Annotated in this window: 47 protein-coding genes; 15 read left to right on the top strand and 32 right to left on the bottom strand. The window is 67.2% G+C overall.

Annotated features, from left to right (window positions below; all coding sequences use genetic code 11):
* From recO to E1263_RS20640, 3 genes are all read right to left on the bottom strand, one after another.
* Positions 1 to 541: DNA repair protein RecO (gene recO, locus E1263_RS20650; RefSeq protein WP_132169780.1), on the bottom strand; the 541-nt coding region annotated here is incomplete at its 3' end.
* Between the two features lie 12 nt (positions 542 to 553).
* Complete coding sequence (locus E1263_RS20645; protein WP_132169778.1) at positions 554 to 1,381, bottom strand: NAD(P)H-binding protein; 828 nt, start codon at positions 1,379 to 1,381, stop codon at positions 554 to 556.
* Positions 1,378 to 2,367 carry an aldo/keto reductase gene (locus E1263_RS20640; RefSeq protein WP_132169776.1) on the bottom strand — a complete coding sequence of 330 codons (990 nt, stop codon included), beginning with the start codon at positions 2,365 to 2,367 and terminating at the stop codon, positions 1,378 to 1,380. Before E1263_RS20640 ends, E1263_RS20645 begins: the two co-directional genes overlap by 4 nt.
* 148 nt (positions 2,368 to 2,515) lie before the next feature.
* On the opposite strand from E1263_RS20640, the gene E1263_RS20635 reads away from it, so the two are divergent.
* Genes E1263_RS20635 through E1263_RS20625 form a run of 3 tightly spaced genes read left to right on the top strand, consistent with a single transcriptional unit; the run spans position 2,516 to position 7,094 of the window.
* On the top strand, positions 2,516 to 5,617 hold the full coding sequence (locus E1263_RS20635) for an ABC transporter permease (protein ID WP_132169774.1): 3,102 nt from the start codon (positions 2,516 to 2,518) through the stop codon (positions 5,615 to 5,617).
* Positions 5,614 to 6,450, top strand: a complete 837-nt coding sequence (locus E1263_RS20630) for an ABC transporter ATP-binding protein (protein WP_132169772.1) — start codon at positions 5,614 to 5,616, stop codon at positions 6,448 to 6,450. The genes E1263_RS20635 and E1263_RS20630 overlap by 4 nt, the downstream gene beginning before the upstream one ends.
* Positions 6,447 to 7,094, top strand: a complete 648-nt coding sequence (locus tag E1263_RS20625) for an ABC transporter ATP-binding protein (protein WP_132169770.1) — start codon at positions 6,447 to 6,449, stop codon at positions 7,092 to 7,094. The genes E1263_RS20630 and E1263_RS20625 overlap by 4 nt, the downstream gene beginning before the upstream one ends.
* Here the strand turns inward: E1263_RS20625 and E1263_RS20620 are convergent.
* From E1263_RS20620 to leuA, 11 genes are all read right to left on the bottom strand, one after another.
* Positions 7,091 to 7,360 (bottom strand): SAV_915 family protein, encoded by a 270-nt coding sequence (locus tag E1263_RS20620; RefSeq protein WP_132169768.1) that lies wholly within the window; start codon positions 7,358 to 7,360, stop codon positions 7,091 to 7,093. The two genes, E1263_RS20625 and E1263_RS20620, sit on opposite strands and share 4 nt — an antisense overlap.
* A 64-nt stretch (positions 7,361 to 7,424) precedes the next feature.
* Positions 7,425 to 8,882 (bottom strand): bifunctional GNAT family N-acetyltransferase/NUDIX hydrolase, encoded by a 1,458-nt coding sequence (locus tag E1263_RS20615; RefSeq protein WP_132169766.1) that lies wholly within the window; start codon positions 8,880 to 8,882, stop codon positions 7,425 to 7,427.
* 40 nt (positions 8,883 to 8,922) lie between these two features.
* Positions 8,923 to 10,764: an ABC transporter substrate-binding protein gene (locus E1263_RS20610; protein WP_132169764.1), complete on the bottom strand. Its 1,842-nt coding sequence runs from the start codon at positions 10,762 to 10,764 to the stop codon at positions 8,923 to 8,925.
* 62 nt (positions 10,765 to 10,826) lie between these two features.
* A complete protein-coding gene (locus E1263_RS20605; protein WP_132169762.1) occupies positions 10,827 to 11,033 on the bottom strand; it encodes a hypothetical protein in 207 nt (68 codons plus the stop codon).
* The gene (locus tag E1263_RS20600) at positions 11,033 to 12,073 is read right to left on the bottom strand and encodes an ABC transporter ATP-binding protein (protein ID WP_132169760.1); all 1,041 of its coding nucleotides are present in this window, start codon (positions 12,071 to 12,073) and stop codon (positions 11,033 to 11,035) included. Before E1263_RS20600 ends, E1263_RS20605 begins: the two co-directional genes overlap by 1 nt.
* Complete coding sequence (locus E1263_RS20595) at positions 12,070 to 13,134, bottom strand: ABC transporter ATP-binding protein (protein WP_132169758.1); 1,065 nt, start codon at positions 13,132 to 13,134, stop codon at positions 12,070 to 12,072. Before E1263_RS20595 ends, E1263_RS20600 begins: the two co-directional genes overlap by 4 nt.
* A gap of 5 nt (positions 13,135 to 13,139) precedes the next feature.
* Positions 13,140 to 14,045 (bottom strand): ABC transporter permease, encoded by a 906-nt coding sequence (locus E1263_RS20590; RefSeq protein ID WP_132169756.1) that lies wholly within the window; start codon positions 14,043 to 14,045, stop codon positions 13,140 to 13,142.
* Positions 14,046 to 14,050: 5 nt separating this feature from the next.
* Positions 14,051 to 15,151, bottom strand: a complete 1,101-nt coding sequence (locus E1263_RS20585; RefSeq protein WP_202868974.1) for an ABC transporter permease — start codon at positions 15,149 to 15,151, stop codon at positions 14,051 to 14,053.
* 232 nt (positions 15,152 to 15,383) lie between these two features.
* Complete coding sequence (locus E1263_RS20580; RefSeq protein ID WP_132169754.1) at positions 15,384 to 15,977, bottom strand: hypothetical protein; 594 nt, start codon at positions 15,975 to 15,977, stop codon at positions 15,384 to 15,386.
* Positions 15,974 to 16,513, bottom strand: coding sequence for a hypothetical protein (locus tag E1263_RS20575; RefSeq protein ID WP_202868973.1), 540 nt, complete (start codon positions 16,511 to 16,513; stop codon positions 15,974 to 15,976). Before E1263_RS20575 ends, E1263_RS20580 begins: the two co-directional genes overlap by 4 nt.
* A 38-nt stretch (positions 16,514 to 16,551) precedes the next feature.
* Positions 16,552 to 18,225: a 2-isopropylmalate synthase gene (gene leuA, locus E1263_RS20570; protein ID WP_202868972.1), complete on the bottom strand. Its 1,674-nt coding sequence runs from the start codon at positions 18,223 to 18,225 to the stop codon at positions 16,552 to 16,554.
* A 308-nt stretch (positions 18,226 to 18,533) separates the two neighbouring features.
* On the opposite strand from leuA, the gene E1263_RS20565 reads away from it, so the two are divergent.
* Entirely contained in the window at positions 18,534 to 18,950 is a 417-nt protein-coding gene (locus tag E1263_RS20565; protein WP_132169750.1) for a PPOX class F420-dependent oxidoreductase, read from the top strand.
* A 60-nt stretch (positions 18,951 to 19,010) separates the two neighbouring features.
* Positions 19,011 to 20,000 carry a GNAT family N-acetyltransferase gene (locus E1263_RS20560; protein ID WP_238161352.1) on the top strand — a complete coding sequence of 330 codons (990 nt, stop codon included), beginning with the start codon at positions 19,011 to 19,013 and terminating at the stop codon, positions 19,998 to 20,000.
* Between the two features lies 1 nt (position 20,001).
* On the opposite strand, the gene E1263_RS20555 is transcribed toward E1263_RS20560, so the two are convergent.
* Together E1263_RS20555 and E1263_RS20550 are read right to left on the bottom strand one after the other, a co-directional pair.
* A complete protein-coding gene (locus E1263_RS20555) occupies positions 20,002 to 20,679 on the bottom strand; it encodes a GNAT family N-acetyltransferase (protein WP_132169746.1) in 678 nt (225 codons plus the stop codon).
* A gap of 101 nt (positions 20,680 to 20,780) precedes the next feature.
* Positions 20,781 to 22,163 carry an MFS transporter gene (locus E1263_RS20550; protein WP_132169744.1) on the bottom strand — a complete coding sequence of 461 codons (1,383 nt, stop codon included), beginning with the start codon at positions 22,161 to 22,163 and terminating at the stop codon, positions 20,781 to 20,783.
* A gap of 89 nt (positions 22,164 to 22,252) precedes the next feature.
* On the opposite strand from E1263_RS20550, the gene E1263_RS20545 reads away from it, so the two are divergent.
* Positions 22,253 to 22,828, top strand: a complete 576-nt coding sequence (locus E1263_RS20545; RefSeq protein ID WP_238161351.1) for a TetR/AcrR family transcriptional regulator — start codon at positions 22,253 to 22,255, stop codon at positions 22,826 to 22,828.
* Here E1263_RS20545 and era read toward each other — a convergent pair whose 3' ends face one another.
* The 6 genes from era to E1263_RS20515 form a co-directional block, all read right to left on the bottom strand.
* On the bottom strand, positions 22,829 to 23,848 hold the full coding sequence (gene era / locus E1263_RS20540; protein ID WP_132169740.1) for a GTPase Era: 1,020 nt from the start codon (positions 23,846 to 23,848) through the stop codon (positions 22,829 to 22,831).
* Complete coding sequence (locus E1263_RS20535; RefSeq protein WP_132169738.1) at positions 23,832 to 24,164, bottom strand: cytidine deaminase; 333 nt, start codon at positions 24,162 to 24,164, stop codon at positions 23,832 to 23,834. The genes era and E1263_RS20535 overlap by 17 nt, the downstream gene beginning before the upstream one ends.
* Positions 24,165 to 24,174: 10 nt before the next feature.
* The gene (locus E1263_RS20530; RefSeq protein ID WP_132169735.1) at positions 24,175 to 25,479 is read right to left on the bottom strand and encodes a hemolysin family protein; all 1,305 of its coding nucleotides are present in this window, start codon (positions 25,477 to 25,479) and stop codon (positions 24,175 to 24,177) included.
* 7 nt (positions 25,480 to 25,486) lie between these two features.
* Positions 25,487 to 25,966, bottom strand: coding sequence for an rRNA maturation RNase YbeY (ybeY, locus tag E1263_RS20525; RefSeq protein ID WP_132169733.1), 480 nt, complete (start codon positions 25,964 to 25,966; stop codon positions 25,487 to 25,489).
* Entirely contained in the window at positions 25,963 to 26,895 is a 933-nt protein-coding gene (locus E1263_RS20520; RefSeq protein WP_238161353.1) for a PhoH family protein, read from the bottom strand. The genes ybeY and E1263_RS20520 overlap by 4 nt, the downstream gene beginning before the upstream one ends.
* Positions 26,896 to 27,039: 144 nt before the next feature.
* Positions 27,040 to 27,978: a hypothetical protein gene (locus tag E1263_RS20515; protein ID WP_132169729.1), complete on the bottom strand. Its 939-nt coding sequence runs from the start codon at positions 27,976 to 27,978 to the stop codon at positions 27,040 to 27,042.
* A gap of 108 nt (positions 27,979 to 28,086) precedes the next feature.
* Here E1263_RS20515 and E1263_RS20510 point away from each other — a divergent pair, with 108 nt between their 5' ends.
* Both E1263_RS20510 and E1263_RS20505 read left to right on the top strand, forming a co-directional pair.
* Positions 28,087 to 28,596 carry a SigE family RNA polymerase sigma factor gene (locus tag E1263_RS20510; RefSeq protein WP_238161350.1) on the top strand — a complete coding sequence of 170 codons (510 nt, stop codon included), beginning with the start codon at positions 28,087 to 28,089 and terminating at the stop codon, positions 28,594 to 28,596.
* Positions 28,593 to 29,735 carry a Gmad2 immunoglobulin-like domain-containing protein gene (locus tag E1263_RS20505; protein WP_132169727.1) on the top strand — a complete coding sequence of 381 codons (1,143 nt, stop codon included), beginning with the start codon at positions 28,593 to 28,595 and terminating at the stop codon, positions 29,733 to 29,735. The genes E1263_RS20510 and E1263_RS20505 overlap by 4 nt, the downstream gene beginning before the upstream one ends.
* 23 nt (positions 29,736 to 29,758) lie before the next feature.
* Here E1263_RS20505 and E1263_RS20500 read toward each other — a convergent pair whose 3' ends face one another.
* The 6 genes from E1263_RS20500 to E1263_RS20475 form a co-directional block, all read right to left on the bottom strand.
* Positions 29,759 to 30,085 (bottom strand): hypothetical protein, encoded by a 327-nt coding sequence (locus E1263_RS20500; RefSeq protein ID WP_132169725.1) that lies wholly within the window; start codon positions 30,083 to 30,085, stop codon positions 29,759 to 29,761.
* Between the two features lie 424 nt (positions 30,086 to 30,509).
* Positions 30,510 to 31,229 (bottom strand): 16S rRNA (uracil(1498)-N(3))-methyltransferase, encoded by a 720-nt coding sequence (locus E1263_RS20495; protein ID WP_132169723.1) that lies wholly within the window; start codon positions 31,227 to 31,229, stop codon positions 30,510 to 30,512.
* A 16-nt stretch (positions 31,230 to 31,245) separates the two neighbouring features.
* Positions 31,246 to 32,388, bottom strand: a complete 1,143-nt coding sequence (dnaJ, locus tag E1263_RS20490; RefSeq protein ID WP_132169721.1) for a molecular chaperone DnaJ — start codon at positions 32,386 to 32,388, stop codon at positions 31,246 to 31,248.
* Positions 32,389 to 32,425: 37 nt separating this feature from the next.
* Positions 32,426 to 33,448: a heat-inducible transcriptional repressor HrcA gene (hrcA, locus tag E1263_RS20485; protein WP_132169784.1), complete on the bottom strand. Its 1,023-nt coding sequence runs from the start codon at positions 33,446 to 33,448 to the stop codon at positions 32,426 to 32,428.
* 62 nt (positions 33,449 to 33,510) lie between these two features.
* On the bottom strand, positions 33,511 to 34,608 hold the full coding sequence (locus tag E1263_RS20480; protein ID WP_132169719.1) for a Gfo/Idh/MocA family protein: 1,098 nt from the start codon (positions 34,606 to 34,608) through the stop codon (positions 33,511 to 33,513).
* Complete coding sequence (locus tag E1263_RS20475; RefSeq protein WP_238161349.1) at positions 34,593 to 35,234, bottom strand: ThuA domain-containing protein; 642 nt, start codon at positions 35,232 to 35,234, stop codon at positions 34,593 to 34,595. Before E1263_RS20475 ends, E1263_RS20480 begins: the two co-directional genes overlap by 16 nt.
* Positions 35,235 to 35,342: 108 nt before the next feature.
* Here E1263_RS20475 and E1263_RS20470 point away from each other — a divergent pair, with 108 nt between their 5' ends.
* From E1263_RS20470 to E1263_RS20450, 5 genes are all read left to right on the top strand, one after another.
* A complete protein-coding gene (locus E1263_RS20470; protein ID WP_132169717.1) occupies positions 35,343 to 35,678 on the top strand; it encodes an EF-Tu/IF-2/RF-3 family GTPase in 336 nt (111 codons plus the stop codon).
* A 10-nt stretch (positions 35,679 to 35,688) separates the two neighbouring features.
* On the top strand, positions 35,689 to 36,453 hold the full coding sequence (locus tag E1263_RS20465) for an MBL fold metallo-hydrolase (protein ID WP_132169715.1): 765 nt from the start codon (positions 35,689 to 35,691) through the stop codon (positions 36,451 to 36,453).
* 78 nt (positions 36,454 to 36,531) lie between these two features.
* On the top strand, positions 36,532 to 37,014 hold the full coding sequence (locus E1263_RS20460; protein ID WP_132169713.1) for a DUF4870 domain-containing protein: 483 nt from the start codon (positions 36,532 to 36,534) through the stop codon (positions 37,012 to 37,014).
* A gap of 45 nt (positions 37,015 to 37,059) precedes the next feature.
* The gene (locus E1263_RS20455; protein WP_132169711.1) at positions 37,060 to 38,571 is read left to right on the top strand and encodes an NCS1 family nucleobase:cation symporter-1; all 1,512 of its coding nucleotides are present in this window, start codon (positions 37,060 to 37,062) and stop codon (positions 38,569 to 38,571) included.
* Positions 38,564 to 39,388 (top strand): DUF3097 domain-containing protein, encoded by an 825-nt coding sequence (locus tag E1263_RS20450; protein ID WP_132169709.1) that lies wholly within the window; start codon positions 38,564 to 38,566, stop codon positions 39,386 to 39,388. The genes E1263_RS20455 and E1263_RS20450 overlap by 8 nt, the downstream gene beginning before the upstream one ends.
* Here E1263_RS20450 and E1263_RS20445 read toward each other — a convergent pair.
* Positions 39,363 to 41,939 carry a DUF3376 domain-containing protein gene (locus tag E1263_RS20445; RefSeq protein ID WP_132169707.1) on the bottom strand — a complete coding sequence of 859 codons (2,577 nt, stop codon included), beginning with the start codon at positions 41,937 to 41,939 and terminating at the stop codon, positions 39,363 to 39,365. The genes E1263_RS20450 and E1263_RS20445 overlap by 26 nt on opposite strands.
* Positions 41,940 to 42,233: 294 nt before the next feature.
* Between E1263_RS20445 and E1263_RS20440 the strand changes: the two genes are divergently transcribed.
* Together E1263_RS20440 and E1263_RS20435 are read left to right on the top strand one after the other, a co-directional pair.
* Positions 42,234 to 42,827 carry a hypothetical protein gene (locus E1263_RS20440; protein WP_132169705.1) on the top strand — a complete coding sequence of 198 codons (594 nt, stop codon included), beginning with the start codon at positions 42,234 to 42,236 and terminating at the stop codon, positions 42,825 to 42,827.
* Positions 42,820 to 43,656 (top strand): hypothetical protein, encoded by an 837-nt coding sequence (locus tag E1263_RS20435; protein WP_132169703.1) that lies wholly within the window; start codon positions 42,820 to 42,822, stop codon positions 43,654 to 43,656. Before E1263_RS20440 ends, E1263_RS20435 begins: the two co-directional genes overlap by 8 nt.
* A 4-nt stretch (positions 43,657 to 43,660) precedes the next feature.
* On the opposite strand, the gene E1263_RS20430 is transcribed toward E1263_RS20435, so the two are convergent.
* The 3 genes from E1263_RS20430 to hemW form a co-directional block, all read right to left on the bottom strand.
* Positions 43,661 to 44,668, bottom strand: a complete 1,008-nt coding sequence (locus E1263_RS20430) for a LacI family DNA-binding transcriptional regulator (RefSeq protein WP_132169701.1) — start codon at positions 44,666 to 44,668, stop codon at positions 43,661 to 43,663.
* A 65-nt stretch (positions 44,669 to 44,733) separates the two neighbouring features.
* The gene (locus E1263_RS20425; protein ID WP_132169699.1) at positions 44,734 to 46,050 is read right to left on the bottom strand and encodes an ABC transporter substrate-binding protein; all 1,317 of its coding nucleotides are present in this window, start codon (positions 46,048 to 46,050) and stop codon (positions 44,734 to 44,736) included.
* Positions 46,051 to 46,275: 225 nt separating this feature from the next.
* On the bottom strand, positions 46,276 to 47,487 hold the full coding sequence (hemW, locus tag E1263_RS20420) for a radical SAM family heme chaperone HemW (RefSeq protein ID WP_132169697.1): 1,212 nt from the start codon (positions 47,485 to 47,487) through the stop codon (positions 46,276 to 46,278).
* Between the last annotated feature and the right edge of the window lie 154 nt (positions 47,488 to 47,641).

The following is a 47,641-nucleotide window of genomic DNA, read 5'->3' as shown; positions in this document are numbered from 1 at the left end:
GGCAGGCGGCGCAGACTACGCCGCCGGAGGTGGGGTTGAAGGCTCGGTGGGGGCCTTCTTCCCCGCAGCGGGCGCAGTCGCCGAAGGAGGGGGCGTAGCCGGAGATGGCTAGGGCTCTTAAGAGGAACGAGTCCAGGACCAGGGCTGGTTCTCGTTCGCCTTTGGAGAGGACGCGGAGGGCGCTGGCCAGGAGTAGGTGGTGCTGGGTGGCTGGTTCTTTTTCTTCTACTACCAGGCGGTCGGTGGTCTCCAGGAGGACTGTGCCGGTGGTGTAGCGGGCGTAGTCGTTGACTATGCCTTCGCCGTAGGCGGAGATGGAGACGGCTTGGGTGACTACGTCGAGGGTGCGGCCGGTGGCCAGCTGGAGGTCTACGTGGCTGAAGGGCTCGAGGCGGGCGCCGAAGCGGGACGACGTACGGCGGACGCCTTTGACTACGGCGCGGACCTTGCCGTTGGCTCGGGTCAGGAGCGTGGCGATGCGGTCTGCTTCACCCAGTTTGTGGGTGCGCAGAACGATCGCCTCATCCCGGTAGAGCGGCACGTGGACAGTCTCTCACTCAGGACCGACAAGCTGCTGCAGGCCCAAAGGTGGGCGGCCGGTGAGGTCGGCGACGGCGGTGGAGACGTGGCTTAGTTCGCCGGATGCGATGGCGGCGTAGGAGGTGACCCAGCCGGCGACCTCCCAGGAGGCGGCGCCGTAGGACTCGCGGGAGCGGTAGGCCTCGTCGAGGGTTTCGGGCTCGTAGCGGACCGGTCGGTCCCAGGCAGCAGCCAGTACGGCGGCTGCTTCGGCGAGCGTGAAGGCGGCCGGACCCGTGAGGTCGTACGTCGCGCCTGCGTGGCCGTCGCTCGTCAGAACTGCAGCGGCTACCGCGGCGACGTCGTCGCGGGCAACCGCGGCAACCCGGCCGTCGCCCGCGGGGCCGCGGATGGCGCCGTCCTCGCCGACGAAGCCGGGGATGAAGTCGAGGTAGAGGTTGTCGCGGAGGAACGTGAAGTCAACGCCCGTACTGCGGATGTGCTGCTCGGTGTGCCAGTGGTCGCGAGCGAACGTGAAGGTCGCGTCCGCAGCAGCGCCGGCAAAGGAGGTATAGACGATCCGCTTGACGCCGGCCGCGACCGCCGCATCAACGGTTGCCTTATGCAAGGAAACCCGGTCAGCCGATTCCGTTGCGCTCAGCAACATCAAGGTGTCGATACCGTCGAGCGCATCAAGCAGCGCGGCATGTTCGCCATAAGCGGCAACGGCAACCGTGGCCCCCGGCAACGACGGAGCCCGGGACGCGTCGCGGACAACCAGCCGCTGCGGCACGCCACCCGACGCCAGCAACTGCGCGATCCGGGAGCCGAGCTGGCCGGTCGAGCCTGTCAGCGCGATCATTTGCCCACCAGGTCCATGCCACCGGCGGCGTACCGCTCCCCCGCCACGTCGAGATCCGGCGGGAAGGCTTCGTTCAACGCGGTCAGCTCGGAGGCAGTCAGCGAAACGTCGAGCGCACCAAGGTTTTCCGCCAGGTACTTACGGCGCTTCGTCCCCGGGATCGGAACGATGTCATTGCCCTGAGCAAGCAACCAGGCCAGGGCCAGCTGGCCGGCGGCGATACCGCGAGAGGCGGCCAGCTCCTCGACCTTGGCGACCAGGTCCAAGTTGCGCTGGAAGTTCTCTCCGCTGAACCGCGGCAGCCCGCGCCGCGCGTCGTCCGGCTCGAAATCGTCCGGCGACTTCAGTTGACCGGTGAGGAACCCGCGCCCCAGTGGGCTGAACGGCACGAACCCGATCCCCAGCTCACGCAGTGTCGGCAGTACGACGGTCTCCGGGTCACGCGTCCACAGCGACCACTCACTCTGTACGGCGGTAATCGGGTGCACCGCGTGCGCGGCCCGCACCGTGTCGCCGTTCACCTCGGAAAGTCCCAGGTACCGAACCTTCCCCGCCTCAACCTGGGAAGCCATTGCCCCCACCGTCTCCTCGATCGGCACCTTCGGATCGCGCCGATGCAGGTACCAGAGGTCCACGTGGTCAACGCCGAGCCGCTGCAACGAGGCATCCAGAGCCGAGACCGCGTACGACGGGCTGCCGTCGACCCCGGTCGGCATCGCGGCACCGGCCTGCGGCCGGAAGCCGAACTTGGTCGCCAGCACCACCTCATCGCGCCGGCCGGCGATTGCGCGGCCGATCAGCGACTCGTTGGCACCGTTGCCGTAGATGTCGGCAGTGTCCAGGAAGGTGCAGCCGGCGTCGATCGCCGCGTGCACGGTCGCGATCGATTCGGTCTCGTCCGACGTCACGCCGTACGACTGGGACATCCCCATACAGCCGAGGCCGAGGCGGGAGACGGTCAGGTCACCGAGGTGGGATTCACTCATGGTCCGAACCTACCGCTGCCACCGTCCGCACCCCACAGCACCCGAAGAATCTGACCAGGCAACGACTCCGTGACATTTTTCCGGGTTCCACCACCGTGGCCGTCACTTTCCGTATGTTCACACCGAAGTACGACGCTGGGGGTGGCTGATGTTTCTGCGCAGAGCGCTGCGTTATCGCTGGGCCCAGGCCTTGGTTCTGGCCGGGATCAGCTTGTTGATCGGGACCTGTGCGGTGTTCGCACCGTGGTTCTCGCGCGCGGTCGAGCAAACGGTGATGACCGAAACGCTGACCAGTCAGGCCATACCGGCTGCCTGGAAGCTGTCGTCGCAGACTGGGGTCGAAACCGTCGGTGGCAGTGCTGAAGGCGATCCGAAGTCGCTCGACGCTTTGGTCCCGGCCGATCTCAAGGCGCTCTTTACTCCCCCGGTGCACGGGATGCGCAGCACCCTGACCTGGCGCGTGCCGACGATGATCCCGAAGGAGCCTTCGGTGGCCGGCACGCTGGTGTGGCGCGACGGTTACTGTGCGCAACTGACCGTGGTCGAGGGCCGCTGCCCGCAGCGGCCCAACGAGGTGATCGCCTCCATCGCGGACAAGACGACCTGGGACTTCACGGTCGGATCGTCGGTCCAGGGCAAGCCGTCGGACAACTTCGACGGTGGCGCCCAGTTGACTGTCGTGGGCTTCTACCGGCCGCTGCAGGCGCGCGGCGAGTACTGGTTCGGGCAGTATCCGACCGGCCATTCCCGCTCGCCGTCCGACCTGGACGCCGGCAGCACGGATCACTTCTTCGCCGACCTTTCGACGTTCACCGGCAAGACCTGGGCGCCCCGGTTCTCCTCCGACACCCGCGTCATCCCCGGGGTCGCGCGGATCGACGACCTCGCCCGGCTCCAGGACGCGACCGACACGGTCAACGGGAACGCCACCCAGCTCGGGCTCAACGCCGAGAACACTTCGTCGCTGTCCACGGTCATCGACCAGATCCAGAACCAGCGCTCACAGGGCCGCACGATCATCCCGCTGGTGATGGTCCAGGTCGCGCTGTTCGGCGTCGTCGTCCTGGCGCTCGCGCTCGGCGCCGTGGTCGATCAGCGTCGCCCGGAGATCGCCCTGTCGCGACTCCGCGGTACGTCAGCCCGCCGTACGGCGCGCAGCCTGATCACCGAATTGGGAATCCCGGTGCTGATCGGCACCCTCACCGGAGTCGCGACCGGCTTCGGTCTGCTCCTGATCGCGCGGGCGACCTGGCTCCGGTACGGCGCCCCGCTGGAACTCCCGTGGACCGTACCGGCGGCGCTTGTCCTGGCGATCGTCATCGGGCTGCTCGTGGTGATCCTCCAGGTCCGGGGCGGTGTCCGGCAGACGATCTCGAGCCTGCTGCGCCGGGTTCCGCCGCGCGGACGCGGTTGGGCGGTCGGCATCGTCGACCTCTGCATCATCGTCTTCGCGGTCGCCGGGCTCGCCGCGGCCGCGACCGGCGACGGCCGCGGTCCGCTCCCCGTCCTCACCCCTGCACTCCTCTCCCTGGCAGTCGGCCTGACCTTCGCGCATCTGCTGCTCCCGACGGCCGGACTGATCAGCCGCCGGGCCGCCCGCAGCGGGCGGTTGGGACTCGCCCTCGGAGCGCTGCAGATCTCCCGGCGGCCGGCCGTCACCCGGATCGTTGCCGCGGTCGCGGTCGCGGGCGGTCTGCTCGCCTTCGCCGGCCAGGCCGCATCGGTCGGCGACCACAACCGCGAGACCCGCGCCGGATACGAGGTCGGGGCGCAAGCGGTACTACGGACAAACGGGCTCTCCCTCGGCGACTTCACCAAGGCGATCAACCAGATCGACCCGCAGCGGCAGTGGTTCACCCCGGTGGTGATGTCGCGACCGCCGGCGCCGGATTCTCTGAAGACAATGATGATCGAGCCGGAGAGTTTCCGCCGCGTGGCCTACCGTGGCGATCAGCTGACCGACCCGGCCGGGTGGCAGGCGCTGGCCGCGCCGGCGATCAAGCCGATCGAATTCCGTAGCTCGAAGCTGACCATGACCGCGGCCATCAGTTCCGTGCAGCAGTTGGAGAATCCGCTCAAGGGCGGTCCCGACTACGATCCGGCGCGTTCACTCGTCCTCCGGGCGAGCGTCGTGAGCCTGCGCAACGGCAGCCGCTACCTGGTCTCGTTCCCGCCGTTGCCGTTGACAACCAAACAGCCGGTCGCGCTGACTGCGTCCGTCGACTGCCTGGGTGGTTGCCAGCTGCTCCAGCTGGGCTTCGGCCGCGAGGTCCTCGACCAGGGCGGGGTATCGGCCAACGTTGCCATCAGCAAGGTTTCCACCGAGACCCAGCCATCGCTGACGCTCGGAACGGCGACCGACTGGAAGGGCGTCGAGCACCTCGGCGGTGATGCGGGCAGCATCACGGCCAAGGCCGGCGGTCTGCTCACGCTGTCGGTGAAAAGCTTCAGCGACGAACAGTTCCTGCAGTTCGGGACCGTTCCGACGACAGTGCCGGCAGTGATCACACCGGAGTTCCGTTACGCGGAGGGGACCACGACCAGCCCGGCAAGTGACGGTACGCCGATGTTCGTCAGCAAGCTGAGCAATTCCACCGGTCCGGTGAACCGCTACCCCGACCGGACCGCGGTCGTCGATCTCGAGACGGTACGACGCCTCGGCGGCGGACTCGACGAGTTCGCCACCGACTTCGAGTTGTGGCTGAACGATGCGGGGCTGGCCCGAGTCGACCAACTCACGGCCGCGTTCAGCAAGGCCGGGTACAGCGTCGAACTGTCCGATGTGCGGTCGGAGCGCATCGCGTCGTACGGGCGTTCGGCCAGCGCACTGACGTTGCAGCTGACCCCGGTGGTCGGCATCGCAGCGTGGGCGCTGGCGATCGTCGTACTGCTGCTGACTGTGGTGACGTCGTGGCGGTCGCGGGCGCAGGACTACGCGAGCCTGCGGATCACCGGCGTACCGGCTCCGCTCACCGGGCGGGCGGCTCGGTGGGAGCAGACCGGGCCGGTCGCGTTGGCCGTGCTGCTGGGGTCGGCGTGTGGGGTGATTGGTGCGCAGATCGCGCTCCCGCTCATCCCCCTGTTCGCGGACACTGGCGGGCCGTATCCACTGGAGTTGTCCACGAACTGGCCGGTCGCGATTGGGTTGTGGGCGGGCGGGACGATCGTGCTCGCGGTGGTGACGTTGCTGCTCGGTACCGGGGTGAACCGGAGAGCGTCGTACAGCCGGATCCGGGAGGAGCTGACATGAGCGGACTGGCGATCAGTACGACCGGCCTGGTGCATATCTATCGCGCGCACGGGCATGACGTGGCCGCGCTCTCTGGCATCGGGATCACCGTGCGTCCGGGTGAGCTGGTCGGGCTCCTCGGCCCTTCTGGTGCTGGGAAATCGACGCTGCTGCAGCTATGTGGTGGGCTGCTGACACCTAGCGCTGGGCGGCTGCAGATCGGCGAGCACAACCTCGCGACGATGACCGAGGCTGAGCTGGATCGGATGCGGTCCGGCGATGTCGGGATCGTGCTGCAGGGGGCTGGGCGGAATCTGATTCCATATCTGTCGCCGCTCGACAACGTGCGGTACGCGCAACAGGCGGCGCCGCGGGATCGTGAGGTGCCGGCGCCGATCGACGTACTGGAGCTGGTTGGGCTGCGGGAGCACGCCTCCGTCGCGTTGACGGCGCTGACGCCGGGGCAGGTGCAGTTGTGCGCGGTGGCGGTGGGGATCGCGACGATGCCGGGGCTGCTGCTGGCGGATGAGCCGACGAGCCAGCTCGATCACCACGCGCGTGACGAGGTGCTGGCCGCGATCCGCACGATCAACCACCGGACCGGTATGACGGTTCTGTTGATCACGCACGACCCTGAAGTCGCGGCGGCGCTCCCCCGGACGATCACGATTCGCGACGGGCGGATTGCTGCTGAGGGGCGGTCGGGTGAGGAGTACGCCGTGGTTGCGACCGACGGGTCGTTGCCGCTGCCTCCGCATGTCGCAGAGTTGTTGCCGGCCGGGACGTTGGTACAGGTGACGATCGAGGACGGTCAGGTCCGGCTCAGCCCGGTGGATCAGGAGGGGTCTTCATGATCCAGGTCAAGAACATCACAGTCGCGTACGGCGATCTGGTCGCCGTCGACGATGTGTCGTTCGACGTACCGCCGGGGTTCGTGCTTGCGGTCAGCGGGCCGTCCGGGGCGGGCAAGAGTTCGTTGCTCTGGGCAATCGCCGGTGCGGTCGACGTTCTCACCGGAACAGTCGAGGTCGACGGGCTGGTGATCACCGAACGACCGGCCGCGGCCGCGCATGGCGTCGTACTGATCCCGCAGGGTAACGGGCTCGCGCGCGTACTCACCGCCCGCGAGAACCTCACTATCCCGTTGCTGGCCAACGGCAACGACCCGGACGAAACCCAGGTCGTCGTTGAGAAAGCGCTGGCGGCGGTCGGGCTCGCGGAGAGCGGCGACCATCTGGTCGAGGAGCTGTCCGGCGGTGAGCAACAACGCGTCGCCGTTGCCCGCGGCATCGCCCAACGTGGCCGCGCCGTCCTCGCCGACGAGTCCACCAGCGAACTCGACAGCACCAACCGCGAACGCGTCCTCGCCCTCCTCCAAACCCAAGCAGACCAAGGCGCCGCCGTCATCATCGCCACCCATGACCCCACCGTCGCCGAAGCCGCCGACGGCCACGCGGTCATGGACGAAGGCCGCCTCACCTGGGTCCGCCGCCTCTAGCTGGCGACGGCTAGCTCGGCGACGACTCGGTGCGGGTCCAGCTGGATTCGCGTGATTCCGAGAGGTTCCAGGGCTTCGCGGAGGGACGGCTCGGTGGTGCGGAGGTATTCGTGGTGCGGGCCGCAGGCGGTGTGGAGATGGGTGAGGGTGGTGAAGGCGATGCCTACGCGCCGGCCATTGGGGAGGTGGCCGGTTTGGAGGGTGCAGCCGACGCCGCCGGCGGGGTGGACGGGGACGTACCAGTCATCGCTATGTCGAGTGCTCACAGCAATGACGGTACGGCGAAGCCCAACGGGGCGGGGGTCTTCTCACACGGTTCGCACAGCGTTCTCACAGGCCCAACGACAGCGGGATCGTGGGTGGGCCGGTGTGGAGCAGGTCTGCGAGGAGCGTCGGGAGGTTGCTGGGAGCGAAGCGTCCTTCGTGGGCACGGAGTTCGTCGAGGGTCCACCAGCGCTGCTCGTGAACATTCTCGGCGGCGAGCTCATCGGCCGTGAAAGTTCCTGCCGGCTCGAACTCCGGCGTACGGATGAGGAAGTAGTCGTTGATGACACCGTCGAAGCCATCAGCGTGGCCTTCGGCAACTACTTCCTGGTGCCAGACGTGCGGCGGGTCGGCCTCGAGCGACAAGCCGACCTCTTCGGTGAGCTCGCGACGTAGCCCTTCGAGCAGCGACTCGGTCGGCTCCAGCCCGCCACCCGGCGTCGCCCAGAGCGGGCCGTCGGGGAACTCGAAGCGGACCAGCAGGATGCGGTCGGCCGGGTCAACGATGACACCGCGCGCAGCGGGACGGAGGTTGGGGCGGGTGAGCTCCAGCTCCTGGTTCTGCTCGACGGTGTAGAAACCGAAGCGGGCGTTGACCTTCTGCATAGCGGTGTTGGAGAGCGCCGTCCACGTGTGCAGGTACGTCTGCGTGGTGCGGTGTCTGGCAAGCTGGTCAAGGTTTGCCAGCTTCAGATGAGTGCCGAGGTTGTGACCGCGGTGGTCGCGAAGGACGAGCGTGTCATCCTGCTGGACATCGACCGGATTGGTGCGCGGGACGTACATCAGCGTGTACCCGGCCGGGTCACCGGCTTCGGTGTGCACCATCGTGACCAGCGCGAGGTAGCTGCGATCGGTCCGCTGCTCACTCGCCTCCAGCTTCTCGACGGTCCACGGCACCGTCTCACGGGTCATCCCGCCGGTCGGTACGTCGTTATCCATCGCCGTGTGCAGGTCGGCGTACGCCTGGAGGTGCTCAGGCGGGCAAACCCCTGCCCACGAAGTCAGCGTGTACCCCTCAAGAACGCCCGCCGACGCACGCAGCCCGGCCAACCGCTCCTCGTCGTACGGGAGCTGAACGACGAGGTGATCCTCGACGTGCTCGACGACGAAACCAAGCCGCGCCGCGAACTCCGCGCCGGAATACGGCTCGGACGGTACGCCGAGTTCGGTCTGGAAGATCGTCCGCCCGAGCTGCGCGGCCCGGGTCACAGCCCACTGCCACAACGCCGTACCGACCCCGCGCCGCCGATGCTCCACAGGTACGTCGATCTCGACCGACACGCTGTCCAGGTTGTCGGCCAGCCGGTACTCGAACAGCAGCGCGCCGACGACCCTATCGCCGTCAAAGGCAGCGATAGGGATCCGCGCCTTCACCGGTGAGCCTCTGCGCAGCGAACCCCCGAGCGCCTCGCGCCCTTCGATCACCGCTGCCTCACGGCCCTCGACAGCGCCCGCATGGAGGGCGTCGTACCAGGCATCGAACAGAACAGGGTCGGCCGGGTCGATCTCGCGCACGGTGATCACCCGACCGACCCAACCAAACATCCGGGTCAGAAGCGAACGATTAAACCGGTGCGACCTTGCCGGAGTACATGCCCATGATGACGAAGTTGTCGGCGTACGGGGCGTTCTTCAGGATCGGGTCGTCGTCGGCGGGGAACTTCGCCACTCGTTTGCCTTCGAGGGCGGGGTTGTTTCCGTAGCGCTCCCAGAGCGGGATGATCGGGAGCAGTTCGTTGAAGGCCAGCGCCGCGGCGGTGACGTTCTTCTTCTGCTCTTCGAGATCCAGGCCCTGGGCGGACTTGTCGACGACGGCCTTCAGGTCGATGTCGCCGGTGGAGATCTTCTGCTTGAGCGGGAAGTTCATGCCCTTACCGCCGGAGTTCGCGGCCGTCACGTAGTTGAAGGCGTAGAGGTCCTGGACGAACGAGAAGTACGGGTGCGGGTGCGACGAGGCGCCCCAGCTCTGGATGGCGAGGTCGAACTTGCCCTCCAGTACGTCGGGGCTCAGCTGGGTGAAGGTGATCCCGCGCTTGGTGATGTTGAAGCCGAACTTCGTCAGCTGGTCGGCCGCGTTGGTGGCGGCGGGGTTCCAGTCGGCGAACTCGGTCGGGAACTTGATGTCGTACGCCGCGGGCTTACCGGCCGGGGTCTGCCACTTGTCGCCGGACTTCTTCCAGCCAGCGGCGGTGAGCAGCTGGGTGGCCTTCGCGAAGTCCTTCTCGTACGGCTGCAGCTTCTTCTGGTCCGCGTCCGATACCCAGTCCGGGACCGTCTGGTCGGAGAAGCCGGCCATGAACTTGCAGGCCTTGCCGGACTCGCCGAGCGCGATGGTGCCGTTCTCGTTGCGGTCCAGGATGTAGGCGATCGCCTGCCGGACCCGGACATCGGCGAACTCGGGGTGCGTGGTGTAGTTGAAGACCAGCGCGGGACCGGAGTACACCGGCGGCCGGAGGATCCGGAACCCGTTGCTCTGCAGGGACTTCTCGCTCGCCACTGCGAAGCCGTGGGTCGCGTAGTCGACCGACTTGTCCATTACGGTCGGGGTGATGTCGGAGGTCTCACCGTTGTAGAGCACGACCTTGGTGAAGCCGATCTTGTCGGCGAACAGGCCCTTGGGGTTCTTGACCAGCGTCATCTGCGAGTTCGTCATGGACTTGACGTCGTAGTTGAACGGGCCGGACACGATCGGGTTCTCCGGGCGGAACTTCTGGAAGTCACCGTTGAGGGTCTTGCCCTCGCCGTCGTCCAGGCTGCCCTTGGCCTTGCGCAGCGTCTCGGCCTTGGTCGCCCACTCGCCGTACACGGCCGCGGGCAGGATCGGGGCGCGCATGATGTACCGCTCGAGCACGGTCGACGGCGTACCGATCGAGAAGACGATCGTGGTGTCGTCGGTGGCCTTGATGTCGGACAGGAAGGTCCAGGACTGCTGGCGCATCAGCCAGTGCAGGTTGAAGGTCGCGACGACGTCCTTGCTGGTCAGCGGCGTACCGTCGCTCCAGGTCAGGCCGGAGCGCAGCTTGAGGGTGTAGGTGCTCGCCTTCTCGTCCAGCGTGCCGGACTCGGCCAGCATGTATTCCCACTTCTTGTCGGCCCAGTAGTACAGGCCGCCGCTGGGATAGACCAGGTCGTTGTACGGGCTGTTGGCCGCCTGGACGCCGTCGGTGACACCGGCGGCCAGGTTGAAGTGGCCCTTCGGCGGCAGCTGGTACGGGTACGCGCCGTGGAACTCCTTGTCGCCGCCGGCGCCGCCTTCGGCGGTGGGCTTGCTCGGTGAGCACGCCACGGTCGAGCCCAGCCCGGCGGCGCCGAGACCGGCGAAACCGAACAGCTGGAGCACGTTACGGCGGGAGACGTCGTTCGTCCGGGCCCGTGCCGCGGACTCGTTGTTGCCGGTGGGACTCATCCTCGCGGTCCTTTCCTGATCCTGGCCCCACGCACGTCGCGTGGGTCAGTGGTGCTGGTTGATTACTGGCCTTCTTCCCGCTTCGTACGGCGCCTGGTCCAGACTGCGGCGGCGACGACGATCAGGCCCAGGAACAGGCCCAAGAACAACGTGAGCAGCGTGACGACGAACTCCGGCGTACCGGGGGTGAGCGAGAGCAGCAGGACACCGGCGGCCAGGACCAGGAATGCGGCCCAGCCGAGCGCCATCCGCCCCAGCTCCGGGGGCATCAGGCCGCCGGCTCATCGGCGCCGTCGCGCGCAACCACGTGACAGGCGGCTGACTGTCCCGGCCGGATCTGGACGAGCTGCGGGACCTTGCCGTCGCACAACCCCTCCTCGAACTGACCGCACCGGGGGTGAAACGCGCAGCCCGACGGCAGGTGCGCCAGGCTCGGAATCTCCAGGCTGCGCAGGGATTCCGCGTTCTTGGTCCGGGTCAGATCGGGATCTGGCTCCGGGATCGCGTCGATCAGCGCCCGCGTGTACGGGTGCGTCGGGGCGTTGATGATCCGCGGGGTCGGGCCGAACTCGACGATCCGGCCGAGGTACATCACCGCGGTCCGGCCACGCCAACCGAAGTACTTCGCGATCGCGAGGTCGTGGGTGATGAACAGGAACCCGACGCCGAGGTCGTCGCGCAACCGGCCCAGCATCGCCAGCACACTGATCCGGATCGACACGTCGAGCATCGACGTCGACTCGTCGGCGATGATGATCTTCGGGTCCAGCGTCAGCGCGCGGGCGACCGCAACTCGTTGCCTTTGGCCACCAGATAGCTGGTGCGGGTATTTCGAGAGGTAGTTCTCCGGTGGCGTCAGATCGACCTTGGTGAGCAGCTCGTACGCACGCTCGGCGGCGGCCTGCTTGCCCTTCACCACACCGTGCTTGAGCAGCGGCGCGGTGAGCGTCTGCTGGATCGTCCGGGTCGGGTTCAGCGACGCGTAAGGGTCCTGGTGGACGTACTGGACGCTGCGCCGGAAATCCTTGAAGTCGTTCTTCTTCAGCGACCAGATGTCCTGGCCGTCGTACGTGACCTGACCGCCGCTCGGCCGGGTCAGTCCGGCCGCCATGCGGGCCGCCGTGGTCTTGCCCGAGCCGCTCTCCCCTACCAGGCAGAGCACCTCGCCCGGGTTGATCGACAGGTTGGCCTGGTCGACCGCGCGGATCGGGCCGGCCTTGGTGTCGAACACCTGGCTGACGCCGTCCAGCGTCATCAACGGCTTACCACCTTCGCCTTGTACGGCGGGGCTTTCCGAGACAGCAGTCATGAGGCCGTCCTCCGCTCCAGGTGGACCTCGTCCGAGTGGATGCAGGCGACGTCGTGGGCGTCACCCGGCTCGTCGGTGATCGGGATCAACGGCGGATCCACCTCCTGGCATTCGTCCGTGGCGAACTTGCAGCGCGGGTGAAACGCGCAGCCCTTCGGCAGATTGGCCAAGCTCGGCGGTCCGCCCGGGATCGACTCGAGGTCCGGCAGGTCGCCGACGATCGGCGGCACGGCCTTGATCAGACCGAGCGTGTACGGATGCCGCGGCTTGTAGAACATGTCGCGGACACCACCGGTCTCGATGATGCGGCCGGCGTACATGGTGGCGACCCGGTCGGCTAGCTCGGCGGCCAGCGACAGGTCGTGCGAGATGAAGATCATCGAGAAGCCGAGCCGCTCACGTACCTCATGCAGTACGTCGACCACCGAGCGCTGGGTGAGGATGTCGAGGGCCGTAGTCGGCTCGTCGAGGATCAGCACCTCGGGCTCCAGCAGCAGGCTCATCGCGATCAGTACGCGCTGCCGCATGCCACCGGAGAGCTCGTGCGGATACGAGTCCATCACGCGCTCAGGCTCGAGCCGGACGAGCCGCAGCAACTCGGCCGCGCGCTCTTCGATCTCCTGCTTGGTCGCCTTGGTGTGCGCGCGCATCGTGTCGTGCATGTGCCCGCGGATCTTCAGCACCGGGTTGAACGCGTTCATCGCGCCCTGGAACACCATCGCGGCATCCCGCCACCGGAACTGCCGCAGATCACGACCATCAAGACCCAGTACGTCGATCTCGGTCCCGTCACCGCGGTTGAAGGTGACCTGGCCGGACGCGTGCCCGAGACGCGGCAGCAGTCGCAACAGGCCGAGCCCGAACGTGGTCTTGCCGCAACCGCTCTCGCCGACCAGCGCCAGACTCTCGCCTGGATAGAGGTCGAGGTCGACACCGCGGACCGCTTGCACCGTCGTACCGGAGCCGGTTCGGTACTCGACCTTGAAGTCGCGGATCGAGAGGAGGGGTTTGCCGCTGCCGCCACGAGTTGCGCGCGCGGCTCCAGGGGACGTTGTCGTCATGGCGATCACCGGTCCCGGAGGCGGGGGTTGAGGATCTCCTCGAGCGACCTGGTCATCATGACCAGACCGAGCAGGAGCAGCGTGATGGCGACGACCGGACTCAGGATGAAGCCGAGGCTGGCGTCGTTGAAGATCGCGCCGGCGATCCAGGCGCGGTTCAGCATGATGCCCCAGTTCGATCCGGTCAGTGGCGCGAGGCCGAGCAGGTACAGGCCGACGAGCGAGTAGATCGCGTTCGTGACCCCGATCATGAAGTTCATCAGGATGAAGCTGGCCATGTTCGGCAGGATCTCGACGAACACCACCCGCGGGGTCCCGAGGTCGAGCAGCCGGGCCGCCTCGACGAACTCACGTTCTTTCAGTGAGAGCACTTGGGAGCGCACCGCGCGGGTCAGCACTGGCCAGGACAAACCACCGACCAACAGCGCGAGCAACAGCGGTGAGTCCAGCTTGAAGAGTGCACCGAGGACGGCGAGCAACACGATCTGCGGCACAGTCAGTACGACGTCTGCCAGCGTGACAACCACGGAGTCGACCCAACCGCCGAGGTACGCGGCCAGCGACCCGAGCGCGATGGCCAGGGCGGTGGAGATCGCTGCTGCGACGAATCCGATGAAGATGACGGACCGGCCGCCGTCGATCATCTGGATCAGGACGTCCTTGCCCTCGTTGTCGGTCCCGAGCAGATGCCCTGGTGATCCCGACGGCAGCAGGATCTCCTTGATGTTCGGCTCGAGTGTGGGCGTGAAGATCGGCCCGATCGTGGTGATCAGGACGAGCAGCGCCACGATGATGAAGCCGATGAAGCCGGCCGGGCTGCGGCGCAACGAACTCAGGATCCCGGAGAACCGGGAGACTCCCGTCGTCCCGATCGCGGCCAGGGCACCTGAGGTGACAGTTTCGGTCGCCATGGCCGTTACCCCTTGGCCTTCCCGCCGACCCGGATCCGCGGATCCAGCCGGCTGTAGAGGACGTCGGCGAGCAGGTTGGCCACGACTACGGAGATCGTGACCACCAGGAAGATGCCTTGCAGGACGGGATAGTCACGGCCGGAGACGGCGTTGTAGAGGCTGAACCCGATGCCCTGGTAGCCGAAGATCTTCTCCACGAAGATCGAGCCGCCGACCACGAAGCCGAGCGACACCGCGAGCTGGCTGAACAGCGGCAGTACGGCGTTGCGTCCGACGTACCCGGAGCGGATCCGGTTGTCGGTCAGGCCGCGAGCTCGGGCGACCGTGACGTAGTCCTCGCCGAGGGTCTCCACGGTGGACGACTTCATCACCAGCGCCCAGGAGCCGACGGTGGTCAGCAGATACGCCAGGATCGGCAGCGTCGCGTGGTACAGGATGTCGTTGAGGAAGCTGAGGCTGAATGATGGTTCGACGCCTGGTGTATAGGAACCGCGGGCTTCGGTGAGGTTGAAGACCTGCAGTTTCACGCCGAGGAAGACCACGATCAGGATCGCGACGATGTAGTTCGGGATCGCGTGCAGCAGCGAGCCGATCGACGTGAGCAGGTGGTCGATCCAGCTTTCGCGACGGTAGGCCATGATCATGCCGGCGATGACCCCGAGCACGAAGCTCAGGATCTGCGCGATACCGACCGAGAACAGGGTCCATGGCAAGTAGGTCTGGATGACCTGGGCGACCGTCGTACCGGGTGAGAGCAGTGAGACTCCGAAGTCGCCCTGCACCAGGTTGCCCATGTAGGTCACGTACTGCAGGATCAGCGGCTCGTCCGGGTCCAGCGAGAACAGGTTCTGCGCCTGGGCCGCAGCGTCGGCGTACGAGATGCCGGTCTGCGCGATCTGCGTCTGGATGTACGTGTCGACCGGGTTGCCCGGCAGCAGCCGGACCAGGAAGAACGTCAGCGTCGAGACCAGGAAGATCGTCAGGAGCGCCTTCGCCAGCCTACGAACCAGCCAGGCGCTCAGGAACCGCTTCACTGCCGGAGGTCTCGGTTCGTCCACCGGCCCTTCGATCAGCTGGGGGGCAGGTGTCTCGACCGCACCGCTCACTGCTCACCTCCATCGAAGACCGCCGACGAGCTGACTAAGGACCTGGCTAACGCACGATCTCTTGCATTGATCTGCGCACAGTGGCGCTAGTTTGCGCAGCCGCAGGCACCAAGTCAACGGTTTCGTCCAACCAGAAGACACAGACACCGAATCGTGAGCAGACAAACGCACTGCGCGATGATCCTGCCACGGTGTGTGCTGGATCACTGCGCAGCGCGCAATGGTTGAACCGTCAGCCAGTCGCGCGGCTAGCCAGCTCGATCAGCAGATTGGCGTAGCCGAGGGCGTCGTCGATGGCCTTGTGCGTGTGCTCGATCTCGCCGAACCACGCACTCGGCAAAGTGTCAGGCCCAACCTCCGCGACCGGCCTACCGGTCACGGCCGCGGCATAGCTGGTGATGCACAGGCCGCCGCCGGCAAAGACCCTGGATTCCTCTCGCGGGCCCTGCCTGACGCCATACCGGGTGAAGCGGCGGAGGTAGTAGTCGATCCAGGGACCGTCGAGCGACATCGGACTGGCCGCGAACGTTCGCGGCCAGGGCAGCGCCTTGAGCCAGTCGACATAGCGAGCCATGACGTCCGGGATGGGCTCTGGGTCACTAGTAGCGGCCTCCCACGCGCCTGGCTGCTCCGCGAACCAGGCCAGTGTCTTCGCATCCGGCGCCGTCCCCGGCAGCGGCTCCAGCACGGCCTCGAACCGGCCGTGCTCGGTCCCATTGAGGGAGACCGCCACCGAGGCGAACGAGCGCATGGAGTTGACGCCGATCCACGGGCCGTCGAGTTCGACGTCCGTCACCACGTAGACCCACTCATCGACTGCTTTCATGACGACTCTGCCAGCTGCCGGAGGACGCGAAGCTGTTTGCGCATCATCACCAGGTCACCCCAGGCGAGTGCGAGCGCGCTCAGCCGGCGAGCCGGGGTCGGCACGGCGATCTCGATCCGGACCACGATCCGGCATGACGAGTCGCCGGTTGGACGAACCGCGTAGGTGCAGGTCAGGGCGCCGTACCGGCTGACCAGCTCCGGCTGTATTTCACCGGTGAGGTGCTCGCCGGGCAGGAAGTCGACCAGCTGAAAGATCATCAGTTGCTGTCCTAGGGCGAGCTCGTCGGCGCCGGGAGTGAGCACCCTGGGACCGCCACCCAGCAGGCGATAGCTGTACGTCCCGTGCTTGAGCTGGCAGAGCCAGCGGAAGGTCACCTCGGCCGAGGCGGCGACATCTATTGCCCGGTGGAGCGCGATGACCGGACCGCTCAGACGACCGCTACAGGGGTAGTCCGCCGCGATCTCCTGGTCCGTCGCACCCCAGGACCAGGGCATCCCAACCGGTCTCTCGATCACATCCACAGGCTTGACCATGAGCCGACCATACCTTGAGGTATGGTCGGCTCGGATCCTTAGCGCGTGGCGCGGTTGATCGCGGAGACGACCGCCTTCAGCGACGCGGTGAGGATGTTGGCGTCGCGGCCTACGCCCCAGAAGACGTCGTCGCCTACCTCGCACTCGACGTAGGCGGCGGCCAGGGCGTCGCCGCCGGCTGAGAGAGCGTGCTCGTGGTAGTCCAGCACCCGTACGTCGTACTTCAGGGGCTTGATGGCGTCGACGAACGCGGACACTGGGCCGTTGCCCTCGCCGGTCAGCTCGTGGGGGACGCCGTTGGAGTAGACCTGTACGCCGAGGTGGTCGCTGACGCCCTCGCCGGAGGTGGAGTTGACGGTCAGCAGCGACAGCTTGCCGGGGGTCAGGTATTCGGCCGCGAAGATGTCCCACAGCTGCTGGGGGCCGACCTCGCCGCCCTCGGCGTCGGTGAACTGCTGGACGACGCGGCTGAACTCGATCTGCAGGCGGCGCGGCAGGTCGAGGCGGTGCTCGGACTTCATCATGTAGGCGATGCCGCCCTTGCCGGACTGCGAGTTGACCCGGATGACGGCCTCGTACGACCGGCCGACATCCTTCGGGTCGATCGGCAGGTACGGCGCTTCCCAGTGGATGTCGCGGACCGGGATGCCCTCGGCGGCGGCCTGCTTCTCCAGGGCCTCCAGGCCCTTCTTGATCGCGTCCTGGTGCGATCCGGAGAAGGCGGTGTAGACCAGGTCACCGGCGTACGGCTGGCGTTCGGGAACGCGCATCTGCGTGCAGTACTCGACCGTACGGCGGATCTCGTCGATGTCGGCGAAGTCGATCTGCGGGTCGATGCCCTGGCTGAACAGGTTCATGCCCAGCGTCACCAGGTCGACGTTGCCGGTCCGCTCACCGTGGCCGAACAGACAACCCTCGACCCGGTCACCGCCGGCCATCAGGGCCAGCTCGGTGGCAGCGACCGCCGTACCGCGGTCGTTGTGGGGGTGCAGGCTGATCGTGCTGAACTCACGCCGGGTCAGGTTGCGGCCGAACCACTCGATCTGGTCGGCGTACACGTTCGGGGTGGACATCTCGACGGTGGCCGGCAGGTTCAGGATGATCTCGCGGCCCTCGGCCGGCTGCCACTGGTCGCTGACGGCCTCGCAGACCTCCAGCGCGAACTGCAGCTCGGTGCCCGTGAAGATCTCCGGGCTGTACTGGTAGCCGAACTGGCAGTCGCCGAGGATGTCGTCGGCGTACTTCATCACGGTCTCGGTACCGCGGACGGCGATGTTCAGGCACTCGGCCTTGTCCACATTGAAGACGACCCGGCGGAACAGCGGCGCGGTCGCGTTGTACAGGTGGATGGTCGCCTTCGGCGAACCCTGCAGCGACTGCACGGTCCGCTCGATCAGCTCTTCGCGCGCCTGGGTCAGCACCGAGATCGTCACGTCGTCCGGGATCGCGTCGCCCTCGATCAGGCTGCGGACGAAGTCGAAGTCGTACTGGCTGGCGCTCGGGAAACCGACCTCGATCTCCTTGTAGCCCATCTTCACCAGCAGGTCGAACATCCGGCGCTTGCGGGCCGGCGACATCGGCTCGACCAGCGCCTGGTTGCCGTCGCGGAGGTCGGTGGACAGCCAGCGCGGCGTCTTGGCGACGGACTTGGCCGGCCAGGTGCGGTCCGGCAGATCGATCGGCGGGAACGCGGAGTAGCGGTGAATCGGCATGCCGGAAGGCTGCTGTACAGGCTGAGGCTGGTTCTGCGGTGCCACGGGTTCTCCTCGGGAGATGTGTCAGCTGGGTCGTAAAGAAGACGACCGGCGAACGACGAAACCCCGCGGCGAGGGAACCGGCCTGATCAGGCCTCGCCGCGGCAGCGAAGGAGGAGAAGCTGGTGCCGCATAGTGTCCGCGAGTCTATGCACAACCATCCCGGACCGTCGAACCGGGGGTCTCACTCGGCGAGACACAGAGCGTGACGAACCGCGCCGCGACAGGTTGCCTTCAAGTGCACTTGAGTATCTAGGCTTCTCGATATGACTTCCCTTCTCGAACGGATCGGCACCACCGGCCTCGGCGTTCTCGTCACGCTCAAGCGTGACGGCCGGCCGCAACTGTCGAACATCACCTATGTGTACGACGGCGAACAGGTCCGCATCTCGATGACCGACGACCGGGTCAAGACCAAGAACCTGCGCCGCGATCCACGGGCCAGCGTCTACATCAATGAGGACGGCGGCCGCGCGTACATCGTCTTGGAAGGCAAGGCCGAGCTCACGCCGGTTGCCGCCGACCCGAACGACGCTACGGTCGACGAGCTCGTCGACTACTACCGCAAGGGATCGGGCGAGCACCCGGACTGGGACGAGTACCGCGCCGTGATGGTGCAGGACAAGCGTCTGCTGTTCTCGATGACCGTCGAACACGCCTACGGGATGCCGACACCCAACTGAAGGAAAAGATCGGAAATAAATCGGTCGCGCGGCCGGGACGCGGGCGTCAGTCTGGGGGGTGTGGACATCACCAGACTTTCGCCGGACGACGAAGCCGGCTGTATCGAGGTCGTCGCGCTGCTGACCGCTGTCGCGAAGGTCGACAGCCCCGAGCAGATCCTGCCGACCCCCAAGGGCGTGGCGAACGGGCTGCGCTACGGCTGGGACCTGAACCCCAGTCACGAGTACCTGGCGCGGGACGCCGACGGCACCCTGATCGGCATGCTGAACGTGCACTGGCCCAAGTGGGAGAACCTCAACCAGGGCTGGTTCGGCGTCGAAGTCCATCCCGACCATCGCCGCCGGGGCATCGGCTCGGAGCTGGTCCAGTACTTCGAGAAGCTGGCCGCCGACGCGGGTAAGGACACCGTCGGTTCCGGAGCACACGAGTCCGTGGCCTGCGAGGCGTTCGCCGCCAAACACGGCTACGAGCGCAAGGCGATCGAGGTTCAGCGCCGCCAAGACCTGACTGGTCTGGACTGGGACGTCGTACAGGCTCTGTATGACAAGGCCGCCGAGGCGTCGACCGGCTACGAGCTGCTTCGGCTCAACGGTGCCCTGCCGGAGGAAATGCTCGAGGACATGGTCGCGGTGACCGAGTCGATCAACGATGCGCCGACCGACGACCTCGACATCGAGGACGACGTCTACAGCACGCAGCGGCTGCGCGACTACGAAGAGGCTCAGCGCAGCAGCGACATGACGACGTACCGGGTGGTCGCTCGCGAGAAGGCGACCGGCAAGCTCGCCGGCCACACCCTGATCGCGGTCGACGGCGAGCGGCCGTGGATCGCCTGGCAGCACGACACCGCAGTGTCTCGCGACCACCGCGGCCACCGGCTCGGCGCCCTGGTGAAGGCCGACCTACTGCTGTGGCTGCGCGAGTCCGCTCCCGAGGTGAAGTCGATCGACACCTGGAACGCGGAGTCCAACAACCACATGATCGGCATCAACGAGCAACTGAACTACCGCATCATCGCGCGCGACTTCGACTACCAGAAGAAGCTGTAGCTCAGACCGCCTCGATGATGGTGACCTTCATGCGGTTGCTGACGGTGAAGCCCATCGCGGTGTAGAGGCGCTGGGCGGTGACATTCGTGCCGCCCGTGTGCAGGAACGGGGTCCGGCCGGTCGCGGTGATTTCTCCCGCGATCGCCCGGATCAGCCGGCGGGCAAGACCCTGGCCACGGTGGTCGGGATGCGTGCAGACCGCGCTGATCTCGGCGTACGACGGAAGTGTCTGCCGGACGCCGGCCATCGCGATCAGCTCGCCGTTGCGGCGGATGCCGAGGTACGGGCCGAGCTCGATCGTGCGGGTGCGGAACGGCCCCGGGTCGGTCAGTGCGACCAGGGCGACCATCTCCGGTACGTCGTCTGCTGTCAGCGCGACGGCCTCGTCGTCAGCCGCAGCCAGCCCCTCGGGCGCCACGAACTGGACCAGGTCGAACTGCTGATCCAGCTTGAACGACTCCGGCAGCACGAAGTCAGGGCTCATGATCGCGCCCGTCGTACCGGGGCCGAGCAGGGTGGCCGCGTCGGCCCAGTCCTGCTCGGTCGGCTCCGGAGGGAGCGCCAGGAACGGCGCCACCTCGGGCAGATAGCGGACGACGTTCCCGCGGGACTCCGCGAAAGCCGCGTTGGGCCCGGTCAGGGCGGCGTAGCCCGGGTAGAGCAGCTCCGGTGCCGACATGCAGGGCTCCTTGCGCGGGTGTTGGCTGGACGCCCAAGAATATCGGCTCCAGCAGCAGCGTCAGCACGGTGTCGGCGTCCGCCACCGCGGCTCGCCTGATCTCAGTGGGCACTGTGCACCTCTCCGGCCGCAGGCTTCAACGCCGGTACGACGACCAGCGCGAGAACAGCCGCCACCACGGCGGTGATTGCGGCGAACGTGAACCCGCGAGCGAACCCGGTACTCACCGTCCCGGCCAGACTGGCCGCCGCCACGCTGGACACCACGGCAACGCCGAGGGAGGCGCCGAACTCGTGGAAGGTGCTCAGGATCCCGGACGCCAGCCCGGCCTCGCGGTAGTCGACCTGGGCGAACGTCGTCGTCGACGCGGCGACGAATGCCGCTCCGACCCCGATCGTCCCCACCGTCATGCCGATCACGATCACCGCAGCACCATCCCAGATCGCGGGAGCAGCCAGTCCGAGTGCGGCGACCATGAAGCCGACGGTCGCGACCAGCCTGGCACCAGCCGTTCCCACCAGCCGGCCCGCGGCTTGCGCGCCGACAATCGCGGCAACCGCGACCGGGAGGAACAGCAGGCCGGTGCGCAGGGCGCCGTACTGCTGGAAGTGCTGGAGGTAGAACGAGCCGAGGAAGAACATCGCGATCATCAGCGCGGTCGCGACAAGGATCATGAAGGCACCTGCTGCGACGGTGCGGCGGGTGAGGATGCGCAGGTCCATCAACGGTGACCGGACCGACCGCTGCACCGCGGCGAAGACGCCGTACAGGACGATCGCGCCGCCGAGTGTGCCGAGCGTGGCGGCGGACAGCCAGCCACGGTCACCGGCGTTGACCAACGCGTAGATTGCAGCGCCGGTCCCGGCCGTGACGAGCAACGCACCCGGTACGTCGAGGCGGCCCTGCTGGGTGCCCGGGCGATCGGCCGGCAGCATCCGGAGCAGCAGCGCGAAAACGATCAGACCGATCGGCACGTTGACGTAGAAGACCCACGGCCAGCCGGGGCCGGCGGTGAGCACGCCACCGAGCAGTACGCCGATGGCCGAACCCGCACCGCCCATCGCGGACCAGATGCCGAGGGCCTTGTTGCGCTCCTTGCCGTCGAAGGTCTTGGTGACGACCGAAAGCGCGGCCGGGGACAGGATCGCGGCGCCGACGCCCTGCGCGATCCGCCCGGCGATCAGCAACTCGGGGCCGTCGGCCAGGCCGGTGGCGAGCGATGCCGCGGTGAAAATCAGCAGGCCGGTCAGGACGACCCGCCGGGAGCCGAACAGGTCGGCCGCCCGGCCGCCGAGCAACATCAGGCCGCCGAACATCAGCGTGTACGCGCTCACCACCCAGGTCAGGGTTTCCCGGCGCAGGCCGAGGTCGGTCTCGATCGTGGGCAGCGCGATCGCCACCACGGTGACATCGAGGATCAGCATGAACTGCGCGACGGCGAGCAGCCCCAGGAGTCGCCACCGCAGCGGGTTGGGTTCGGTCATGATTCCTTCCTCAAATCGAACAGTGCTGTACGAGTTATATTTGATACCGTAACTCGAACAGTGGTGTTCGACAAGAGGAGGGCATGGGCGTGACCAAACGGGCCGACGCGCAGCGCAACATCGCCGCGATCCTGGCCGCGGCGACGGAGTGCCTCAGCCGGAATCCGGCCGCGAGTACGTCGGAGATCGCGAAGGAGGCCGGGGTCGGGCGAGTGACGCTGTACGGTCACTTCCCCTCGCGGGCGGAGCTGGTCGACGCGGTCTTCGTGCACGCGATCGAGGTGGGCGAACAGTCGCTGTCCCAGGTCGGCCTGACCGGCGACCCGCGCGAGGCGCTGGCCCGGCTCGTCGAGTCGAGCTGGCACCTGGTGGACCGGTACGCCGCTCTGCTGGTTGCCGCCCTGGACACGTTGCCGCCCGGTCGCGTGCGTGAGTTGCACGCCGACCCGATGGCACGGGTAGAGAAGCTGCTCGAGCGTGGACGGTCCGAGGGCGTGTTCCGTTCGGACCTGCCGGTGTCCTGGCTGGTCAGCGTGATGCACAACGTGATGCACGGCGCGGCGGGTGAGATCCAGGCCGGCCGGCTCAGCTCGGGCGAGGCCGCGGGCTACATCACCGCGACCTTGCTCGCCGCGTTCACCCCGCCGGGCGAACGCGTGACCTGATCAGAATCCCAGCTTGCGCAGGTGCTTGGCGTCGGTCTGCCAGTTCTTGGCGATCTTCACGTGCAGGTCGAGATAGACCGGCGTCCCGAGCAGCGCCTCGATCTGGCGGCGCGCCTCAGCACCGACCTCGCGCAGGCGGGCGCCCTTGTGGCCGATCACGATGCCCTTCTGGCTGTCGCGCTCGAGGTAGATGTTCGCGTAGATGTCGAGCAGCGGCTTGTCCTCGGGACGGTCCTCGCGCAGGCCCATCTCGTCGATGGTGACGGCGATCGAGTGCGGCAGCTCGTCGCGAACGCCCTCCAGCGCGGCCTCGCGAATCAGCTCCGCGACCAGGGTCTCCTCCGGCTCGTCGGTGATGTCGCCGTCCGGGTAGAGCGCGAAACCGTCGGGCAGCAGCTGGATCAGCTCGTCGGTGACCAGGTCGACCTGGAAGCCGGACGTCGCCGACACCGGGATGATCGCGGCCCATTCGATCCCAGCCGCCTCCCCCAGCTCCTGGATCTGGGTCAGGTGCTCGAGCATCCGCTCGGGCTCGACCAGATCCGCCTTGGTGGCGAGCGCGACCTTCGGGGTCTTGGCGACCTTGGCCGCCTCGGCGACCAGGAAGCGGTCGCCCGGGCCGATCTTGTCGCTGGCCGGCAGGCAGATGCCGATCACGTCGACCTCGGCCCAGGTGCTCTTGACCAGGTCATTCAGTCGTTGACCGAGCAGGGTGCGCGGCTTGTGCAGACCGGGGGTGTCGACCAGGATCAGCTGCGAATCCGGCCGGTGCACAATGCCCCGTACGGCGTGCCGCGTGGTCTGCGGCTTCGACGAGGTGATGACGATCTTCTGGCCGACGAGGGCGTTGGTGAGCGTCGACTTACCGGCGTTGGGGCGGCCCACGAAGCACGCGAAGCCGGACTTGAATCCGGTCGGCTGCTGGGTGGGTGCAGGCGCGGGCGCCGGCCGATCGGCCTTGCCCTTGGCCTGGGCCGGGCGCCCCTTGGCCTTGCTCGAGCCCTCAGGTGTTGATGACATTGCGGACCTCTCCGGTCGGATCGGCCACGACGACCGGTATAGCGGCGCCGGCGAAGTGCCGTACGACGTTGATGTCAGCAGTATCCGCCTCGGTCACGACCGCAGCCGCTTCGAGGCCCTTCACACCGGAGGCCAAGGCCATCGCGACCGCGAGCTGCAGCGCCGTCAGGTCGACGGTGTCGAGCGCAACCGTGCACGCCGAGTACGTCCGGCCGTCGGAATCACGGACCGCGGCTCCCTCGGCCGCGCGGGTCCGGGCGCGAGCGGCCCGGGCGAGCGTGACGAGTTTGGCGTCCTCCGCCGAAAGATCTGACAACTTGACGCTCCTAGGCGTGCTGGTGGTTCGAGTCTGTGCGGCCGGCGACGGGTTCTTCGCGGCGCACGAGCACAGTACCGACCTGGTTACGGCGGCCGGACGGCCGCTCCGCAGTCAGCGACAGGCCGGCGATCTCGACCTCGGCGCCGGGGATCGGGACCTTGCCGAGCAGCTTGGCCATCAGACCGCCGACGGTGTCGACGTCGTCGTCGTCCAGCGGTACGCCGAACAGTTCGCCGAGCTCGTCGATCGGGAACCGGCTCGAGACCCGGAAGGCGCCGTCGGACAGCTCCTGCACCGAGTCCGGGTCCTCGTCGTACTCGTCGGTGATCTCACCGACGATCTCCTCGAGGATGTCCTCGATCGCGGCCAGGCCCGCCGTACCGCCGTACTCGTCGACGACGATCGCCAGGTGGATCCGGGCGGCCTGCATCTCGCGCAGCAGTTCGTCGACCGGCTTGGAGTCGGGCACGTACATACAGGCCCGCATCACTGACTCGACCCGCTCGGTCGACTCGGCCGAGGCGTTGTCGTAGACGCGACGCATCACGTCCTTGAGGTAGACGACCCCGAGGATGTCGTCGAGGGACTCGCCGATCACCGGGATCCGCGAGTAGCCCGAGCGCAGCGCCAGGGAGATGAGCTGGCGCAGCTTCTTGTGCTTCTCGATGTAGACCATGTCGGTCCGCGGCACCATCACCTCGCGGACGATGGTGTCGCCGAGCTCGAAGACCGAGTGGATCATCTGCCGCTCGCCGGACTCGATCACCGCGGACTTCTCCGCGTAGTCGACCAGCGCGCGCAGCTCGGCCTCGGTCGCGAACGGCCCCTCGGCGAATCCCTTGCCGGGGGTGAGCGCGTTGCCGATCAGGATCAGCAGCTTCGGCAGCGGCCCGAGGACGCGGGTCAGCGCCATCACCGGACCGGCCGACACGATCGCGAACCGGTCCGAGTGCTGCCGGCCGAGAGTGCGCGGAGCGACCCCGATGATCACGTACGAGATCAGCACCATCACGACGGCGGTGATCAGGATGTGCTCCCAGGTGACCTGGAAGAGCTCCGACAGCGCCTGGGTGACGAGCACGATCGCGGTGATCTCGCAGATCAGCCGGAGCAGCAGCAGCGAGTTCAGGTAGCGCGGGGCGTCCGAGAGCAGAGCCAGCAGCCGAACAGCGCGCAGGTTGCCCTGCTCGACCTGCTCGTTGGCGCGGACCTTCGAGTACGACGACAGCGCCGCCTCCGCGCCGGCCAACAGGCCGGCGAGCAGGACGAGCACCACCGCAACGACCAGGAGAACCAGGTCAGTGGAGCTCACGGCAACGTCACTGCCCCTCGAGCCGGTTCCCCGGCGCGCGCCAGGCTTCCAGCAGCCGGCCCTGGATGTCCCACATCTCGGCCTTCTCGGCCGGTTCGGCGTGGTCGTACCCGAGCAGGTGCAGGATGCCGTGCACAGTCAGCAGCTCCAGCTCGGCCCACGTCCCGTGGCCGGCCTTGGCGCCCTGGGCAGCGGCCACGGTCGGGCACAGCGCGATGTCGCCGAGATGCCCGAGCGGCAGATCGGCGTCGTCACCGCCGTCGCCACCGGGCCGCAGCTCGTCCATCGGCCAGGACATCACGTCGGTCGGGCCTGGCAGATCCAGGAACTCGACGTGATACCTGGCCATCGTGTCCTCGTCGACCAGCTTGATCGACAACTCGCACTCCGGGTGCAGCCGCAGCGACGACATCACGAACCGGCTCAGCCGCATCAGTCCGCCACCGTCGATCTCGACGCCGGACTCGTTGTTCACTTCAACGTTCATCGTTGGTGCTCAGTGCTCCGTTGTTCTTCGTAGTTCTCGTACGCCGAGACGATCCGGCCGACCAGCTTGTGCCGGACCACGTCGTGCGAGGTGAGCCGGCAGAACTCCAGGTCCTGGACGCCTTCGAGGATGTCCTGGACGACCTTCAGTCCCGAGTTCGTCCCGGTCGGCAGGTCGACCTGGGTGACGTCACCGGTGACGACCATCTTGGAGCCGAAGCCGAGCCGGGTGAGGAACATCTTCATCTGTTCCGCCGAGGTGTTCTGCGCCTCGTCCAAGATGATGTAAGCGTTGTTAAGGGTCCTTCCCCGCATATATGCGAGCGGCGCGATCTCGATGGTGCCGGCGGTCAGCAGCCGCGGGATCGACTCCGGGTCGAGCATGTCGTGCAGGGCGTCGTACAGCGGGCGCAGGTAGGGGTCGATCTTCTCCGAGAGCGTGCCGGGCAGGAAGCCGAGCCGCTCACCGGCCTCGACGGCCGGGCGGGTCAGGATGATCCGGCTGACCTCTTTGGCCTGCAGCGCCTGGACCGCCTTGGCGACGGCGAGGTAGGTCTTGCCCGTACCGGCCGGACCGATGCCGAACACGATCGTGTTCTTGTCGATGGCGTCGACGTAGCGCTTCTGGTTCAGCGTCTTCGGCCGGATGGTGCGGCCGCGGCTGGACAGGATGTTCTGGGTCAGGACGTCGGCCGGGCTCTCGCCGGTCGCCTGCTTGATCATCGCGATGCTTCGCTCGACCGAGTCGGCCGTCAGGCCGTGCCCGGTCCGGATCACCACGACGAGCTCGTCGAGAAGCCGCTCGGCCAGCGCCAGTTCGGCGGGCTCACCGGTCAGCGTGATCTCGTTGCCGCGGACCAGGATGTCGGCGGCGAACTCCTTCTCGATGATGCGGAGGAACTCGTCCCGGGCTCCGAGCAGGGCCACCATGTCGATGCTAGTCGGCACGACGATCTTGTGCGACGTCTGCGGGGCGGCGGCGGTTGCGCGCGCCTCCGGTTCGATACTGCGTGGCCTGGACAGGCTCTTCCTCCAAGACTGTGACTAAAGAACAAGTGTGGTGATCTGTCCATGCTAGCCGTCCCGGCGGACACCCTCACTGCCAATTTCCCGGGACACGCCCCGAGCAGCCCGTTCGGCCGGCACTTGAACCCCGCTACCAGGGGTGGCCTGACCCGCCAGCACGCCCCGCAACTGCCCTAATTCGCCCGACTGCTGAGCCCCCGGACCAGCCTGCTCCAGCGCCAGCCGCTGGTCCCGCTCTGCGGTCCACTCCGGGGTCGGGTGCAGATTCACCGTCACGTTCTCCCCCGGCCGGACCAGCTCGCCCAGCGCCTCCCGCCGGGCCAACTCGGCCTCCTGCGGCGGCTTGTCCCGGTTCACCTCATAGACCCGCAACATCCGGTACGTCGCCTCAACCGCGGCCAGCGTGGACCCGGACCGGGCCGGTGGTGAGTCGAACTCGTCCGCGTGGGTATTCCGCTCCTCGTCCAGCCCAATCACATGTCCCGGCGTGAACACATGCAACGACTGGACTCGCGCAGTGGGATCACCGTCGTACACGGAGAGCTCTCGCCAGGCATGCGCGCCGGAGTAGCTGTCCTGCAACGCATGCACAGCCGCCCCGAGATGCAGCATCTCCTCCCGCGGCTCCGAAGCAGCCTGGGCAGCGGCCAGCTCCGTGAACAGGTACTCGGTGTTCGACTGCAGGTTGTCGGCACCACGGCGGTACGGGTCGGCCATGAAGTGTGCTCGCTGAACGTCAGGATTCGCGTACGCCGAGTGTCCGGTCGGCCCGATCCCGGCGTACACGAAGGGTCTGCCGGAGCCGGCGAAGTTCTTGATCACGCCCGCACCCAGTGGGCGGTCCTGGTATGCCTGCGCCTTGTCGAGCTGCTCGGAGTACTCCTGGCGGCTCAGACCGTCGCGCTGCATCCGGTCGTACAGCCGCCCGACAGCGGCGTACGTGATGTCCCGGTGACCGCACCAGTGACCGTCTCCGTGCTGCTTCATGCACAGAGCGTGTCATCGGCGAGGTTCATCCGGACCTGTTGTCAACCTGGGACGAGGCCTTCGCGTCTCTGTTGTGTGGCACAACCTGCGGTGGTGTACGAAGAGTGCGTGACACATGAGTCCTCGTGGAATGCCGACGAGGCGCTGACGGCTGTCTACACGGCGCACTACACGTCGTTGGTTCGCCTCGCCGCCTTGCTGCTGCGTGACACCGGAACGGCGGAGGAGATCGTGCAGGACGCGTTCGTCGCGATGCACGGCCGCTGGCACCGGCTGCGCGACCCGCACAAGGCACTCGCCTACTTACGCACCGCAGTGGTGAACCGGACCCGCTCCCGCCAGCGCCACCTGGTGGTCGTCGACAAGCACATGCCCCGGTCGCTGCCGGACGAGCCCAGCGCCGAGCAGGCCGCGCTGCGGACCGCCGAGACCGACCGGGTCATCGAAGCAATGCGCACCTTGCCGGAGAAGCAGCGCACCGTGATGGTGCTGCGGTACTACGGTGACCTGTCCGAGGCGGAGATCGCCGACACGATGGGCATCAGCCGGGGATCGGTCAAGAGCCATGCTGCGCGAGCGAGCAAGTCGCTGCGCCAGGTGCTGGAGCAGAACCTATGAACAACGACGACCCGTTCGACGAACTGATGCGCCGATCTCTGGCTGACGAGGCCAACCGGGTCGAGCCCACCGATGCCCTCCCGGAGATCCTGAACCGAGCCCACGCCGTACGGCGTCCTGTCGTGCGCCGACCGTGGGTGGTCACCGCGGGCCTGGCCGCCGTCGGCACCGCAGCCGCAGTCGGCGCCTTCACCGTCTTCAACGGCAACCTCAACACCGCCAACGAAGGCGACGCCGTAGCCGGCGCCCCAGGCACCACAGCCTCCGCCAGCGGCGCTCCCGACACCCCCCGGAGCGAACCGACCAAGGCCCCGACGCAACCGCCGACCAACGCCAAGCCAAGCACCACAGCTGTCCCCAAGACCGGCCTCCGCGAGCCGTCAGCGGACGCCAAGACCGTTCCCGTCTACTGGCTGGGAGACGCGATCGCAGGCAAGGACGCCGCGAAGGCATCGACGAAGCCGACCCTGTCGGCCCGGTCGACGATCCGCCTCTACCGGACCTGGTCCAAGATCAGCGGCCGCCCAGCCTTCGAGGCAGTCCGCATCATGACCACCCAGCAGCCGAACGACTATGACTACCGGTCGTTCTGGAAGGGTGCCCAGGTCAGCTCGGTGACCCAGAACGACGGGATCGTCACCGTCGACTTCAAAGAGTTCCCGCAGACCAAGGCCGACGAGGTCACTGCCGCACTCTCCGCGCAGCAACTGATCTACACCGTCCAAGGCGCACTCGGCGCCGGCAACCACCCGGTCCAGGTCACCTACCGCGGCCGCTCCGGCGTCCCCCTCTTCGGCCAGATCGACACCAGCGGCCCGCTCAACCGCGCCCAGGCCGCCGACGTCCAGGCCCTCGTCTCGATCGAGTCCCCCACCGAAGGAATGCTCGTCACCAGCCCAATCACCGTGCAAGGCCTGGCAACAGCGTTCGAAACAACCGTCAACTACCGCGCCACCAACCTGAAGAGCCGCCAAGTCGTAGCCAGCACGGTCAACACCGACGAAGGCCAGAAGTCCTCAGGCTTCAGCTTCCCCCTCGACCTCAAGCCCGGCCTCTGGCAGATCGAGGCCTACCTGGTCTCCGCCGAGGACGGCAGCATCAGCGACCTGGACTCCAAAACCGTCGAGGTAGTCCGCTGACCGCCGGCCTGCCGGGCCAGCGCCTAGCCCGTGTAGGGGCCCTCTGATGAGAACTGTTCGTACTTCCCGCCGATCAGACGGCAGTAGTGCTTGGTGATCCTGAGGAAATCGTCGCTGAGGATGGCCTGGTAGCAGTTGCCGACACGGTTGAAGCGGCTCGCCGAAAAGTCGTTGTACTTGTCGCCCTTGGCGGTCTTGTAGATCGAGAAATAGCTACCGTCACCCATGCCTTTGCAGAACGCTTCGGCAGCCATGAGGGCGGGCTTGTCGATGATGCCCTTGTAGCAGTTGGTCACCCGGTTGTAGCGACCGGGATACAGGACTGCGGCCTCGCTCGGTGCCGCAGTCACGGCCAGACTGGTAGCCGCCAGGAAAAGTACTGCGGCCGACGATGCGATCCGGTGAAACATTGCTGCTCGCTCTCGTGCAGGGACGATGAGCAACCAATGTATCGACAAGAGGACCCTGATCTGGCCCCTGCGGCATTGCAACAAGGTGCAAATCGTTGCTGGCAGCAACGCGACGACGGGGAGATACGACCGCTCGCCATCGTCCAACGCATCGCGTACTGCTCCTGGGGACATTGCAGCTTTTGCCATCTATCCGGTTGCCGAAGGCATCGATCACCAGCGCACCGGCGGCCGCGAATAGTGTGCCCACCGAAGCCCGGCACCTGTGGCCGCTGACAACCTCAGCGGGCGGCACCGCCTGCGCCACCGCCGGCCCGGGCGGGTAAGGCTGCCGCTCCACGCGCGACCTGCACGGGTGGGTGAGCTACCTCATCCAGCGGGAGCGGGCGAGGAGGGCTGAGGCGGCGGCTACGCCGGCGGTTGAGGTGCGGAGGACTGTGGTGCCTAGGCGGACTGGTTCTACGGCGAAGGTGGTTAGTTCGGTGGGGGCTATGCCGCCTTCGGGGCCGATGACTATGACGATGTCGCCGGTGGGTGGGACGTCGAGGGCGGCCAGGGAGGCGGTTGCTTCCTCGTGGAGGACTGCTGGGACTGCGGCGTTCTGGAGGAGGTTGGCGATTTCGGGGGTGGTGGCGATGGGGGCTACTTCGGCGAACCAGGAGCGGCGGGACTGTTTGCTGGCTTCGAAGGCCCAGGCCTGCCATTTGGCGAGGGTCTTCGCGGAGCGCTCGGGGTTGTTGCGGAACTGGCTGCGCTCGGCGTTCCACGGGACGATGACGTCGGCGCCTACCTCGGTCAGCATCTCTACGGCGAGTTCGGCGCGCTCGCCCTTGGGTAAGGCCTGTACGACGACTAGTCGGGGCGCGGGCTGCGGTTCGGTGCCGCGGTGGTCGACTGTGATGGTCAGGCCGGTCTTCGTGGCGGTGGCGACCGGGCCCTCGGCCCAGGCACCACGGCCGTCGGTCAGGCGGATGCGTTCGCCGGGACCGATCCGCCGTACGACGGCAGCGTGCCGGCCCTCGGCGCCGTCCAGCGTCAGTTCTTCGCCGTCGAGCTCGGCGGCGAAGAAGACCGCAACACCCATCGTTGGTACGCCGCCTTTAGTGTGGGCCGAACGCGTCGCGAAGCCGGCCGAAGACGCCCTTGTGGGCGGCCTGGATCTGGCCGTGCGGACGCTCCTCGCCGCGAGCCGTGGCGAGCTGCTTGAGCATCTCGATCTGGCTGTCGTCGAGCTTGGTCGGGGTCTCGACGATGATCTGGACGATCAGGTCGCCGCGACCCGCGTGCCGCAGTCGCGGAACACCGCGCGCGGTCAGGGTGTGCGCCGTACCGGACTGGGTGCCGGGGCGGATCTCCAGCGGGGTGGTCTCGCCCTCCAGCGTCGGCAGGTCGATCGTCGTCCCGAGAGCGGCCGCCGTCATCGGCAGCGTGACCGTGCAGTGCAGGTCGTCGCCGTTGCGGGTGAAGACCTCGTGCTGCTCGACCTCGATCTCGACGTACAGGTCGCCGGCCGGGCCACCGCCGGGGCCGACCTCGCCCTGGCCGGACAGCTGGACGCGGGTGCCGGAGTCGACGCCGCCGGGAATCTTGACGGTGACGGTACGGCGGGAGCGGACGCGGCCGTCACCGGCGCACTCGACGCACGGGTTCGGGATGGTCGTGCCGAAGCCGCGACAGGTCGGGCAGGGACGCATCGTGCGCACCTCGCCGAGGAACGAGCGCTGCGTGTGCGTCACCTCGCCACGGCCGTGGCAGATCTCGCAGGTGACCGGCTCAGAGCCGGCATTCGCGCCGGAACCCGAACAGGTCGGGCACAGCACCGCGGTGTCGACCTTGAGCTCGCGAGTCGTCCCGAAGGCCGCCTCGGCCAGATCGATCCGCAGCGGGATCAGTGCGTCCTGGCCACGGCGCGTGCGCGGCCGCGGACCGCGGGTCGCCCCACCGGTCTGGCCGAAGAACGCGTCCATGATGTCGGTGAACGTGAACGCCTGACCGCCGGGGAATCCGCCGGCGCCACCACCGGCGGACGCGAACGGATCGCCGCCGAGGTCGTGCATCTGCCGCTTCTGCGGATCGCTCAGCACCTGGAACGCGCGGCCGATCTCCTGGAACTTGTGGTGCGCGTCCTCGGAGTCGTTGACGTCCGGGTGGTATTGGCGTGCCAGCTTGCGGTACGCCTTCTTGATCTCTTCCGCTGAAGCGTCACGGCTGACGCCCAGGACGGCGTAGTAATCGGTGCTCATACTCCAGACCAAGGGTTGGTGGAATTCTTCAGATTCGTCATGATTCAGCCAGGATCTGGCTGACGTACCGCGCGACGGCCCGTACGGCGCCCATCGTGCTCGGGTAGTCCATGTGCGTCGGGCCGACGATGCCGAGGGTGGCCAGCGACTCCGACTTCGAGCCGTAACCGGTGGCGATCACCGAGGTGGTCGCCATCTCCTCGAACGGGTTCTCGTGGCCGATGCGGACGGTCAGGGTCTGCGGGTGGGTCGCCTCGCCGAGGAGCTTGAGCAGGATGACGTGCTCCTCCAGCGCCTCCAGCACGGGCTTCACGTTCCGCTCGAAGTCGTCGCCGTACCGGGTCAGGTTGGCGGCGCCGCCGACGGCGATCCGCTGCTCACCCATCTCGTCGGTGAAGGCTTCGAGCAGGGTGGTGACGATCGCGGCCACCTGCGGCCGGTCAGCCGGCGCGAAGCTGTCGGTGACGTTGGCCAGCGAGGTGGTCGCCTCGGTCATGCGCTGGCCGGTCATCGCCGTGTTCAGCCGCGAGCGCAGGTCGGCGACGAGCTGCTCGTCGATCTCGTGCGGCAGCTCCACGATCCGCTGCTCGACCCGGCCGTTGCTGGTGATCAGCACCAGGAGCAGCCGGCTCGGGGTCATCGTGACGACCTCGATGTGCCGAACGCTCGACCGGTTGAGCGACGGATACTGCACGATCGCGACCTGGCGGGTGATCTGGGCCAGCAGCCGGACGGTCCGCTTGACCACGTCGTCCAGGTCGACTGCGCCGCCGAGGAAGGACGTGATGGCCTTCTTCTCGGCCGCGGACAGCGTCTTGACGGTGCTGAGCTTGTCGACGAACAGCCGGTAGCCGGCATCGGTCGGGATCCGGCCGGCGCTGGTGTGGGGCTGGGTGATGTACCCCTCCTCCTCCAGCGCGGCCATGTCGTTGCGCACGGTGGCCGGGGAGACGCCGAGGTTGTGCCGGTCGACCAGAGTCTTCGAGCCGACCGGCTCGTGGGTGGCCACGTAGTCCTCGACGATGGCGCGGAGCACATCCAACTTGCGCTCGTCCAGCACGCGCACCACCCTCTCCCAGCTCCGCCGCTATTGCTTGGCACTCACAAAGTCAGAGTGCCAGTCTAGGCGGTGTCCGGCGTCGCTCCCAATGGAACGGCTGCGGGGCGCGTCACTGTACTGGCCACATCAAGAGGCTGATCCTGTACGGCGGAGTCGATAAAAGACTCCAGTACGTCGAGCACGTGGTAGGCCAGCTCACCATTCGCGCGGTGCGGTTCGCCGTTGCGCAAAGCCCGGGCCATGTCCGCGACACCAACACCCCGACCCGCTCCGGCGTACCCACCGGCTGTTGGCACCTCGGTCCACTCCCGCTGCGCCGCCGTGACGAGCTCGACCGCTCCGTCGAAGCCGTTGGGGTCCGGAACGGACAGACTGCCGTCGGTGCCGTGCACCTCGATCCGCGGGAGCCGGCCGGCCCACACGTCGAAGGACATCAGCACAGTGGTCAGGGCACCGGACTCATGCTCCAGTACGCCGGTCACGTGCGTCGGCACCTCGACCGGGAACACGGTCCCAGCGCGGGGGCCGGTGTGGATCATCCGCTCCTGCTTTGACTGGCCCGCTCGCGCGGTTACCCGCCGTACGGGTCCTAGGAGGGTGACCAGGCTGGTGATGTAGTACGGGCCCATGTCGAGGACCGGACCGCCGCCGGGCTGGTAGTAGAACTCGGGCGCCGGGTGCCACAGCTCGTGGCCGGGCGTGACCATGAAGGCAGTGGCCGCATGTGGGGTGCCAATGTCGCCACGGTCGATCACTGCGCGAGCCGTCTGAGTGCCGGTGCCCAGGACGGTGTCGGGTGCGCAGCCGATGCGCAGGTCGTTCGCAGCGGCGTACTTGAGCAGCGGCTCGGCCTCAGCACGGTCCATGGCCAACGGCTTCTCGCCGTACACGTGCTTGCCCGCAGCCAGTGCGGCCTGGTGCACGGCGGCGTGGGCTGCCGGGATGGTCAGGTTCACCACGATGTCGACGTCGTCAGCGGCGTACAGGTCATCCGGCGAGAGCGCGCGGACGCTGTCCGTGGCGACGGCCTGGGCCCGGGCGAGGTCCAGGTCGGCCACTGCGACCACCTCGACACCGGGGAGCTTGGCCAGGTGGTCCAGGTAGGTACCGGAGATGACTCCAGTGCCGACGATGCCGACGCGGGTCACTTGCTCGCCCACAGCAGCCCCCGCTCGATGATCGTGCGCACCTCGGGTACGTCGAAGTCGTCGAGCTTGTGACCGACTGTGCAGACGAACACGCGCCCCTCGCCCCACGTACGCGTCCAGACCGCCGGCATCACGGCCCCCTCGATCCACGGGAAGTCCGGGTGCGAGGCGAGAGTGGTGGTGGCCAGTACGTCGTTGGTCGGGTCCACGTGCAGGTAGTACTGCTCGGTGTGCACGTCGAAATGCGTGATGCCCTCGACGATCGGGTGCTCTGCGACCACCTCGACGCGGTAGTCGGTGAAGTTGTGCGGGTGCGAGATGAACTGCCCACCAGTGATGAAGCTGTAGTCGGTGTTCTCCCGGAACGAGTCCACGATCCCGCCGTGCCAGCCGGCGAACCCGGTCCCGCCACGGATCGCGTCGGCCAGGCTCTTGATGTGCTCCGGCTTCGTCTCCCCCATCGACACGCACTGCAGCACCAGGTCGACCCCGTCGAGATCCAGGTAGCTCTCGGTGCTCTCCGACGTGGTGACGTCGTACCCGTTCTCCTTCAGGTACGGAATGAACAGTTCGGTCGCCTCGACCGGCACATGCCCGTCCCAGCCACCCCGCACCACCAGCGCGCGTCGTGTCGTCACATCAACCACCTTTCAACAATTCAACGGAGCGAAAGTTTCGTAGCAACCACCGGAAGATTCGCAAATCGACCTTAAGCTTCTGTCCCCGTCACGGTCTAGGGTCGGCCCATGAGCTGGAAGTTTTGGAAGACCCCACAGGACTCCGTGCCGGATCGGCCGCAGGATGTCGTGCCGTCCGGCCCGTTCGGGATGGCGATCGAGGACGTCTTCTCGATCACCGGCCGCGGCACTGTGGTGACCGGGCGGGTGCTGTCCGGCAGCGCGACGGTCGGTGACGAGGTGGTGGTCACCCGGGCCGGCCAGGTCCTGCTGCAGACCCAGATCGACGGCATCGAGATGTTCCGGAAGACCACGACCGTGGCGAACGCCGGCGACAACGTCGGTCTGCTCCTGCGCGGGCTGGGCAAGGACCAGGTGACCAGAGGCGATGTGATCGGCAAGTAGGGTCGTCGGCATGTGGGTTGAGCTGGGCGACAGGTGCTGGGTGCGGCGGTACGACGAGTTGGACCTGAACATCGGGTTGGTCGTCGGAAGCGGTGGCGCGTTGGTGATCGACACCCGCGCCACGACCGAAGAGGCCGAGGAACTGCTCGGGCACATTCGTGAGGTGACCGACCAGCCGGTGCGGTGGGTCGTCAACACGCACTCGCACTACGACCACGTGAACGGGAACAGCGTGTTCGCGGAGGCGACCGCCTACGCGCACGAGAACACGATCGCGGCGATCGACTTGAAGGCCGAGTCGTTCGCGGTCGCGAAGGTGATCGACCTTGGTGATCGACGGGTCGAGCTGCTGTACCTGGGCAACGGACACACCGCCGGCGACGCGGTGGCCGTCGTACCGGATGTGAATGTGTTCTTCCTCGGCGACCTGATCGAGGAGTCACAGCCCCCGCAGTACGGCGACGACTCGTTCCCGCTCGAGTGGCCGGACACGCTGGAGCGGGTCATCGGGACGATGCCGAAGGGCGCGACCGTCGTACCGGGTCATGGCGCAGTGGTCGACGCGGCGTTCGCGACCAACCAGTCCGCAGAGCTCGGCCAGGTCGCCAACGTGATCTCCGACCTGCACCATGCGGGGACGTCGCTCGAGAAAGCCCTTGAGCACCAGGACGGCTGGCCGTGGGATGCGGCCGAACTGCAGGACGCGATCAAGCGAGCGTATGAAGTTCTCGGACCGCCGCGGCGGCCGACGATCCCGCTGCTCGGGCCGAGCTGAGCGCTCGATCGTGCACAGGTGCACGATCGACGCCACAACTTGACCATCGGTATACCTGAGAGCCTTACCGTTCTCGGCATGACCGAACCGCAGAACACCGAGCCGCAGAACACTGAACCGCCGAGCTACAACCCGCCGCCGCAGAACAACTACGTTCCGCCGGCCGGCCAGCAGTTCCAGCCGCCGCCGGCCTTCCAGCAGTCACAGAGCCAGCAGCAGCCGTACCAGCCGCAGCCGCTGAGCCCGCAGGACGAGCGCACCTGGGCGCTGCTGGCGCACATCCTCACGATCGTGGCCGGGTTCATCGCGCCGCTGGTCGTGCTGCTCGTCCAGGGCGAGAAGTCGCCGATGGTGCGCGCACACGCCGTCGAGTCGCTGAACTTCCAGATCACCGTCACCATCGGGTACATCGCCTCGTCGATCCTGATGGTGGTGTTCATCGGCTTCCTGACGTTCTTCGCCGTCTGGGCCGCCGCACTGGTGTTCGCGATTCTCGCCACCATTGCCGCCAGCAAGGGCCTGCCGTACAAGTACCCGCTCACCTTGCGTCTGGTGAAGTAGTAGTTACTCGTTGACACACGTTCGGTGAAAGGGGCAACTTGATCCATGGCCACCACCACTGAGCAGACGACACATCCGGACGGCCGGGTCGAACTGACCGATCCGGATGCGGTCGCGAACAGTCCGTACGGCAACGCGGAGCTCGCTCCGACGAGGCTGCCGGAGCGGAACTGGACGACGTACAACTACGCCGCCTTGTGGATGGGGATGGCTCACAACATCCCGAGCTACCTGCTGGCCGCGGGGCTCGTCACACTCGGGATGAACTGGCTGCAGGCCTTCCTCACGATCACACTGGGGAACCTGATCGTGCTGGTCCCGCTGTTGCTGAACAGCCATGCGGGCACCAAGTACGGCATCCCGTTCCCGGTCTTCGCGCGCGCCTTCTACGGCGTCCGCGGCGCGAACTTCCCGGCGCTGCTGCGGGCGTTCGTCGCCTGCGGCTGGTTCGGTATCCAGACCTGGATCGGCGGTCAGGCGATCTACGTGATCGCCGGTGAACTGTTCGGCAAGGGCTGGACCGACGCGTCCGCGGTCGGCGGTCATCCGTGGACGATGTGGCTCAGCTTCGGCCTCTTCTGGCTGCTGCAGATGGCCCTGATCTGGCGCGGGATCGAGGGACTGCGCCGGTTCGAGAACTGGGCGGCACCGCTGGTCACGGTGGCGTTCCTGGCGCTGATGATCGCGATCCTGGTCAAGGCCGGTGGCTTCGGCCCGATCCTGTCGCAGCCGTCGAAGCTCGGCTGGGGCTCCGACTTCTGGACGATCTTCGCGCCGTCGCTGATGGGCATGATCGCGTTCTGGGCGACGCTCAGCCTGAACATGCCGGACTTCACCCGGTTCGGCAAAGGCCAGCGCCAGCAGGTGATCGGGCAGATCATCGGCCTGCCGACGACGATGTCGTTCATCGCGCTGGTCTCGATCATCACCACCTCGGGCACCGTGATCGTCTACGGTTCGGCGATCTGGGACCCGGTCGAGCTGACCCGGCGGTTCGAGAACCCGGTGGTCGTCACGATCGGGTTGATCATGGCGATCCTCGCCACCATGTCCTGCAATGTGGCGGCCAACGTCGTCAGCCCGTCGTACGACTTCGCTAACGCGTTGCCGCGCTGGCTGACCTTCCGCACCGCCGGTCTGCTCACCGGTGTCATCGGCGTCGTGATCCAGCCGTGGCGACTGATCTCCGACCCGTCGATCTACATCTTCGTCTGGCTGTCCTTCTACGGCGGCCTGCTCGCCTCGGTCGCCGGTGTCCTGATCGCCGGCTACTGGTTCCTGGACCGTACGGCGCTGGTGCTGCCCGACCTCTACAAGTCGTCCGGCCGCTACTGGTACTCAGCCGGCTGGAACTGGCGCGCTGTCGTCGCCACGATCTTCGGCTCGCTCCTCGCGGTCGGCGGCGCGTACTCGAACCCAGGCGCCGGCCCCTTCCCCGCTGACGGCCTGATCCCGTTCCTCAAGCCCTTGTACGACTACTCCTGGATCGTCGGCCTGGTGGCCGGTTTCGTTACCTACTTGCTGCTCAGCAAGCCGGTACGGTTGGGGCGTGGCTGATCGGTATGGAAACGACGTACTGAGTGGGGACTGGCGCAAGCCCAAGAACGGGCGGACCGTCGAGGTCGCGATGGAGAAGGGCATGGTGGTCGAGGAACCCACGTCCGGATTCGTCGGCGCGATCGTGCGCTGGGAGCACGGCGTGGTCGATCTCGAGGACCGGCACGGCCAGGTCCGCACGTACCCGACGGGTCCGGGCTTCTGGCTGGATGGCAAGCCGGTCAGCCTGCAACCACCGAAGAAGGCGGGCCCGGCCAAGAAGACCCGTACGGCGTCCGGTTCGGTCGCGGTCGACAATGTCCGGGCCAGGGTGGCCCGGGCCAGCCGGATCTACGTCGAGGGCCGCCATGACGCGGAGCTGGTCGAGAAGGTCTGGGGTGACGACCTGCGGATCGAGGGCGTCGTCGTCGAGTACCTCGGCGGTATCGACGACCTGCCCGAGATCGTGAACCGCTTCCAGCCCGCCCCCGGCCGCCGGCTCGGCGTCCTGGTCGACCACCTGGTCGAGGGCTCCAAGGAATCGAAGATCGCCGCCCAGATCGACAACCGGTACGTGCGGATCGTCGGGCATCCGTTCATCGACGTCTGGGAGGCGATCAAACCGGCCACGGTCGGCATCAAGGCCTGGCCGCGGATTCCGCACGGCCAGGACTGGAAGAAAGGTGTGCTGCAGTCGTTCGGCTGGCCGGCCACCGACCAGGCCGACGTCGCCGCGGCCTGGCAGCACATGCTGTCCAAGGTGAAGAACTTCTCCGACCTCGACCCGAGCCTGCTCGGCCGGGTCGAGGAGCTCATCGATTTCGTGACTCTGGACTGATCTCCGGCAGCCGCTTCTCGATCCAGGCCCGGATCGTCCGGCGCGCTCGCCGGACGTAATAGGTCAGCGCGCCGAGCAGCACTCCGGACGCCAGCGCCACCCCGGCTAGTACGGCGGCCAGGATCCGGATCCCGACCGTATCGACGGAATCGGCCACGAGCAGCAGGATCACGCCGAGCCCGACTGCGGCCAGCGGCATCCATGGTTCGAACAGCAGCGGACGCTTGGCCGGGGTCAGCTTGGCGCCGCGCACCATTCGGCCCCAGACGGTCTCGCGGGCCGGCTCGGTGAACCAGCGCGCGGTCCGCAGCAACCACGAGCCTGGCTGGTGCTTGCGGCCGGCCATCGCCTTGACCGCGTTGCCCACCTGGGGTCCGAGGCCGCTGGAGACATCGACCATCCGGTCGGCGAGGCCCTTGGTCGTCGCCCGGCCCTCGGCTGATTGGTTCAGCTCGTCGCGCATCGTCGACAGCGCACCGAGCCCGGCATCGGCCGGGAAGTCCTCGGCCAGCCGCTGAATCCGATCCGCGACCGCCTGCGGCTTCCAGTCCTCGGCCTGCAGCACCTGGCGTTGTGTCTCGCGGATCCAGTCCGCGTCCGCGCCGAGCATCGTGCCAAGGTGCGCCACGCAGTGCAGGCGACCCATCAGCCAGTCCCAGCGCCGCCAGTCCGCTGCGCCGAACGCACCGAAATGGCCGACCTGACTCCCGTAGAGGATGCGGTCCTTCAGGTCATCCGCAATCGAGCCGGCCGGGAGATCATCCAGCAGGGTCAAGGGAATGTCCGGTCCGAGCCGGAGGAACTGGAACGGCGCACTGCGCTGCTGCGGCGTCCGCGCCGACGTACAGCGCGAGACGATCTCCACTTCCAGCGCGGTCTCGACAAGATTCCAGCCGATCACCGCGACCAGCTCAGCGAAAGCGGCGCCGAGCGCCTCCTGGATCTGCAGGTCCTCGAAGATGTCGGTCAGCCCGACCGCAACCGCCTCGGCGCCACCGGCCGGTCGCAGGTCGAGATCCGCTGTGGTGAGCTGGTCGGTCAACGCGTCGCGCACAGCCTGAGCCTTGAGCAGACAGTCACTCGTCGCCTGCAGCCGCCGTTCAAGCTCGGGGAGCTCTACTTCCGGAGCTGTGCTGATCCGGTTGCGCAACGAGCGCAGGATCAACCGGATCACGCGCTCGGCAGCACCCGTCCCCCACACCCAGCGGGCCTCGCCGTTCTGCTGCAGCGGCTTGATCCCGCCATCCGGATCCGGCACCCACGGATGTGCGGTCGCGAGGATCTCGTCGATCTCGGTCTCGGACAACGCCGAGGCCGCATCGAGCACGGTCGACTGGTCGTGGCTCGCGATCGTCACGGCCTCCCAGACACCGCCGGCGGCCCGGCCGCGCGAGTACGTCGGTTGCAACGCCTGCGCCGCCGCATGCAACCGCTCCCGATCAGCTGGTTGCTCCATGCAACGATCGAAGAGCCGCTGGGTGTCCGACCAGGACGCGTCCGCCTCCAGCAGCAAGCGTTCGAGCTGCTCGACGTCGGAGCGGAAATCCACCTCGCGCGGGAACTGCACGGCTGACAACGCGGCCACCCGCCAACTCGGCTCCTTCGCCTCGGGCAACGCCGTCGACGCACTACCGATCCCGGCGGACGGTACGACGTACAGGACGTATCTGCTCGCTCGTCCGGCGACCGGGCGCCGCGCGACCACGTCGAGCACCGGCCCGAACGGCGCGTTGTCGAGCACCCCGCCGTCAACCAGCCAGGCACCGGACTCGGCCGTTGTCGGCTGCATCCTTGGCGGCGACGACGCCAGCCGCGGCGTCTCCAGCACCGGCCCGAACGCGGCCGGGAACGACGCGCTCGCCCGCGCGGCACGCGCCAGCAGTTTGGTGTCCTTCAGCGCATTGGTTTCCTTGACTGCGAACGACCGGGTCTTCTCGTCGTACTTCGCCGCGTTCTCACTGGTGAAGGCAAACAGATACCGATGATCCGGTACGACGAATCGCTGGCCGGCCGCATCCCGCGCCTCGAACTGCTGCACGCCGAGACCGGACGCCGTGACGAAGAGCGTGACCGGCTCCTCGGCTGCTGTCTCGCCCGCGTCCGCAACGCCCTTCAGCAGGCTCTCCAGCTCCTGCAGGAAGTAGTTGCCGTCCAGCACCGAGGTCGACTTCTTTCCCGCCGACGGCACGAGCTTGCCGACCTCGAGCGCTCCGAGCCCGACCCACTTCTGCCGCAACCACGGCCCGTCCGAGCCACCCGGGTCGAGCGTCGACCCGTTCGAGATCGCGGTCGCCAGCAAGGAACCGTTCAGCCCACCGGCGCTCGTACCGGCAATCACGTCGATGACAACGCGCCGTCGCTCGTCACCACGCTGACAGAGCTCACGCCAGCGCTCCGCCAGCACCGCGTCGTACGGCTGCGGACCGGGCGCGGCCCCGGACCCGGACGCACGCCGGATCAGGTCCAGCTCGTGCGTCACACCGCCCATCCAGACGGCCAAACTCACACCACCGTTGAGAACCAGCGCGATCCGGATCTCGTGTTCACTCATTACTTCCCCCTAGGTTGTGTCTGGTGGCTCCACGCCGTAGCGAGCAAGTGCTCGGTGCGGTGCATCGGCGCGCTGGGGTGAAGGGTTAGATGCGGAGCATCTTGCCCTTTGCACCAGTGCGGCGAGGTGCCGTGCTGAGTGCTGCGCAGTAGGCGTGGAGCCACCAGATACAACCTTTGCCTCACAGCTACCACCATGGTCACACAAAGAAACGATTGCAACAGCGGAGAGTGAACGAAACTGTGCCCTGGCGTGCACCTTCCGGAAGGCGCATCCTGGGAGGGGGTGGCTGGAATGCGCGCGATTTCGACGGTGCTTGTGATCCTATTACTGGTCGTGGGGTGCTCGGGGACTTCGAGCAACGATCCGCCTGGTGCGGCGCCAACTGAACCGGTTCTGACGAGCGACGAACCGGCGCCGGAGCCTACTGATCCGGAGAGCTCGCAGCCTGAGGAGAAGAAACCTGGCTTCGGGCTCGCGACGGCACCTGTCGGCGGTGCGCCCGACGAGGCCGGGGTCGAGCAGTGTGCCGCAGTCTCCTTGACAGGTGTCGAATTGAAGGAAGGCACGACGGTTGATCTCGGGCCCGTCCACCTCGAGCCGGAGGGAATCTTCCAGCTCGACGACAGCATCTGCAAGGACCGCAGACCGTGCAAGGACGTGCAGTGGAAAGCGGGCTCACTCGACTCCTGCTACGTCGGCGCGCGCCAGATCGCCAACGGCAGTAGCGAGGTCAAGGTCGTCGTACCGGCGCAGGTGACGTGTGCTACCGAGGAGGACTGCTCGGATCTCAAAGCGACTGCTGGCAAGGGCAGCTTTGTGTTCTTCATTCCTGGCGAGTTGACGCCTGCGCCCAGCGAGACGCCGGAGACTCCGACCGGTGGCTGACGAGCGGTCACAGGCCGAGCGTTGGGTGAGCTTCGCCGCCGGCATCGTCACGCCGGTGACGCTGATCAGCGCGCTGCTGTTCTACTTCGGGTACGTCTCGGCGCGTTCGCAGTACGAGTACTTCGGGATCGACGTCGACACGATCGGCCTGAGTACGCAGGACTACGTGATGCGCAGTCCGCAGCCGCTGCTCGTCCCGCTGCTGGTGATCACCTTGCTCGCGGTGGCCGCGCTGCTTGTGCACAACGCGATCCACCCGACAGCAATCGCCGTACGGCGATCGACGCGGGTGATCGTCGTTGCGCTGCTGCTCGGCGTGATCGGGTTGCTGACGTATCCCTTGCTAGGGCAGATGCCGTACTACGCCCTCGTCGTACCGGTGGTGATCGGTCTGTCCTCGGCGGCGCTCGCCTACGCCACCTACCTGCGCAGTCGGCTCGAGCCCGCTTCCCGTCCGCCGCGGGTGCTGATCGTCCTGCTCGCGGTCGTCACTGTGACTACCGCGTTCTGGGCGACCGCTACGACCGCGCAGTACTCCGGTCGCGGGCTGGCGAAGTCCGATGCGCGGAACCTCGATCGCTTCCCTGTAGTCATCCTGGACACGAAGGAGAAGCTGGCGCTGCGGTCGCCGGGCTTGGAGGAGACCGCGCTCCAGTCGGGCAAGGGGCAGACGTTCAACTATCGCTACCGCGGGCTGCGGTTGCTCGTGGTCGGCGAGAACCGGTTGTTCCTGGTCCCGCAGAACTGGACGGCGTCGAACACGACTGTCGTCGTACCGTTCAACGACTCGGTGCGGGTCCAGTTCCTGTTCGAGAACGACCCGCCCTAGGCGATCAGGTGGATTCGCGGATGATCAGCTCGGTGCCGTAGACCTCGGGGCTGCGCAGATCGGCGCCACCGATCTTGGCCAGCAGGATCTCGGCGAGCCGCGCGCCCATCAGCTCCACCGGCTGGCGAACCGTGGTCAGCTTCGGCGTCGTCGTGGTCGCCATCACCGAGTCGTCGAAACCGACCACCGCAACATCCGCCGGCACGCGACGACCACGCTCGGACAACACCCGCAGTACGGCGGTGGCCATCAGGTCGTTCGCCACGAAGATGCCGTCGAGGTCGGGATGCTTGTCGAGCAACTGGATCGCGGCCTGCTCGCCACCATCGGCGGTGAAGTCGCCAATGGCCACAGCCTCCGGCAGACCGGCCTCGCCCATCACCGCCTGGTATCCGGTCAGCCGGTCCAGCCCGGCCGTCATGTCGAGCGGCCCGGCGACCGTGCCGAGCTTGCGCCGACCGAGACCGAGCAGATGCTCGACCGCTGTCCGTGCACCCGCCACGTTGTCCACGTCCACACTCGCGACCGGTACGTCGACCCCTAGCGGGCGGGCGCTGAACACGATCGGCAACGGCAGTTGCGCGAGCTCCTGCAGCACGTTGTCGCGGCCGTGGTGGCTGATGATGACCGCACCGTCGACGTGCCCGCCGCGCAGGTAGCGCAGCAACCGCTGGTCGTCGCCTTCGGCGGGCTCGAGCAGCAGGACCATCTGGGAGGACGTCGGGGCCAGCGTGCGGCTCACGCCACGTAGCATCCCGGCGAAGAAGGGGTCGGAGAACACCCGGCTGTCCGGCTCCGGCACCACGATCGCGATCGAGTCCGTCCGCCGGGTCACCAGCGCGCGGGCGGCCCGGTTCGGCACGTAGCCGAGCTGACCGATCGCCCGCTCGACGAGCGCCACCGTATCCGGCAGCACCTTCGGCGATCCGTTCACCACTCGTGACACGGTCGCGCGCGAAACCCCGGCCAGCGCTGCGACCTGCTCGAGCGTAGGAGTACCCGTGTCGTCCATCGGTCCTCCCCGTGTCGGCTGGTGTGTGTTCACACCGTATTACTTCCCGGGGTTATTTTCTGGCGTCACCCGCTGGATCGGGTGTTTGCTGCTCGTTCGGCGCCGTTCAGGGCTCTATTCCAGGCCTTGAGCGGAGTCTCCTTGCCTTGGTCAACTTTGGCCAGTTCGGCGCTGAACACCTGGTTGATCTCGCCCTCGCGAGGGCCCTTGTGCTGCTTCAGGATCACGGCCCGGGCCCGGTTGACGAAGATCTGGCCGACCGGCGCGTTGTTGAAGTACGCGTTGACCTGCGACTTCACCTGGGTGTCGTCGTACGCGTCGACCGTCGAGGGGAACGAACCGACCTTCTTGAACACCTTGACCTGCTGCTCCGGCGCGGTCAGCCAGGCCGCCAGCCGGGCGGCTTCGGCCTGTTGCGACGACTGCTTCGGCACGGTCAGGTACGACCCGCCCCAGTTACCACCGCCATTGGGGAAGACATCGGCGACGTCCCACTTCTCCTTGCCGTAGCTTCCCGCGTTGTCCTGGATGACACCGAGCAGCCAGCCCGGGCAGGCGATCGTCGCGAACGCCTCGGTCCGGAACGACTTGTTCCAGGCATCGCTCCACTCCTGCAGCCGCGCGGACAGCCCGTCCGCACTGCCCTGCACCACCTGGTCCCAGGTGCTCTTCAGCTGCCGGTTCTCGCTGCCGAGGAAGCGGTCCTGGTTGGAGTAGTAGGCCTGGATCAGCTGGTTCCGCATCGCTTCCCAGGTCAGCGCCGCAGAGCTGTACCAGGCCGAGCCCGGCACCTTCTCCTTGAACTTGCGTCCGGTCGCGAAGTACGACGGCCAGTCCGCGAACAGCTTGGCCACCTCGACCCGGTCGGTCGGCAGCCCCGCCTTGGCGAACAGGTCGCGGCGGTAGCAGATCGCCTCCGGGCCGATATCCGTGCCGTAGCCGATGATCCGGCCGTCCTGTGTGGTGGCACCGGCCACCTTCCAGTCCAGCCAGCGGTCCTTCAGGTCGTTCGCGCCGAAGTCGCGCAGGTCGACGAACTGGTCGCCGCGCGCCAGGTACTTGTAGATCCAGCCGATCTCCATCGCCTCGATATCGGCCATCCCGGAGCCACTGGCCAGGTTGGTGTCGAGGTTCTTGATGTGCGCGTCAACGGTCTCGGCGTGCCGTTCGATGATCCGGATGTTCGGGTGCTCGGCCATGTACTCGTCGTACAGGTCGTCGTACCCGAACTCGTTGAAGGTCGAGATGGTCAGCTCGATCTTCGGCTGATCGCCGGAGCTACCCGATCCGCCCGAGCCGCCGCAGGAGGCAGCCAGCAGGGCGAGGGCGCAACCGAGCACGACTGCGACAGGGCGGTGGCCGGCACGGAATCTGCGCCGCATGGAATGGCTCCCTGGAACTGGACGGAGTTGAGAGCGCTCTCGGATCGCGAAAGTGAGCTGAGTTTCGAGCGTTTTCACCGGCTGTGTCAAGCCTTCAGTGACTACTCTCCGGTACCGGAACACCTAGGTCAGTACATACCAGGCATCGTTATCACGCTGCGAACCACGCCGATTACCGTCCGCTCAAACTTTACGTTCTTCACAGCCTGTTACCAGGAACAGTGCTCAGGGCAGAAGATCGCGGACGACGGCGTCGGCGAGGAGACGGCCGCGGTCGGTCAAGGTGAGGCGGTCGTCAGCGACGGTGATGAGGCCGTCGGTGGCGATCGTGTCGACGGCGGCCCGGCCGGGCGCGTCGAGGACGTCGAGCGGCAGACCGGCGGCGAGACGGACCTCAAGAAGCACTCGCTCGATCCGGCGGGTCTCGTCGTCCAGGAGCTCGCGGGCGAGGGCCGGACTGTGGCCGGCGTTCAGACGTTCGGCGTACGCGGTGGGGTGCTTGACGTTCCACCAGCGGACACCACCGACGTGGCTGTGCGCGCCGGGCCCGATGCCCCACCAGGTGTCGCCGCGCCAGTAGAGCTCGTTGTGGCGGCAGCGGGCGTCCTCGGCGCGGGCCCAGTTGGAGACCTCGTACCAGTTCAGGCCGGCCTGGCTGAGCAGGTCGTCGGCGAGCACGTACTTGTCGGCCAGGTCGTCGTCGTCCGGCATCGGCAGCTCACCGCGCCGGACCCGGCGCGCCAGTTGGGTCCCGTCCTCGACGATCAGCGCGTAGGCACTGACGTGATCCGGATCCGCGGACAGAGCCGACTCGAGCGACGTACGCCAGTCTTCGAGGGACTCCCCCGGCGTGCCGTAGATCAGGTCCAGGTTCACGTGCTCGAAGCCGGCCGCGGTCGCTTCCTTCACGGCCTGCAACGCGCGACCAGGCGTGTGGTGGCGGTCGAGAATCTTCAGCACATGCGACGAAGCACTCTGCATCCCGAAGCTCACCCGGGTGAATCCAGCCTCCAGCAAGGCTTCCAGGTACGCCGGATCGACCGACTCGGGATTCGCCTCGGTACTGACCTCGGCGCCCGGCGCGAGACCGAACTCGTCGCGCACCGCCTTGAGCATCGCCCCGAGATCAGCGGCCGGGAGCAACGTCGGCGTACCGCCTCCGAAGAAGACCGTCTCGACCGGCTTGTCGAGGTCCTTCAGAACTCTCCGCGCGAGCCGGACCTCGCCGATCGCAGTCTCCGCGTACGACGCCTGCGAGCCACCGCCGCCGAGCTCCTTGGCGGTGTAGGTGTTGAAGTCGCAGTAGCCACACCGGGACGCGCAGAACGGCACGTGCAGGTAGAAGCCGAACGGGCGGTCGGCCGCCTCACGGACTGCGGCATCCGGCAACGCCCCGTCCTGGGGCGCAACCTCCCCCTCGGGCAACGTTGACGGCACCCGCCCAGTCTACGGAGAGCGGACCGCCCCCACTCACAGTGAGAATGGTTGGCGTGGTCCCGCAGCGGTCTTCCTGACTCACCCACTCACTGACTTCGGGTCTTCAATTGGATCTGTCGGTCGACTCGCTGCGGGACCACGTCTGCACCCACCC

Origin of the sequence: Kribbella antibiotica (assembly GCF_004349055.1) — a bacterium.
Lineage (GTDB): Bacteria > Actinomycetota > Actinomycetes > Propionibacteriales > Kribbellaceae > Kribbella > Kribbella antibiotica.
The sequence above is the reverse complement of the archived record's forward strand: the minus strand, read 5'-3'. Positions and strand labels throughout refer to the sequence as shown.

Excerpts from the sequence above, each read along its gene's own strand:
- E1263_RS20645 (WP_132169778.1), bottom strand. The coding sequence starts at position 1,381 with ATGATCGCGCTGACAGGCTCGACCGGCCAGCTCGGCTCCCGGATCGCG.
- E1263_RS20640 (WP_132169776.1), bottom strand. The coding sequence starts at position 2,367 with ATGAGTGAATCCCACCTCGGTGACCTGACCGTCTCCCGCCTCGGCCTC.
- E1263_RS20635 (WP_132169774.1), top strand. The coding sequence starts at position 2,516 with ATGTTTCTGCGCAGAGCGCTGCGTTATCGCTGGGCCCAGGCCTTGGTT.
- E1263_RS20630 (WP_132169772.1), top strand. The coding sequence starts at position 5,614 with ATGAGCGGACTGGCGATCAGTACGACCGGCCTGGTGCATATCTATCGC.
- E1263_RS20625 (WP_132169770.1), top strand. The coding sequence starts at position 6,447 with ATGATCCAGGTCAAGAACATCACAGTCGCGTACGGCGATCTGGTCGCC.
- E1263_RS20610 (WP_132169764.1), bottom strand. The coding sequence starts at position 10,764 with ATGAGTCCCACCGGCAACAACGAGTCCGCGGCACGGGCCCGGACGAAC.
- E1263_RS20605 (WP_132169762.1), bottom strand. The coding sequence starts at position 11,033 with ATGCCCCCGGAGCTGGGGCGGATGGCGCTCGGCTGGGCCGCATTCCTG.
- E1263_RS20600 (WP_132169760.1), bottom strand. The coding sequence starts at position 12,073 with ATGACTGCTGTCTCGGAAAGCCCCGCCGTACAAGGCGAAGGTGGTAAG.
- E1263_RS20595 (WP_132169758.1), bottom strand. The coding sequence starts at position 13,134 with ATGACGACAACGTCCCCTGGAGCCGCGCGCGCAACTCGTGGCGGCAGC.
- E1263_RS20590 (WP_132169756.1), bottom strand. The coding sequence starts at position 14,045 with ATGGCGACCGAAACTGTCACCTCAGGTGCCCTGGCCGCGATCGGGACG.
- E1263_RS20580 (WP_132169754.1), bottom strand. The coding sequence starts at position 15,977 with ATGAAAGCAGTCGATGAGTGGGTCTACGTGGTGACGGACGTCGAACTC.
- E1263_RS20575 (WP_202868973.1), bottom strand. The coding sequence starts at position 16,513 with ATGGTCAAGCCTGTGGATGTGATCGAGAGACCGGTTGGGATGCCCTGG.
- leuA (WP_202868972.1), bottom strand. The coding sequence starts at position 18,225 with ATGCCGATTCACCGCTACTCCGCGTTCCCGCCGATCGATCTGCCGGAC.
- E1263_RS20565 (WP_132169750.1), top strand. The coding sequence starts at position 18,534 with ATGACTTCCCTTCTCGAACGGATCGGCACCACCGGCCTCGGCGTTCTC.
- E1263_RS20555 (WP_132169746.1), bottom strand. The coding sequence starts at position 20,679 with ATGTCGGCACCGGAGCTGCTCTACCCGGGCTACGCCGCCCTGACCGGG.
- E1263_RS20550 (WP_132169744.1), bottom strand. The coding sequence starts at position 22,163 with ATGACCGAACCCAACCCGCTGCGGTGGCGACTCCTGGGGCTGCTCGCC.
- era (WP_132169740.1), bottom strand. The coding sequence starts at position 23,848 with ATGTCATCAACACCTGAGGGCTCGAGCAAGGCCAAGGGGCGCCCGGCC.
- ybeY (WP_132169733.1), bottom strand. The coding sequence starts at position 25,966 with ATGAACGTTGAAGTGAACAACGAGTCCGGCGTCGAGATCGACGGTGGC.
- E1263_RS20520 (WP_238161353.1), bottom strand. The coding sequence starts at position 26,895 with ATGGTGGCCCTGCTCGGAGCCCGGGACGAGTTCCTCCGCATCATCGAG.
- E1263_RS20515 (WP_132169729.1), bottom strand. The coding sequence starts at position 27,978 with ATGAAGCAGCACGGAGACGGTCACTGGTGCGGTCACCGGGACATCACG.
- E1263_RS20505 (WP_132169727.1), top strand. The coding sequence starts at position 28,593 with ATGAACAACGACGACCCGTTCGACGAACTGATGCGCCGATCTCTGGCT.
- E1263_RS20495 (WP_132169723.1), bottom strand. The coding sequence starts at position 31,229 with ATGGGTGTTGCGGTCTTCTTCGCCGCCGAGCTCGACGGCGAAGAACTG.
- dnaJ (WP_132169721.1), bottom strand. The coding sequence starts at position 32,388 with ATGAGCACCGATTACTACGCCGTCCTGGGCGTCAGCCGTGACGCTTCA.
- E1263_RS20470 (WP_132169717.1), top strand. The coding sequence starts at position 35,343 with ATGAGCTGGAAGTTTTGGAAGACCCCACAGGACTCCGTGCCGGATCGG.
- E1263_RS20465 (WP_132169715.1), top strand. The coding sequence starts at position 35,689 with ATGTGGGTTGAGCTGGGCGACAGGTGCTGGGTGCGGCGGTACGACGAG.
- E1263_RS20460 (WP_132169713.1), top strand. The coding sequence starts at position 36,532 with ATGACCGAACCGCAGAACACCGAGCCGCAGAACACTGAACCGCCGAGC.
- E1263_RS20455 (WP_132169711.1), top strand. The coding sequence starts at position 37,060 with ATGGCCACCACCACTGAGCAGACGACACATCCGGACGGCCGGGTCGAA.
- E1263_RS20445 (WP_132169707.1), bottom strand. The coding sequence starts at position 41,939 with ATGAGTGAACACGAGATCCGGATCGCGCTGGTTCTCAACGGTGGTGTG.
- E1263_RS20440 (WP_132169705.1), top strand. The coding sequence starts at position 42,234 with ATGCGCGCGATTTCGACGGTGCTTGTGATCCTATTACTGGTCGTGGGG.
- E1263_RS20430 (WP_132169701.1), bottom strand. The coding sequence starts at position 44,668 with ATGGACGACACGGGTACTCCTACGCTCGAGCAGGTCGCAGCGCTGGCC.
- E1263_RS20425 (WP_132169699.1), bottom strand. The coding sequence starts at position 46,050 with ATGCGGCGCAGATTCCGTGCCGGCCACCGCCCTGTCGCAGTCGTGCTC.